The sequence below is a fragment of the Corynebacterium sp. HMSC22B11 genome (assembly GCF_001815965.1).
GTDB lineage: Bacteria > Actinomycetota > Actinomycetes > Mycobacteriales > Mycobacteriaceae > Corynebacterium.
This window is the reverse complement of sequence record NZ_KV823475.1, coordinates 80,201-136,731: the sequence shown is the minus strand read 5'-3', so window position 1 is coordinate 136,731 and position 56,531 is coordinate 80,201. Positions and strand designations below refer to the sequence as shown.

50 protein-coding genes, 1 tRNA gene and 1 pseudogene (2 of these 52 running past the window's edge) are annotated in these 56,531 nt (G+C 65.2%); 18 read left to right on the top strand and 34 right to left on the bottom strand.

The window, feature by feature from the left end:
- From argH to uvrA, 15 genes are all read right to left on the bottom strand, one after another.
- Nucleotides 1-1,238: the 5' portion of an argininosuccinate lyase gene (argH, locus tag HMPREF3088_RS02290; RefSeq protein WP_210401474.1), read on the bottom strand. Its footprint begins 196 nt before the window's first position; 1,238 of the gene's 1,434 nt are visible here — the first part of the coding sequence; the start codon lies at nucleotides 1,236-1,238; its stop codon lies off the left edge, out of view.
- Nucleotides 1,239-1,374: 136 nt separating this feature from the next.
- Entirely contained in the window at nucleotides 1,375-2,574 is a 1,200-nt protein-coding gene (locus HMPREF3088_RS02285; protein ID WP_070758167.1) for an argininosuccinate synthase, read from the bottom strand.
- A gap of 134 nt (nucleotides 2,575-2,708) precedes the next feature.
- The gene (argR, locus tag HMPREF3088_RS02280) at nucleotides 2,709-3,191 is read right to left on the bottom strand and encodes an arginine repressor (RefSeq protein WP_070758165.1); all 483 of its coding nucleotides are present in this window, start codon (nucleotides 3,189-3,191) and stop codon (nucleotides 2,709-2,711) included.
- Entirely contained in the window at nucleotides 3,176-4,114 is a 939-nt protein-coding gene (argF, locus tag HMPREF3088_RS02275) for an ornithine carbamoyltransferase (protein ID WP_070758163.1), read from the bottom strand. The genes argR and argF overlap by 16 nt, the downstream gene beginning before the upstream one ends.
- A 2-nt stretch (nucleotides 4,115-4,116) precedes the next feature.
- Complete coding sequence (locus tag HMPREF3088_RS02270) at nucleotides 4,117-5,346, bottom strand: acetylornithine transaminase (protein ID WP_070758161.1); 1,230 nt, start codon at nucleotides 5,344-5,346, stop codon at nucleotides 4,117-4,119.
- Between the two features lie 48 nt (nucleotides 5,347-5,394).
- On the bottom strand, nucleotides 5,395-6,309 hold the full coding sequence (gene argB, locus HMPREF3088_RS02265) for an acetylglutamate kinase (RefSeq protein WP_070758159.1): 915 nt from the start codon (nucleotides 6,307-6,309) through the stop codon (nucleotides 5,395-5,397).
- Between the two features lie 27 nt (nucleotides 6,310-6,336).
- Complete coding sequence (gene argJ / locus HMPREF3088_RS02260; protein WP_070758157.1) at nucleotides 6,337-7,539, bottom strand: bifunctional glutamate N-acetyltransferase/amino-acid acetyltransferase ArgJ; 1,203 nt, start codon at nucleotides 7,537-7,539, stop codon at nucleotides 6,337-6,339.
- 123 nt (nucleotides 7,540-7,662) lie between these two features.
- Complete coding sequence (argC, locus tag HMPREF3088_RS02255; protein ID WP_070758155.1) at nucleotides 7,663-8,700, bottom strand: N-acetyl-gamma-glutamyl-phosphate reductase; 1,038 nt, start codon at nucleotides 8,698-8,700, stop codon at nucleotides 7,663-7,665.
- 177 nt (nucleotides 8,701-8,877) lie between these two features.
- The gene (pheT, locus tag HMPREF3088_RS02250) at nucleotides 8,878-11,445 is read right to left on the bottom strand and encodes a phenylalanine--tRNA ligase subunit beta (protein ID WP_070758153.1); all 2,568 of its coding nucleotides are present in this window, start codon (nucleotides 11,443-11,445) and stop codon (nucleotides 8,878-8,880) included.
- A gap of 72 nt (nucleotides 11,446-11,517) precedes the next feature.
- Entirely contained in the window at nucleotides 11,518-12,525 is a 1,008-nt protein-coding gene (pheS, locus tag HMPREF3088_RS02245) for a phenylalanine--tRNA ligase subunit alpha (protein ID WP_141759418.1), read from the bottom strand.
- A gap of 93 nt (nucleotides 12,526-12,618) precedes the next feature.
- A complete protein-coding gene (locus HMPREF3088_RS02240) occupies nucleotides 12,619-13,428 on the bottom strand; it encodes a TrmH family RNA methyltransferase (RefSeq protein WP_070758148.1) in 810 nt (269 codons plus the stop codon).
- 193 nt (nucleotides 13,429-13,621) lie between these two features.
- Nucleotides 13,622-14,005 carry a 50S ribosomal protein L20 gene (gene rplT, locus HMPREF3088_RS02235; RefSeq protein ID WP_012360369.1) on the bottom strand — a complete coding sequence of 128 codons (384 nt, stop codon included), beginning with the start codon at nucleotides 14,003-14,005 and terminating at the stop codon, nucleotides 13,622-13,624.
- A 65-nt stretch (nucleotides 14,006-14,070) separates the two neighbouring features.
- Nucleotides 14,071-14,265 carry a 50S ribosomal protein L35 gene (rpmI, locus tag HMPREF3088_RS02230; RefSeq protein ID WP_012360370.1) on the bottom strand — a complete coding sequence of 65 codons (195 nt, stop codon included), beginning with the start codon at nucleotides 14,263-14,265 and terminating at the stop codon, nucleotides 14,071-14,073.
- A 39-nt stretch (nucleotides 14,266-14,304) separates the two neighbouring features.
- Entirely contained in the window at nucleotides 14,305-14,829 is a 525-nt protein-coding gene (infC, locus tag HMPREF3088_RS02225; protein WP_081477610.1) for a translation initiation factor IF-3, read from the bottom strand.
- A gap of 248 nt (nucleotides 14,830-15,077) precedes the next feature.
- A complete protein-coding gene (uvrA, locus tag HMPREF3088_RS02220; RefSeq protein WP_070758146.1) occupies nucleotides 15,078-17,930 on the bottom strand; it encodes an excinuclease ABC subunit UvrA in 2,853 nt (950 codons plus the stop codon).
- 105 nt (nucleotides 17,931-18,035) lie between these two features.
- Between uvrA and HMPREF3088_RS02215 the strand changes: the two genes are divergently transcribed.
- The 4 genes from HMPREF3088_RS02215 (at nucleotide 18,036) to HMPREF3088_RS02200 (ending at nucleotide 22,957) form a co-directional block, all read left to right on the top strand.
- Complete coding sequence (locus tag HMPREF3088_RS02215; protein WP_070758195.1) at nucleotides 18,036-18,719, top strand: MBL fold metallo-hydrolase; 684 nt, start codon at nucleotides 18,036-18,038, stop codon at nucleotides 18,717-18,719.
- A 103-nt stretch (nucleotides 18,720-18,822) separates the two neighbouring features.
- Entirely contained in the window at nucleotides 18,823-19,557 is a 735-nt protein-coding gene (locus HMPREF3088_RS02210; RefSeq protein WP_070758144.1) for a DoxX family membrane protein, read from the top strand.
- A gap of 21 nt (nucleotides 19,558-19,578) precedes the next feature.
- On the top strand, nucleotides 19,579-21,963 hold the full coding sequence (locus HMPREF3088_RS02205; protein ID WP_070758141.1) for a HelD family protein: 2,385 nt from the start codon (nucleotides 19,579-19,581) through the stop codon (nucleotides 21,961-21,963).
- Nucleotides 21,964-22,102: 139 nt separating this feature from the next.
- The gene (locus HMPREF3088_RS02200; protein WP_070758139.1) at nucleotides 22,103-22,957 is read left to right on the top strand and encodes a CAP domain-containing protein; all 855 of its coding nucleotides are present in this window, start codon (nucleotides 22,103-22,105) and stop codon (nucleotides 22,955-22,957) included.
- Nucleotides 22,958-23,097: 140 nt separating this feature from the next.
- Here HMPREF3088_RS02200 and HMPREF3088_RS02195 read toward each other — a convergent pair whose 3' ends face one another.
- The 4 genes from HMPREF3088_RS02195 to HMPREF3088_RS02180 form a co-directional block, all read right to left on the bottom strand.
- A complete protein-coding gene (locus tag HMPREF3088_RS02195; protein ID WP_070758137.1) occupies nucleotides 23,098-23,541 on the bottom strand; it encodes a universal stress protein in 444 nt (147 codons plus the stop codon).
- 1 nt (nucleotide 23,542) lies between these two features.
- Nucleotides 23,543-25,675 carry an excinuclease ABC subunit UvrB gene (gene uvrB, locus HMPREF3088_RS02190; RefSeq protein WP_070758135.1) on the bottom strand — a complete coding sequence of 711 codons (2,133 nt, stop codon included), beginning with the start codon at nucleotides 25,673-25,675 and terminating at the stop codon, nucleotides 23,543-23,545.
- A gap of 137 nt (nucleotides 25,676-25,812) precedes the next feature.
- Entirely contained in the window at nucleotides 25,813-26,421 is a 609-nt protein-coding gene (gene coaE, locus HMPREF3088_RS02185; RefSeq protein WP_070758133.1) for a dephospho-CoA kinase, read from the bottom strand.
- Between the two features lie 10 nt (nucleotides 26,422-26,431).
- Nucleotides 26,432-26,770 carry a hypothetical protein gene (locus HMPREF3088_RS02180; protein ID WP_070758131.1) on the bottom strand — a complete coding sequence of 113 codons (339 nt, stop codon included), beginning with the start codon at nucleotides 26,768-26,770 and terminating at the stop codon, nucleotides 26,432-26,434.
- A 51-nt stretch (nucleotides 26,771-26,821) separates the two neighbouring features.
- Between HMPREF3088_RS02180 and HMPREF3088_RS02175 the strand changes: the two genes are divergently transcribed.
- A complete protein-coding gene (locus tag HMPREF3088_RS02175) occupies nucleotides 26,822-28,114 on the top strand; it encodes a DUF4185 domain-containing protein (RefSeq protein ID WP_070758129.1) in 1,293 nt (430 codons plus the stop codon).
- 105 nt (nucleotides 28,115-28,219) lie between these two features.
- Here the strand turns inward: HMPREF3088_RS02175 and HMPREF3088_RS02170 are convergent, their stop codons facing one another.
- Nucleotides 28,220-29,536 carry an acetyl-CoA C-acetyltransferase gene (locus HMPREF3088_RS02170; RefSeq protein ID WP_070758127.1) on the bottom strand — a complete coding sequence of 439 codons (1,317 nt, stop codon included), beginning with the start codon at nucleotides 29,534-29,536 and terminating at the stop codon, nucleotides 28,220-28,222.
- A gap of 290 nt (nucleotides 29,537-29,826) precedes the next feature.
- Between HMPREF3088_RS02170 and HMPREF3088_RS02165 the strand changes: the two genes are divergently transcribed.
- From HMPREF3088_RS02165 to HMPREF3088_RS02155, 3 genes are all read left to right on the top strand, one after another.
- Nucleotides 29,827-31,185 (top strand): 3-oxoacyl-ACP reductase, encoded by a 1,359-nt coding sequence (locus HMPREF3088_RS02165; protein ID WP_070758125.1) that lies wholly within the window; start codon nucleotides 29,827-29,829, stop codon nucleotides 31,183-31,185.
- 50 nt (nucleotides 31,186-31,235) lie between these two features.
- Nucleotides 31,236-32,147: a MaoC family dehydratase gene (locus HMPREF3088_RS02160; RefSeq protein ID WP_070758123.1), complete on the top strand. Its 912-nt coding sequence runs from the start codon at nucleotides 31,236-31,238 to the stop codon at nucleotides 32,145-32,147.
- A gap of 165 nt (nucleotides 32,148-32,312) precedes the next feature.
- On the top strand, nucleotides 32,313-32,894 hold the full coding sequence (locus HMPREF3088_RS02155; RefSeq protein ID WP_070758121.1) for a DUF421 domain-containing protein: 582 nt from the start codon (nucleotides 32,313-32,315) through the stop codon (nucleotides 32,892-32,894).
- Here the strand turns inward: HMPREF3088_RS02155 and HMPREF3088_RS10335 are convergent.
- From HMPREF3088_RS10335 to HMPREF3088_RS02145, 3 genes are all read right to left on the bottom strand, one after another.
- On the bottom strand, nucleotides 32,859-33,002 hold the full coding sequence (locus tag HMPREF3088_RS10335; RefSeq protein ID WP_246818001.1) for a hypothetical protein: 144 nt from the start codon (nucleotides 33,000-33,002) through the stop codon (nucleotides 32,859-32,861). The two genes, HMPREF3088_RS02155 and HMPREF3088_RS10335, sit on opposite strands and share 36 nt — an antisense overlap.
- A gap of 121 nt (nucleotides 33,003-33,123) precedes the next feature.
- Complete coding sequence (gene rpsA / locus HMPREF3088_RS02150) at nucleotides 33,124-34,584, bottom strand: 30S ribosomal protein S1 (RefSeq protein ID WP_012360388.1); 1,461 nt, start codon at nucleotides 34,582-34,584, stop codon at nucleotides 33,124-33,126.
- An 81-nt stretch (nucleotides 34,585-34,665) separates the two neighbouring features.
- Nucleotides 34,666-35,802: an isocitrate/isopropylmalate family dehydrogenase gene (locus tag HMPREF3088_RS02145; protein ID WP_070758119.1), complete on the bottom strand. Its 1,137-nt coding sequence runs from the start codon at nucleotides 35,800-35,802 to the stop codon at nucleotides 34,666-34,668.
- A gap of 109 nt (nucleotides 35,803-35,911) precedes the next feature.
- On the opposite strand from HMPREF3088_RS02145, the gene HMPREF3088_RS02140 reads away from it, so the two are divergent.
- Nucleotides 35,912-36,943 carry a DUF368 domain-containing protein gene (locus tag HMPREF3088_RS02140; protein ID WP_070758117.1) on the top strand — a complete coding sequence of 344 codons (1,032 nt, stop codon included), beginning with the start codon at nucleotides 35,912-35,914 and terminating at the stop codon, nucleotides 36,941-36,943.
- A gap of 160 nt (nucleotides 36,944-37,103) precedes the next feature.
- Here HMPREF3088_RS02140 and polA read toward each other — a convergent pair whose 3' ends face one another.
- On the bottom strand, nucleotides 37,104-39,743 hold the full coding sequence (polA, locus tag HMPREF3088_RS02135) for a DNA polymerase I (protein WP_070758116.1): 2,640 nt from the start codon (nucleotides 39,741-39,743) through the stop codon (nucleotides 37,104-37,106).
- 69 nt (nucleotides 39,744-39,812) lie between these two features.
- Between polA and HMPREF3088_RS02130 the strand changes: the two genes are divergently transcribed.
- Nucleotides 39,813-39,886, top strand: a tRNA-Leu gene (locus tag HMPREF3088_RS02130).
- 216 nt (nucleotides 39,887-40,102) lie between these two features.
- Here HMPREF3088_RS02130 and HMPREF3088_RS02125 read toward each other — a convergent pair.
- From HMPREF3088_RS02125 to HMPREF3088_RS02105, 5 genes are all read right to left on the bottom strand, one after another.
- A complete protein-coding gene (locus HMPREF3088_RS02125; protein ID WP_070758114.1) occupies nucleotides 40,103-40,900 on the bottom strand; it encodes a metal ABC transporter permease in 798 nt (265 codons plus the stop codon).
- Nucleotides 40,893-41,729, bottom strand: a complete 837-nt coding sequence (locus HMPREF3088_RS02120; RefSeq protein WP_070758112.1) for a metal ABC transporter permease — start codon at nucleotides 41,727-41,729, stop codon at nucleotides 40,893-40,895. Before HMPREF3088_RS02120 ends, HMPREF3088_RS02125 begins: the two co-directional genes overlap by 8 nt.
- The gene (locus HMPREF3088_RS02115) at nucleotides 41,719-42,399 is read right to left on the bottom strand and encodes a metal ABC transporter ATP-binding protein (RefSeq protein ID WP_070758110.1); all 681 of its coding nucleotides are present in this window, start codon (nucleotides 42,397-42,399) and stop codon (nucleotides 41,719-41,721) included. The genes HMPREF3088_RS02120 and HMPREF3088_RS02115 overlap by 11 nt, the downstream gene beginning before the upstream one ends.
- Entirely contained in the window at nucleotides 42,399-43,529 is a 1,131-nt protein-coding gene (locus HMPREF3088_RS02110) for a metal ABC transporter substrate-binding protein (RefSeq protein ID WP_070758108.1), read from the bottom strand. Before HMPREF3088_RS02110 ends, HMPREF3088_RS02115 begins: the two co-directional genes overlap by 1 nt.
- A gap of 224 nt (nucleotides 43,530-43,753) precedes the next feature.
- Nucleotides 43,754-44,752 carry an NADP-dependent oxidoreductase gene (locus HMPREF3088_RS02105; RefSeq protein WP_070758106.1) on the bottom strand — a complete coding sequence of 333 codons (999 nt, stop codon included), beginning with the start codon at nucleotides 44,750-44,752 and terminating at the stop codon, nucleotides 43,754-43,756.
- A gap of 231 nt (nucleotides 44,753-44,983) precedes the next feature.
- On the opposite strand from HMPREF3088_RS02105, the gene HMPREF3088_RS02100 reads away from it, so the two are divergent.
- From HMPREF3088_RS02100 to HMPREF3088_RS02090, 3 genes and pseudogenes are all read left to right on the top strand, one after another.
- A complete protein-coding gene (locus HMPREF3088_RS02100; protein WP_012360397.1) occupies nucleotides 44,984-45,304 on the top strand; it encodes a ferrous iron transport protein A in 321 nt (106 codons plus the stop codon).
- A gap of 15 nt (nucleotides 45,305-45,319) precedes the next feature.
- Nucleotides 45,320-47,255: pseudogene (gene feoB, locus HMPREF3088_RS02095) on the top strand (ferrous iron transport protein B).
- Nucleotides 47,252-47,527: a MarR family transcriptional regulator gene (locus HMPREF3088_RS02090; RefSeq protein WP_210401471.1), complete on the top strand. Its 276-nt coding sequence runs from the start codon at nucleotides 47,252-47,254 to the stop codon at nucleotides 47,525-47,527. Before feoB ends, HMPREF3088_RS02090 begins: the two are co-directional and overlap by 4 nt.
- Here the strand turns inward: HMPREF3088_RS02090 and HMPREF3088_RS02085 are convergent.
- Genes HMPREF3088_RS02085 through HMPREF3088_RS02070 form a run of 4 tightly spaced genes read right to left on the bottom strand, consistent with a single transcriptional unit; the run spans nucleotide 47,524 to nucleotide 51,448 of the window.
- Nucleotides 47,524-48,285: a sulfite exporter TauE/SafE family protein gene (locus HMPREF3088_RS02085; protein WP_070758104.1), complete on the bottom strand. Its 762-nt coding sequence runs from the start codon at nucleotides 48,283-48,285 to the stop codon at nucleotides 47,524-47,526. The two genes, HMPREF3088_RS02090 and HMPREF3088_RS02085, sit on opposite strands and share 4 nt — an antisense overlap.
- Nucleotides 48,286-48,306: 21 nt before the next feature.
- Entirely contained in the window at nucleotides 48,307-49,683 is a 1,377-nt protein-coding gene (locus HMPREF3088_RS02080) for a glycosyltransferase 87 family protein (protein WP_070758102.1), read from the bottom strand.
- Nucleotides 49,680-50,918 carry a glutaminase gene (locus tag HMPREF3088_RS02075; protein ID WP_070758100.1) on the bottom strand — a complete coding sequence of 413 codons (1,239 nt, stop codon included), beginning with the start codon at nucleotides 50,916-50,918 and terminating at the stop codon, nucleotides 49,680-49,682. Before HMPREF3088_RS02075 ends, HMPREF3088_RS02080 begins: the two co-directional genes overlap by 4 nt.
- On the bottom strand, nucleotides 50,915-51,448 hold the full coding sequence (locus HMPREF3088_RS02070; protein WP_246818000.1) for a methylated-DNA--[protein]-cysteine S-methyltransferase: 534 nt from the start codon (nucleotides 51,446-51,448) through the stop codon (nucleotides 50,915-50,917). Before HMPREF3088_RS02070 ends, HMPREF3088_RS02075 begins: the two co-directional genes overlap by 4 nt.
- A 47-nt stretch (nucleotides 51,449-51,495) precedes the next feature.
- Between HMPREF3088_RS02070 and HMPREF3088_RS02065 the strand changes: the two genes are divergently transcribed.
- Genes HMPREF3088_RS02065 through HMPREF3088_RS02055 form a run of 3 tightly spaced genes read left to right on the top strand, consistent with a single transcriptional unit; the run spans nucleotide 51,496 to nucleotide 54,228 of the window.
- Complete coding sequence (locus HMPREF3088_RS02065; RefSeq protein ID WP_070758096.1) at nucleotides 51,496-52,503, top strand: ABC transporter substrate-binding protein; 1,008 nt, start codon at nucleotides 51,496-51,498, stop codon at nucleotides 52,501-52,503.
- Between the two features lie 19 nt (nucleotides 52,504-52,522).
- Nucleotides 52,523-53,467 (top strand): amino acid ABC transporter permease, encoded by a 945-nt coding sequence (locus HMPREF3088_RS02060; RefSeq protein ID WP_070758191.1) that lies wholly within the window; start codon nucleotides 52,523-52,525, stop codon nucleotides 53,465-53,467.
- On the top strand, nucleotides 53,464-54,228 hold the full coding sequence (locus HMPREF3088_RS02055) for an amino acid ABC transporter ATP-binding protein (RefSeq protein WP_070758094.1): 765 nt from the start codon (nucleotides 53,464-53,466) through the stop codon (nucleotides 54,226-54,228). Before HMPREF3088_RS02060 ends, HMPREF3088_RS02055 begins: the two co-directional genes overlap by 4 nt.
- A 126-nt stretch (nucleotides 54,229-54,354) precedes the next feature.
- Here the strand turns inward: HMPREF3088_RS02055 and HMPREF3088_RS02050 are convergent, their stop codons facing one another.
- On the bottom strand, nucleotides 54,355-54,735 hold the full coding sequence (locus HMPREF3088_RS02050) for a hypothetical protein (RefSeq protein WP_070758092.1): 381 nt from the start codon (nucleotides 54,733-54,735) through the stop codon (nucleotides 54,355-54,357).
- A 49-nt stretch (nucleotides 54,736-54,784) separates the two neighbouring features.
- Between HMPREF3088_RS02050 and HMPREF3088_RS02045 the strand changes: the two genes are divergently transcribed.
- Nucleotides 54,785-56,143: a DUF4921 family protein gene (locus HMPREF3088_RS02045; protein ID WP_070758090.1), complete on the top strand. Its 1,359-nt coding sequence runs from the start codon at nucleotides 54,785-54,787 to the stop codon at nucleotides 56,141-56,143.
- Nucleotides 56,144-56,228: 85 nt separating this feature from the next.
- On the top strand, nucleotides 56,229-56,531 hold the 5' portion of the coding sequence (locus tag HMPREF3088_RS02040; protein WP_070758088.1) for an amidohydrolase. 951 nt of this gene lie beyond the right edge of the window; the window shows 303 of its 1,254 coding nt (coding positions 1-303); the start codon lies at nucleotides 56,229-56,231; its stop codon lies beyond the right edge, outside the window.

Below are 56,531 nucleotides of genomic sequence, written 5' to 3'. Positions count from 1 at the left end.
AGGTCGATGAGGTCCACGCCGCGGGACTCCGCGATACGAACGCAGGAACCCGAGGCCTCGTGAGCCTCCCGGAACGGCACGCCCTGGCGCACCATCCACTCCGCCAAGTCCGTCGCGAGCGTGAAGCCCGCCGGGGCGAGCTCGCGCATGCGGTCCTCGTGGAAGGTCAGGGTGGATACCAGGCCAGTCATCGCCGGCAGCAGCAGATTGAGCTGCGCGACCGAGTCGACGATCGGCTCCTTGTCCTCCTGCAGGTCGCGGTTGTACGCCAGCGGCAGGCCCTTAAGGGTGGCCATAAGACCAGAGAGGTTACCGATCAACCGACCCGTCTTGCCACGCACGAGCTCAGGCACATCTGGGTTCTTCTTCTGCGGCATGATCGAGGAGCCGGTGGACCAGGAATCAGAGAGCGTGACGTAGCCGTACTCCGGGGTGCACCAGTAGATGATCTCCTCGGCCAGGCGGGACATGTCCACCGCGATCTGCGCGAGCACGAATGCTGTCTCGGAGGCGAAGTCGCGGGAGGAAGTACCGTCCAGGGAGTTATCCGCCGCGGAGTCGAAACCGAGCTCTTCGGCGATGGCCTCCGGGTCCAGCTTCAGCGAGGAACCAGCCAGCGCGCCCGAGCCATAAGGCGAGACAGCCAGGCGCTTATCCAGGTCCTGCAGGCGCTGAATATCGCGCAGCAGCGGCTGGGCGTGCGCCAGCAGCGAGTGGGCCAGCAGGATCGGCTGGGCAGCCTGGGAGTGCGTCTTACCCGGCATGATCGCCTCCGGGTGAGCCTTCGCCTGGGCAGCGAGCGCGTCGATCAGCTCGGTGACCTGGACGGCGATGTCGCGGATCGCGTCGCGGATCCACATGCGGAACATCGCAGCCACCTGGTCATTGCGGGAACGTCCCGCGCGCAGGCGACCGCCGACCTCCGGGCCGACCCGGTCGATCAGGCCGCGCTCCATCGCGCCGTGGACGTCCTCGTCGGAGGGTGCGGGGACGAAGGAACCATCCGCGACGTCCCGACCCAGCTGGTCCAGCCCGTTCAGCATGGTCTCCAGGTCGGCGTCGGAGAGGAGCCCGGCCCGATTCAGCACCTTCGCGTGCGCCTTCGAGGCGAGCACGTCATAGGGGGCGAGCACCCAGTCGAAGTGGGTGGACACAGACAGCGCGAACATGGCCTCCGAAGGGCCGCCGGAAAAGCGGCCGCCCCAGAGCGCGCCCTCGTTCGTGCCGTGCTTGTCCAGCGCACCGGGATTGGACGCACCGTGATCTGCCATTGAAGGATTCCTCTCCGTGAGTGACGTCGTGAAAGAAAGTCGGTCTTAAAGAAACTAACGGCGGGCAGCCCCACGAACGGGACCGCCCGCCAGGAAGGGGCTATTACAGAATGCCCATATCGCGCTTAGCGGCGATCTTGGAGGACAGGCCGTGCAGCTCCACGAAGCCCTTGGCCAGGGACTGGTCGAAGCTATCGCCCTCGTCGTAGGTGGCCAGGTTGAAGTCGTAGAGGGAGTGGTCGGAACGGCGGCCATTGATGATGATGTTGCCGGCGTGCAGCACCAGGCGAATGTCGCCGGTGACGTGCTCCTGGGACTCCTCGATGAAGGCATCCAGGGAGCGCTTCAGCGGGGAGAACCACAGGCCGTCGTAGACCAGGTCGGACCACTCGGCGTCGATGCCGCGCTTGTAGCGGGCCAGCTCGCGCTCGATGGTCACGGCCTCCATGGCCTCGTGCGCGCGGATGAGGGTCATCGCGCCCGGAGCCTCGTAGATCTCGCGGGACTTGATGCCCACCAGGCGGTCCTCGACCATGTCCAGGCGGCCCACACCCTGCGCACCAGCGCGGCGGTTGAGCTCCTCGATGGCCTCCAGGACGGTGACCTTGCGGCCGTCGATGGCCACCGGCACACCGGACTCGAAGGAGATGATGACCTCATCCGGGGCCTGGCCCAGGGCCGGGTCCTCGGTGTAGGCGTAGACGTCCTTGGTCGGGGCGTTCCACAGGTCCTCCAGGTAGCCGGTCTCAACCGCGCGGCCCCAGACGTTCTGGTCGATGGAGAACGGGGAGGACTTGGACTGCTCGATCGGGATGTCGTTTTCCTCGGCGAAGGCGATGGCCTTGTCGCGGGTCCAGGCGTAGTCGCGGGCCGGGGCGATGATCTCCAGCTCCGGTGCGGTGTTGGCGAAGCCGACCTCGAAGCGGACCTGGTCGTTGCCCTTACCGGTGCAGCCGTGGGCGACGGCAGTGCCGTTGTGCTCCTTGGCAGCCTCGGCCATGTGCTTGACGATCAGTGGGCGGGAGATCGCGGAGACCAGCGGGTACTCCTTCATGTACAGACCGTTGGCCTTGATGGTCGGCAGGCAGTAGTCGTTGGCGAACTCGTCGCGGGCGTCCACGACGATGGACTCCACAGCGCCGGCGCCGAGCGCGCGCTGGCGGACGGTCTCCATGTCCTCGCCACCCTGGCCCAGGTCGATGGACACGGCGATGACCTCAGCATTGCGCTCCTTGGCGATCCAGCTGATGGCGACGGTGGTGTCCAGGCCACCGGAGTATGCGAGTACGACGCGATCCTTCATTGAGGTTTCCTTTCCCCGTTTTCTGTTCTTCTTTTAAAGATTCTAGTTGTTCAGATTTTTTGTTGAGCATCCGGCGCGGGCTAGTGGCGCCCATTCTGGATGGCCGCTTGCCCACCGGCTTGCTGGCACGGTTGCTAGCCGCGGGCCAGCTCCGCGAAATACTCCGCAACCTGGGCCCCACTGTGCCCCTCGCGGGCGAGCACGAAGACCGTGTCATCACCCGCGATGGTACCCACCGTCTGCGGCAGTTCCGAGCGGTCGAGGACGCTGGCCAGGTATTGAGCCGCCCCCGGCGGGGTGCGCAGCACCGCGATGTTGCCAGAATCGTCGTGGGCGACCAGCAGCTCGGAAAGCACCCGGCGCAGGTGCGCTGGCCCGTCCCCCACCATGGCTTCGGCCAGGGTGTAGTGGGACTTGCCGTCGGTGCGCACCTTGCGGGCTCCCAGGTCCACGAGGTCCCGGGAGAGCGTGGCCTGCGTGATCTCGATATCCATGGTGTGCAGGATGTCGAGCAGCTCGCGCTGGTTCGCCACCTGGTGCTGGCCGATCACCCGTGCGATGGCCGCCTGCCGGGCGGACTTCGACGGCGCGGCCGGCCGGTCTAACGGAGCAGCCATACCATCAGCGCCTTTTGCGCGTGCAGGCGGTTTTCGGCCTCGTCGAAGACCACCGACTGCTCGCCGTCGATAACCTCGGCGGTGACCTCGTTGCCGCGGTAGGCGGGCAGGCAGTGCAGGAAGATCGCGTCCTCCTTCGCCTCCGCCATGAGCTCCTCGTTGACCTGGTAGGCGCGCAGGGCGCTGCGGTCGACGTTCGGGTCCTGGCCCATGGACACCCACGTGTCCGTGATGACGACGTCGGCGTCCGCAGCGGTGACCTCATCCGTCACGGTAACGGTGGCTCCGGTCTCCGCGGCCCGCTTCTTCGCCCGCTCCACGAACTCCGCCTCTGGCTGGAAGCCCTCCGGGGCGCAGACCGTGATGTCGATGCCTGCGGTGGCGAAGCCGAGCATGTAGCTGTTGGCCATGTTGTTGGCGCCGTCGCCGAAGTAGATGGCCTTCAACCCGGCCAGCTCGCCCTTCTTCTCCCGGATGGTCTGCAGGTCCGCGAGGATCTGGCAGGGGTGGAAATCATCGGAGAGGGAGTTGATGATCGGCACCGTCGCGGTCTCGGCCATCTCCGCGAGGTTGCTGTGCGCACCGGTGCGCCACACGATCATGCTGGCGAACCGCGAGAGCACCGCACCGGTGTCCTGGAAAGTCTCCCCCTTGCCCATCTGGGAACTACCGGAGTCCACGACGATCGGGCTGCCGCCCAGCTCGGTGATCCCGGCGCTGAAGGAGAAGCGGGTGCGGGTGGAGGTCTTGTCGAACAGCACCGCCACGGACTGGCGCTCCAGGATATTGCGGAAGGGGTTGCCGTAGCGGTCGGCCTTCACCTTCTCCGCCAGGTCCAGGACCTGCGCCTGTTCGGCCGGGGTGAGGTCGTCGTCCGCCAGCATGTGGCGCAGGGGCGTGGTGTTCTTTTCTGCGAGGGTCATTTCTAGCTTTCTGTGGTCGACGTCTCGGTTGGGTTCGGAAGGTCGTCGAGCATCGCGGTGATCTTCGACGCTGCCTCATCGGCCTCGGCGGGGCTCAGGTTCAGCGGCGGCACGATGCGCAGCACCTCCGGCGAGGGCTTGTTCAGCAGGATTCCGTAGTTCGCGGGGTCGAGCTCGCACGGGGTGTCCAGAACGACCCCCAGCATCAGGCCGCGGCCGCGGATCTCGGTGACCCGCGGGTGGTCCTGCAGGGCAGCGACCAGCTGCGCCCCGACCTGTCGCACGTTCTCCAGCAGGTTCTGTTCCTTGATCTCATCGATCACGGCATTAGCCGCGGCGCAGACCACCGGGTTGCCGCCGAAGGTGGTGCCGTGCATGCCCTTGGCCAGCAGCTGGGCCCGGGGCATGGCCAGGCAGGCGCCGATCGGGAGCCCGCCACCCAGGCCCTTGGCCATGGTGATGACGTCCGGAACAACGCCGGAACCATCGGACTGGAAACCAAACCAGGCGCCGGTGCGGCCCATCCCCGCCTGGACCTCGTCGACAATGAAGAGGATCCCGCGCTCGTCGCAGATGCGACGCAGCCCGGCGAGGAAGCCCTCCGGGGCGGGGATCACGCCGGTCTCGCCCTGGATGGCTTCCAGGAAGATGGCTGCGGTGTTCTCGTCGGCCATGGCGTCGACGGCGTCGAGGTCGCCGTAGGGGTAGTACTCCACGCCCGCTGGCATCGGTTCGAAGGGCTTGCGCTTATCCGGCTGGCCGGTCAGCGCCAGGGACCCCATCGTGCGCCCGTGGAAGCCCCGCTCGGCGGCCAAGATCTTCGGCCGCCCGGTCGCGCGCGCGATCTTGAACGCGGCTTCGTTGGCCTCGGCGCCGGAGTTGCAGAAGAACACGCGGGCGTCCGCAGCTTCCTCGGTGCCGACCAGCGAGGTCACCTTCCCCGCGAGCTCGATGACCTGCGGGTGGGCGAAGACGTTCGAGGTGTGCCCCAGGGTCTGCAGCTGGGTGGTCACGGCCTCGACGATCGCGGGGTGGGCGTGCCCCAGGGCGTTGACCGCGATGCCGGAGAGCAGGTCGAGGTACTTCTTGCCCTCGCTATCCCAGACGTAGCTGCCCTGCCCCTTGACGAGGTTGAGCGCCGGGGTGCCGTAGGTGTCCATCAGCGTGTGCTGCCAGCGGTCCTGCCAGGTGGCTTCCGTGGCGGGAGTGGCTTGAGATTCAGTGTTGCTCATCGCCTTGATCCTTCGGGTTGTGCGTCGGAAGTTTCTTGCTGCTGGTTTTTAGTGCTCGTAGGACTCGGCGGCGATCATCGTGCCGATACCGCCTTCGGTCATCAACTCGAGGATCACCGAGTGTGGGACGCGCCCATCGATGACGTGGGCGGCCTTCGCGCCGTTGCGGATGGCGTCCAGGCAGGCGGTCATCTTCGGGATCATGCCGCTATCCAGGGTCGGGAGGAGCTCCTCCAGCTCCTCCGGGGTCAGGCTGGAGACCAGCGAATCCCGGTTCGGCCAGTCCGTGTAGAGGCCCGGCACGTTGGTGAGCATGACGAGGCGCTCGGCATCCAGGGCCCCCGCCAGCGCACCAGCGGCGGTGTCGGCATTGATGTTGTAGACCAGGCCGTCGTCGTCCGGGGCAATCGTGGAAACCACCGGGATGCGACCGGCATCGATGAGGTCGAACAGGCTGGTGGGGTCGACGTCGGTGATGTTGCCGACCCGGCCGATGTCCACCAGCTCCCCGTCGATCTCGGGCTGGAACTTCTCGGCGGTGAACAGCCCGGCGTCCTCGCCGGAGGCTCCCACCGCGTAGGGGCCGTGCTCGTTGATGAGCCCGACCAGCTCGCGGCCGACCTTGCCGAAGAGCACCATGCGCACGTACTCCATGACCTCCGGCGACGTGACGCGGAAGCCGCCGCGGAACTCCCCTTCCAGGCCGACCTTGTCGAGCATCGTGTTGATCTGTGGCCCGCCGCCGTGCACAACGACGGGGCGCGCGCCGACCGCGCGGAGGAAAACCATGTCAGCGGCGAAGGCACGCTTGAGCTCGTCGTCGATCATGGCGTTGCCGCCGTACTTCACCACCACGATCTTGTCGCGGTAGTGCAGCAGCCATGGCAGGGCCTCGGCCAGCACGTGGGAGCGCTGCGACGGGGTGAGCCCGCTGGTGCAGGAGGAGTCGTGAATCTTCGGCATGGTGAATCCTTGGGTTACCGCTGGCGCTTAGCTGGAGTACTCGGAGTTGATCTCGACGTAGGAGTAGGACAGGTCGGTGGTCCAGACGGTAGCCGTGCCGTCACCACTGGCGAGGTTGACCTCGACGTCGATGTCCTCACCCGAGAGATCAACCTCGCGGGCGTTCGGGGTTCCGGCGGCGTCGACGCAGACGTCGTGGCCGTTGAAGGACACCCGAATCTTGCTCGGGTCCATGGTCACCGGGGCCATGCCGACGGCGGCGAGCACGCGGCCCCAGTTCGGGTCGGAGCCGAACATCGCGCACTTGAAGAGGTTGTCGCGGCCGATGACGCGCGCGGCGGCCTTGGCCTCCTCGTCCGTAGCGGCGCCGGTGACGGTGATCGCGACCTTCTTGGTCACGCCCTCGGCATCACCCTGCAGCTGGCGGGTGAGGTCGAGGCACACCTCGTGGACCGCGCGGGCGAACTCAGCGGCGTCCGGCTCCACACCGGAGGCACCGTTGGCGAGCATGATGAGGGTGTCGTTGGTGGAAGTGGAGCCGTCCACGTCGATGCAGTCGAAGGTGACCCCGCTGGCCGCCCCCAACGCCTCCTGGGCGGCCTCTGCGCTGGGCAGCTTGGCGTCGGTGGTGAGGAAGACCAGCATCGTGGCCAGGGATGGGGCCATCATTCCCACGCCCTTGGCCATCGCGCCGATGCTCCAGCCATCACCCTCGTAGGCCGCCTGCTTGATGACGGTATCCGTGGTCATGATCGCCTCGGCGGCCTTGGTGCCGGCCTCGAGGTCGGTGGAGAGCTCGGAGGCCAGCGCCCCGACTCCCGCCTCGATCTTGTCCATCGGCAGCAGGTCGCCGATCAGGCCGGTGGAGCATACGGCCACGTCCGCGGCGTCGATGCCGAGCGCGCTGCCGACGAGCTCCCCGGTGCGCTTCGCGTCCGCGATGCCCTGCTCCCCCGTGCAGGCATTCGCGTTGCCGGCGTTGATGACGGCTGCGCGGAAAGTTCCGTTGTGCAGCGACTTGGTCAGCTGGACAGGCGCGGCCTTGATCTGGTTGCGGGTGAACAACGCGGCGGCGTGGTAGTCGGGGCCGTCGTTGACCAGGAGGGCCATGTCCGGGTTGCCGGAGGGCTTGATGCCCGCGGTGACGCCGGCGGCGCGGAAGCCAGCCGGGGCGGTGACTCCGGTGCGCTGACCGGCTTGTGGGTTGTGGTGTTCAGGCTGGGTGCTCACTGAGTGCTCTTCTTCTACTTCTTCAAAGGGGTTGTTGCGGTGGGTGTGTTGTTCGGCGTGTGGAACGGCGCTGTGTTACGACGGCGCTGTATTAAGACGCTGCTGCGTTAGGTTGTCGCTGAGTTAGGTCGCGGCGATGGTCGGCAGGCCTGCGGTCTCGTCCCAACCGTTCATCAGGTTGAGGCACTGGACGGCAGCGCCCGCGGTGCCCTTGGTCAGGTTGTCGATCGCGGAGGTGGCGACGATCATGCCGTCGTCCACGGCGACCTGCAGGTGAACCGTGTTCGTGCCGGCGACGTGGCGGGTCTCTGGCTGCTGGCCTTCCGGCAGGAGGTGCAGGAAGGGCTCGTTTGCACAGAAGTCCTCGTAGGCGCGTCGGACGTCGGCGGCGCTACCGCGGGCCGGTGCGGTGACGGTCGTGAGGATGCCGCGCACGAGTGGTGCCAGGACGGGGGTGAAGGTGACGTGGACGTCGTCGCCCTGGTCGCCACCCGGGACGAGCTCGAGGAGGTTCTGCTTGATCTCCGGGGCGTGCCGGTGGGTCATCACACCGTAGGCGCGGAGGTTCTGCATGGTCTCGGCACCGAGCAGGGCCACGCTGGGCTTCTTACCCGCCCCCGAGACGCCGGTGACGGAAACAACGGAGACCTGTGGGGCCATCATGCCGGCGGCGATGCCGGGCATAGCGGCGATGGTCGCGCCGGTTGGGAAGCAACCGGGAGCGGCGACGCGGTTGGCAGCGGCGATCTCCTCGCGGTGGCCGGGCATCTCGGGGATGCCATAGGTCCAGCTTCCGGCGTGCGGGGTGCCGTAGTAGCGCTCCCACAGGTCCTCGTTGCGCAGCCGGTAGTCCGCACCGCAGTCCACGATCTTCATGTCCTCTGGCAGCCCCTGCTCCACGAGGGTGGCAGAGACGCCGTGCGGGAGAGCGAGGATCGCCATGTCGTGTTCGGCGAGCAGCTCCGGGGTGGTCTCCTGGAGGGTGCGGTCCGCCAAGGGGGTCAGTGCCGGGGCGAGTTCCCCGAAGTTCTGGCCGGCGTTGGAGCCCCCGGTGAGGGCTCCGATCTCGAAGTCCACGCCGTATCCCGGGTGGTTGAGCAGCAGGCGGAGGGCTTCCCCGCCCGCGTAACCGCTGGCTCCTGCGACTGCAATCTTCTTCATTCTTTAATTATGCGCCCGATCACAGAAAAATGCAATATATACACGCTTATGCAAAATATGCAGCCCGCGAGGGTGGTCCTCGCGGGCTGCATTAGGGGTGTGTTCTAGAGGTCCCCTCCCCTCAGAGCACGGCCGCGCCCTAAGAACGCAGCTGCACATTAGGAGCGAAGCTGTGCCCTAGGAGCGAAGCTCAGCACCCAGTTTCGCCGTGGCGGCGTCGATGGCCGCACGGCGACCCTCCGATGCCTCATCCTCGGTCAGCGTGCGGTCCGTCGCGCGGAAGCTCAGGGAGAAGGTCAGCGAACGCTTGCCCTGGCCGAGCGAATCCGACTCGTAAATGTCGAACAGGCGGATGCTCTCCAGCAGCTCGCCGGCCCCCTCCTGCAGCACCTTCTGCACCTCGGCGACCGGCAGATCCTCGTCGACTACGAGGGCCACGTCCTGGTAGACCGGCGGGAAGGCAGACACCTTGGGCTGCGGGAAGCGTTCCTCCACCGGGAGGGCATCCAGGTCGATCTCGAGCGCGATGCTCCGGGCCGGGATGTTGGCGCGCTCGCAGACCTGCGGGTGCAGCTCGCCCGCGTGCCCCACCACGGTGCCGTCGACCAGGATCTCCGCACAGCGGCCCGGGTGCCACGGCAGGAACTCGGCGTTGCGGAACTCCACGTCCACACCAGCCGCACGCCCGATCAGGCGGGCTGCCTCGAAGGCGTCCTGAGCCTCGAAGTTCTCCGCGCCACCCCACGGGCCCTGCAGAGCGCGCTGGCCGGCGGCGACCATCGCCACGTAGAGCGGCTGCTCCGGCAGGGTCTGAGCCAGCTCGTCCAGCTCCGCCTCGGACGGGCGCTGAGTCACAGCGGGCATCGGGGTCGGCTTGCGGCCGCTTTCCGGCAGGCGGGGCAGGGAAACCTGCTCCACGCCGAACAGGGCGACGTCCTTCTGACCACGTGCGGAGTTGCGGCGCAGGGCGTCGATCATGGACGGCAGCAGCGTGGTGCCCAGGGATGCGTGATCGGATTCCAGCGGGTTCTGGACCTTCACCACGTTGCGGCGCGGATCGTCCTCCGCCAGACCCCACTCGTCGAAGACATCGTTGGCGATGAACGGCGTCGGCAGGATCTCCGCGAAGCCATTCCAGGCCATCGCGTGGCCGATGCGGCGGCGCAGGCGCTGGCGTGGCGTCAGGCCGCGGCCGACCGGTGCGTGCGGCAGGACCGATGGGATGTTCTCCAGCCCCTCGAGGCGGAGCACCTCCTCCACCAGGTCAGCCGGGATGGTCAGGTCCGGGCGCCAGGTCGGCGGGGTGACCTCGATCTGGCGGGCACCCTGGCCGTCGCGCAGGCCGGTCTCGCGGACGGTGCAGCCTACCTCGCGGAGGCGACCGATCGTGGTGCCGTCCGGGTAGATCATGCCCGCAACCTTGCCCGGACGGTTGGTGTGCATCTGGATCATCGGCATGCTCGGCACCTCGCCGACCATGGTGCGGCCGTGTACCACCTTGCCGCCGGCGATGCGGACGAGCAGCGAGACCGCGAAGTCCAGGGCGTTGCCGATGATGGCGGCGTCGGTACCGCGCTCGAAGCGGCGGGAGGACTCAGAGGAGAGCTTGTGGCGGCGGCAGGTGCGGGCCACGGTGAGCTCGTCCCAGTGAGCGGCCTCGAAGAGCACATCGACGGTCTCATCGGAGATCTCGGAGGTGCTGCCGCCCATCACACCGGCCAGGGACTGGATGCCAGAGTCGTCGGAGATGACGACGTCCTCGCTGGACAGGGTCCGCTCCACACCGTCCAGGGTGGTCAGAGTGTCGCCCTCGGAGGCGCGGTGCACCCGCAGGTTGCCGGTGATCTTGCCAGCGTCGAAGGCGTGCATCGGCTGGCCGAGCAGCATCATGACGTAATTCGTGACGTCCGTGGCGGCGTTAACCGGGCGCTGGCCGCAGAGCATCAGCTCGCGCTGCAGCCACAGCGGGGACTCGGCGGTCGGGTCAATGCCCTCGACCTTGCGGATACCGAAGAGGGAGCACTTCGCATCCTCCTCGACCTCCAGGGAAAGGATGTCTTCCTTGATGCCCGGGATGCCGGCGAAGAGGTCGTCGTCGAGAGCGGCAGCCGCTGGATCGAGCGCCGGGTCGCGGTACTGCAGCTCGAAGGAGGACGCCAGCTCGCGGGCCAGGCCGCGAGCGGACAGTGCGTAGCCGCGGTCCGGGGTGACGTTGACCTCGAAGACCGTGTCATCCAGGCCCAGCAGGCCGCGGGCGTCGTCGCCGACGGCGAGACCGTTGGCCTTGATCTCCTCCTCGGAGACGGTGATGATGCCGGGGCTCGTGCCGTCGTAGAGGCCGAGCTCGGAGGCGGAGCACATCATGCCCTCGGAGATCTTGCCGTAGGTCTTGCGCGCGGAGATCTCGAACGGGCCAGGCAGCACGGTGCCCGGCAGGGCGACGATCACGTAGTCGCCCTCGGCGAAGTTGCGGGCACCACAGATGATGTTCTGTGGCTCGCCGGTGCCGTTGGCCTCGCCGACGGCGATCTCGCAGTAGCGGATCGGCTTCTTAAAGCCCTCCAGCTCCTCGATGTTGCTCACCTTGCCGATGACGAGTGGCCCCTCGGTCTTCGGGAGGCGCTCGTAGCCCTCCGTCTCGAAGCCGACGCGGACGAAACCTGCGTCGAGTTCCTCGGAGTCCACAGACCAGCTAGGGTTCGCGGTCTGCAGGATCCGGGTGAGCCAGTTCTGAGAAATCAACATGTGCTTGAAAAGGTCCTTTTGCCAGAAGAGTTGTGGAGCGGAGGTTGTTGTGGCGGCGGGGTACTGCGGGGCTTAGCCGCGGACCCCGAATGGCAGGGTGAAACGGACGTCGCCTTCCACCATGTCGCGCATGTCAGGCAGACCATTGCGGAACTGCAGGGTGCGCTCGATGCCCATGCCGAAGGCGAAACCCGAGTACTCCTCCGGGTCGATTCCCGCGGCGATGAGGACGTTGGGGTTGACCATGCCGCAGCCACCCCACTCGATCCAACCGGCGCCGCCCTTCTTGTCCTCGAACCAGACGTCAACCTCGGCGGAAGGCTCGGTGAACGGGAAGTAGTTCGGGCGGATACGGGTCTTGGTGTTCGGGCCGAACAGGGACTTCGCGAGGTGGTCCAGGGTGCCCTTGAGGTGAGCCATCGTCAGGCCCTTATCCACGGCCAGCCCCTCGACCTGGTGGAAGACCGGGGTGTGGGTGGCATCCAGCTCGTCGGTGCGGAACACGCGCCCCGGGCAGGCGATGTAGATCGGCACCTCGCGGGAGAGCATGGTGCGCATCTGCACCGGGGAGGTGTGGGTGCGCAGCACCTGGCGGGAGCCCTGCGGTGCAATGTGGAACGTGTCCTGGAGGGTGCGGGCCGGGTGGTCCGGGATGAAGTTCAGGGAGTCGAAGTTGAAGTACTCCGCCTCGACCTCTGGGCCGTCGGCGATCTCCCAGCCCATGCCGACGAAGATGTCCGCGATCTGCTCGTTGAGGATCGTGATCGGGTGCTGGGCCCCAACCTGGCCGCGGGTGGTGGGCTGGGTGACGTCGATGCGCTCGGCGCGCAGCGCCTCCTGGTTGCGCTTCTCCTCCAGCTCGGCCTTCACCTGAGCGAAGAGCTTCTCGACGCGGCCACGTGCCATGTTGACGATGCGGCCGGCATCCTTGCGCTGGTCCTTCGGCAGGGAGCCGAGGGAGCGGCGAGCAGCGGGGATCGGAGCGTCGTCGCCGAGGTGGGCACGGCGGGCCTCGGCGAGTTCCTCGAGGTTGGTCGCGGAGGTAAAAGCCTTCTCGGCGGCTTCAGCCGCCGCCCCCATCGACTCTTCAGAGATTTCTACAGCAGCCTCAGGCGACACTGGGGATTCCGACAACGGGGGCTCCTCGCAACACGTAACAACGACTATTTCAGGCTATAGCTTAGCAATCTGTGCTTTGGAGGATTCGTAAAGGCACACACTTGCCGCCGTGGCGAGGTTCAGCGATTCCGCCTGCCCGCGCATCGGGATACTCACGCGGATGTCCGCGAGGTCGAGCCAGTCCCCCAGCCCGTGCGCCTCGTTGCCAAACAGCCACGCGGTGGGCTGGGCGAGCATGCCATTGGCGGGATCGGCCGCCTCGTGGAGGGTGACGTCCCCGTCCGCTGCGGTGGCGAGGATCTGGAACTCCGCCTCGTGGAGCTTGTCCACGACCTCCACGACCGAGGTGTTGCGGGCGACCGGGAGGTTAAACAGGCTTCCCGCAGAGGCGCGTACCGCCTTGCCGCCCTGCGGATCCACGGTGTTTCCGGCGAAGAGCACTCCCCCGGTGCCGAAGGCATCGGCCACCCGGATGATGGTTCCCGCGTTCCCGGGTTCATTCGTTTCGACGGGGACGGCGATCAGCGGGCTGTTCTTAACGGCGCTAGCGATCAGGGCGTCGTCGTCCACCATCTGGCTCGTGCAGAGGGCGAACAGGCCGGTGTGGGTGACCGTCTCGGACAGATGGTCGGCGGCACGTTCGGTGATCAGATGGACGTGGGTGCCGGTGACGTCCCGAAGGAAGGTGAAACGCTCCCACGCAGCCTCGGTGACATACAGGTCAACAACCTCACCTCGCGCGAGAGCCGCGGTGACCGCGTTCTCCCCCTCGGCGAGGAAGCGACCGGTCTTGCGTCGGGTGGCGGCTCGGTGCAGCTTGGCGGCGTTGACGATGCGGGGCGTGCGTTCGGTGAACATCTCCATGGCTTCACAGCCTAGTCGGGTTGTTGCGAGGCGATGACTGTGGTGCCCCGCTGCCCGCCTCTCCCCTGTTCGGGAGCTCCACCACCACGCACCCAGCTCGCTTTGCACGCACGGTAGCCCATGGAGACATGAAAAAACCGCCCCGACGCGGAGCGCGTCGAAGGCGGTGGGAGGCTGAACGTCTCGGCTGGCTTTAGGAAGCCGCCGGTGCGTTGACGTCCTCCGGCAGAGCAGCCTTAGCAGCCTCGCACAGTGCGGTGAAGGCAGCGGCGTCGGAGACAGCCAGCTCGGCCAGGACCTTGCGGTCGACCTCGATCTCGGCCAGCTTCAGGCCCTGGATCAGGCGGTTGTAGGTCATGTCGTTCTGACGAGCAGCGGCGTTGATGCGCTGGATCCACAGCTTGCGGAACTCACCCTTGCGGGCGCGACGGTCGCGGAAGGCGTAGGTCTTGGAGTGGAGCATCTGCTCCTTCGCCTTGCGGTACAGGCGGGAGCGCTGGCCCCGGTAGCCCTTCGCGGAATTCAGTACTTCGCGACGCTTCTTCTTTGCGTTCACAGAGCGCTTGACACGTGCCACGGTGATACGTCCTTTACTTCAGGTTGTTCTTTAGTATTTCGAGAAAAGGGGGAGGCTTAAGGTAATTAAGCCTTGCCCAGCAGGCGCTTCATGCGCTTGTTGTCGGCTGCGGACACGTCGGTGGTGCCCTTCAGGCGGCGGGTGCGGGTGGACGGCTTGCCCTCAAGAAGGTGGCGGCGGTAGGCGCGCTCGCGACGGAGCTTGCCGGAACCGGTGACCTTGATGCGCTTAGCGGTACCCTTGTGCGTCTTCTGCTTCATTGGTGAAAATCCTCTAGCAACGTTTGTGAACTACTGAGACTACTTCTTGCCCTTGTTGCGGACGGGGCCGAGAACCATCGTCATGTTGCGACCGTCCTGCTTCGGACGGGACTCAACCTGACCGACTTCCTCAACGTCAGCGGCAAGACGCTCCAGGAGGCGGAAGCCCAGCTCGGGGCGGGACTGCTCGCGACCACGGAACATGATCGTGACCTTGACCTTCGAGCCCTTCTCCAGGAAACGAACGACGTTGCCCTTCTTGGTCTCGTAGTCGTGGTCATCGATCTTCGGGCGGAACTTCTGCTCCTTGACCACAGTCTGCTGCTGATTACGTCGAGCCTCGCGGGCCTTCTGAGCCTGTTCGTACTTGAACTTGCCGTAGTCCATGATCTTGGCCACGGGCGGCTTGGCGTTCGGCGCGACCTCTACAAGATCGAGGTCTGCTTCATAGGCCAGCTTGCGAGCATCGTCCGTCTTGACAATGCCGACCTGTTCTCCGTTGGGACCGACGAGTCGGACCTCGGGGACTCGAATTCGGTCGTTGATGCGAGCTTCAGCGCTGATGTGAACTCCTCAGTAGCAGTAGTAAGTGATCTTTACCGCAACTGCTTGTGAAGCCCTAGAAAATCCCCCGCGCCGAAGCGCCCAAATGAAAGCCCCTTCAATCATATGGAAGAGGCTGCGAGCATAAAGCTTCGCTTTGGACCCGAGCCCAGCCAGTGACGGCGGTCTAAGGTGGGAGAAAAAGAACTCCACTTGCAGCTTGTCGACACACGACAAGCGGTAGTGCTCATGAATATAGCACGCAGATCTTAGGCAGGCAACATGGGCGCGAGGTATGTCGCGGTGTGGGAACCGGAGACCTTCGCCACGTCCTCCGGGGTTCCCTGGGCCACGACGGTACCGCCGCCCGAGCCCCCCTCCGGACCCATGTCGATGATCCAGTCCGCGGACTTGATGACATCCAGGTTGTGCTCGATGATCAGCACCGTATTGCCCTTGTCCACCAGCCCCTGCAGGACCAGCATGAGCTTGCGAATGTCCTCAAAGTGCAGGCCAGTGGTCGGCTCGTCGAGGATGTAGATCGTCCGCCCGTTGGAGCGCTTCTGCAGCTCGGCTGCGAGCTTCACGCGCTGCGCCTCACCGCCAGACAGCGTGGTGGCCGCCTGGCCGAGGCGCACGTAACCCAGACCAACATCCACGAGTGTGTTCAGGTAACGCGCGATCGCCGTGATCGGCTCGAAGAACTCCGCGGCCTCGGAGATCGGCATGTCGAGCACCTCGGCGATGTTCTTGCCCTTGTACTTCACCTCGAGCGTCTCGCGGTTGTACCGGGCACCGTCGCAGACCTCGCAGGGCACGTACACATCCGGAAGGAAGTTCATCTCAATCTTCAGCGTGCCGTCGCCGCGGCAGGCTTCGCAGCGCCCGCCCTTGACATTGAAGCTGAAACGCCCGGCCGTGTAGCCGCGCACCTTCGCCTCGGTGGTCTCCGCGAAGAGCTTGCGCACCCGGTCGAAGACACCGGTGTACGTCGCCGGGTTGGAGCGCGGGGTGCGCCCGATCGGGCTCTGGTCGACCTGCACGAGTTTGTCCAGCTGGTCGAGTCCGCTGACCTTCTTGTGGCGCCCCGGCACCAGGCGGGCACCGTTGAGCTGATTAGCCAGCGACCGCGCCAGAATGCCGTTGACGAGGGAAGATTTGCCCGAACCCGACACGCCGGTGATGCAGGTCATCACACCGAGCGGGATCGACACGTCCACCTTCTTGAGGTTATTTTCCTGTGCCCCGTGGATCGTCAGCATCCGCTCACTATCGATCTCGCGGCGGGACTCCGGCACCGCCAGTACCCGGCGCCCGGCGAGGTAATCGCCGGTCAGCGAATCCTCGGCATCAGTGATGCCCTTCGGTTCGCCGGAATACACGATATGCCCGCCGTACTCGCCGGCATTCGGGCCAATATCCACCAGCCAGTCCGCCGCACGGATCGTGTCCTCGTCGTGCTCGACGACGATCAGGGTGTTACCCAGGTCGCGGAGGTTCTCGAGAGTCTTGATCAGTCGGGCATTATCCCGCTGGTGCAGACCAATCGACGGCTCGTCCAGCACGTAGAGCACGCCTGCCAGACCCGCACCGATCTGGGTCGCCAGGCGGATGCGCTGCGCCTCGCCACCGGAGAGTGTGCCCGCCGAACGGGACAGGGCCAGGTAGTCCAGGCCGACGTCCAGCAGGAACTTCAGCCGCGCCTGTGTCTCGCGCAGCACCGCACCGGCGATCATCTCCTGGCGCTTGTTCAGCGTGAGGTTATCCAGGAACTCGCTCGCCTCGGCGATGGAGAGGTCGGATACGCCCGCGATGGACAGCTCCTTCTCCCCTGAGGCGATGGTCACGGCCAGCACCTCCGGCTTCAGGCGCGCCCCCTTACAGGTCGGGCACGCCACCTCGCGCATGTAGCTGCGGTAGCGCTCCTTGGACCAGTCGGAGTCGGTCTGGTCGAGCTTGCGCTTCAGGAAGGGCATCACGCCCTCGAAGGGTGCGTTGTACCGGCGCTGGCGGCCGTAGCGGTTCTTGTAGCTCACGCTGATCGGGGTGGGGTGCCCCTTCAACACGGCCTTCTGCTCGGCCTTCGTCAGCTCCGACCACGGGGTGCTCGGGTCAATGTCCAGCTCCTTGGACAGCGCGGTAATGAGCTTGTCGAAGTAGCGCGCGTTCGGGCTGGACGTCCACGGCGCGATGGCCTTGTTCAGCGGCGCATCCTCGTCCGGGATGACGAGCATCTCGTCGACCTCGAGCTTGGTGCCCAGGCCGTCGCAGGCCGGGCAGGCACCAAATGGAGAGTTGAAGGAGAAGGCGCGCGGTTCGAGCTCGTCGAGCTGCAGGGCGTGGCCGTTGGGGCAGGCCATCTTCTCGGAGAAGCGGCGCTGCCGGTTCGGATCATCCTCGTCGAGGCCGACGAATTCGATGACGACGACGCCGTCCGCGCGGCGCAGAGCCGTCTCGACGGAGTCGGTGAGTCGCTGCTTCTGGCTTTCCTTCACCTGGAGGCGGTCGATGACGACGTCGATGTCGTGCTTGACCTGCTTCTCCAGCTGCGGTGGGTCGGTCAGGCGGTGGACCTCGCCGTCGACCCGGACGCGGGCGTAACCTTCCGCAGCGAGATCCTCGAAGAGGTCGACGAATTCGCCCTTGCGGGTGCGCACGACCGGCGCGAGGACCTGGAACTTGGTGCCGGCCTCCATGGCCATGATCTGGTCCACGATTTCCTGCGGGGTTTGCCGCTGGATCACCTCGCCGCACTTCGGGCAGTGCGGGGTTCCGGTGCGGGCGAAGAGCAGGCGCAGGTAGTCGAAGATCTCGGTCACGGTGCCGACCGTGGACCGCGGGTTGTGGTTCGTCGACTTCTGGTCGATGGAGACCGCCGGCGAGAGGCCTTCGATGAAGTCGACATCCGGCTTGTCGAGGCGACCGAGGAACATGCGGGCATAGGAGCTGAGGGACTCGACGTAGCGCCGTTGCCCCTCAGCGAAGATGGTGTCGAAGGCCAGTGACGACTTCCCGGAACCGGACAGTCCCGTGAAGACGATCATTTTGTCCCTCGGCAGCTCGAGGTCCACCCCCTTGAGGTTGTGCTCGCGTGCACCGCGGACCAAAAGCTTCTCTGCCACTCGTCCTCCTGTTTGGCTTTGTCCCTGAGCCGCGCCTGGGTGGCGCGGGCTCAGGATGAGTTCATTCCCACTGTACGACAAGTAGATATGCTCGAGTTCATGCATATGTCACAGGTCAGTGAGTTCGGACATCTTTCCAACCCCCGAGATGTCGAGATTATTTCCACGGATGCCACGATCGTGGCGCGCACCTCAGTTGGCGAGATGGATAACAACGTCTACCTCATCGCCAGCGGCGGCAATGCGCTGCTCATTGACGCGGCTACGGACGCTGGCCACATCCTGGCCCTGGCGGATCAGCTGCGGGTGACCATCACCGACGTCCTCACCACCCACCAGCATGGCGACCACGTGCAGGCGCTGGAGGAGGTTCTGGCGGCAACGGGTGCGCGTCACCACGCACCACGCAAGGAGGCCACCAACCTGCCAGCCCCGGCCGATGAGGTCTACGGCAACGACGAAGGAACCCCGGAGCTGCTGCGTTTGAAGGGTAACTGCTCGGAGTTGAAGATGACTGCGGTGGAACTGCGGGGCCACACCCCGGGCGGCATCGCCGTGCACGTGGAACTGCCGGAAGACGCCCCACGCATGTTCGTCGGGGATAGCGTGTTCCCAGGCGGGGTCGGCAAAACGAACTCCCCGGAGGAGTTCCAACAGCTGCTCTCGGACGTCACGCAGCGGGTTTTCAGCCTGCCCGACGGCACGCGGCTGCACCCCGGCCACGGCGACAGCACCACCGTCGGCGACGAGGCCCCGCACGTCGAAGAGTGGGCCGAGCGGGGCTGGTAATCCCGCGAAACGCGCGGCTGGTGCCCGGCCACTCGCGTAGACTTGATCCCCTAACGCTGGATAAAACTCCAGTTATCTTGCTACCCACACCGAAGGAGTCTTCATGCTTCGCAAGATCGCCCGTCCCCTGATGGCTTCGGCATTCATCGCCGATGGTGTCCAGATGGTGAAAAGCCCGCAGAATCACGCGAAGAACGCCGAGGTTGTGACCGGCACCCTGCGCAAGGTTCTGCCGCCGCAGGCCGCTGGCCTGCTGCCACGTGACGCGGAAACCAACGTGCGCATCGCGGGTGGCACCAAGATCGCCGCCGCTGCCCTGCTGGCCCGCGGTAAGGCGCCGCGCCTGGCCGCCGCAGCGCTCGCAGCCGCACACCTGCCTGCGATCCTGACCCGCCACGACATCAAGAACGTCGCCGGCAAGAGCGGCCAGAACACCCAGCTGACCACCCTCCTGGCGGACGTCGGCCTGCTGGGTGGCCTGTTGATCGCCGCCGAGGACACTGCCGGCAAGCCGGGCCTGGCATGGCGCGCGCAGCAGGCGCTGCCGGGCAAGTCCCAGCAGCAGGAGATGCTCGCCACCGCGCAGGACTACGCCAGCGACTTCTCCGAGAAGGCCCGCGAGCTGGCTTCTGAGGCCTCGGACAGCATCTCCTCTGCAGCGAGCGCTGTGAGCGACTACGTCGACGAGCACTCCGACGAGTGGCGCGACACCGCCTACCAGGTGCGCGACCAGGCGAGCGCGTATGCTGAGACCTTTGCTGAGGAGCTGCAGGACAGCACGAAGGGCCTGTCCAAGAAGGCAAAGAAGGCCAAGAAGAAGGCAAAGAAGCTCAAGTAAGCCCGTTGCACCGGAGGTAGATTGACCAGCCCCGCATCTCGCGGCACCACGAATAATGCCGACCGCTCGCTCGCAGAGGCCATCGCGAGCGAGCAGAACCATCTCGATGACCTGCTGGCTGAGGTGGACGCCACAACCGCCACGCTGAAGAAGCGACTGGCCAGTGTCCGAGCCACGGCAGATATCGATGATCCGCAGGGGCTGATGCGCCGCGACCGCGAGATCCAGGACATCTCGCAGCGACTGGATAACCTGTCCATCGCGGAGATCGGACTGATGTTCGGCCGCATCGACGTGGCCGATGAGGAGCCAGAGAATCCGGTGCCAGGCTCCCCCGATCTGGACCGCCGCTATATCGGGCGGCTGGGGCTGCACACCCGCGACGACGAGATGCGTACCCTCCTGATGGACTGGCGCGCACCGATGGCCCGCCCCTTCTACCTCGCCACCACCCTGCACCCAGATGGGGTGCACCTGCGCCGCCACATCAAGACTCGCGGGCGGAAGGTGACCCACGTCGCCGATGAGCGGCTCACCACCCGCGGCGAGGACCAGACGTCCTTAACTGAAAAGACGACGTCCGCGGCGGGAGGGGTGGCGCAGGAGGCCGCGCTGTTGGACGCGGTGAACGCGGCCCGCAGCACGCGGATGGGCGACATCGTGGAGACCATCGCCGCGGAGCAGGACGCCATCATCCGCAGCGAGCACCGCTCCGTCACCGTCGTCCAGGGGGCGCCGGGGACCGGGAAGACCGCTGTCGCGCTGCACCGCGCGGCCTATCTGCTGTACACGTGGCGCGAACAGCTCGCGAAGACGGGCGTGCTCATCGTCGGCCCGAATGCGCGCTTCCTGGACTACATCTCGCAGGTGTTGCCCTCGCTGGGTGAGACCGGCGTGGTATTGGCGACGCCGGGCACGCTCCTGCCGGGGGTGAAGACGCGGCCCGAACCGAGCCTGCTGGCCCGTGAGGTCAAGGGCAGCGCGGAGATGCTGCACATCCTGAAGCTGGCGACGCAGTCCTGGCAGCAGGTACCGGAGGAGCCGCGTGGCTTCATGGTGGACGGCGTGGCCGTGGAGCTGAGCCCGAAGATGGTGCGCGCCGCCCGCACCCGGGCCCGGCGCAGCCGCAAGCCCCACAACCAGGCCCGGCCGCTGTTCGTGGATCATGCGATCGCTTCCCTAGCAGATGCGCTGGCGGAGACGATCGGGCGGGATCCGCTCGGCGGGGAGAATCTGCTGACCGCGGAAGACCGCACCAGCCTGCGCGATGACCTGCGCGAGGAGCCCGCGGTGATGGCGGCGTTGGACGAGTTCTGGCCGGAACTCACGCCGGAGCAGGTACTGGCCGACCTGTACGAGCATGCCGAGGAGATCGCCTCGGAGTACGACGAGGACACGATCCGCGGGCTGCAGGCCACCCCGCCGGTGGAGCTGGACGGTGGCCAGATCCTGTGGACTGCCGCAGATGCGCCGCTGCTCGACGAACTGGCGGACATGCTGGGCATCATCGACGACGAGGCGGCCGAGAAGGCGGAGCGTGAGGAGTGGCTGGCGAAGATCGCGGAGGCCCAGGACGCGCTGGACATCCTCACGGGCTCGGCGACCCAGGACTTGGACGATGGCTTCGCCCCGGAGATCCTCATGGCCTATGACGTCATCGACGCCGAGCAGCTAGCGGGTCGCCAGCGAGTACGCGACGCGCGCAGCACGGCGCAGCGTGCCGCCCAGGACCTGCGCTGGGCCTTCGGCCACGTCATCGTGGACGAAGCCCAGGAGCTTTCGGAGATGGACTGGCGGATGATCTTCCGCCGCTCCCCCAACCGGTGGATGACCGTGGTTGGTGATCCGGCACAGACGGGAAACCCGGCGGGCGTGGCCTCCTGGGGCGAGACCCTGGCTCCTTATGTGTCGGATCGCTGGGAGCTGAAGGAGCTCAGCGTGAACTACCGCACGCCGCAGGACATCGCGGACGTGGCCAATCAGTTGCTCCCCGAGATCGCCGCGGATCAGGAGCCCGCGATCGCGCTGCGCGGCACCGGCACGGGTGTGGCTTATGCGGCGCGGGCGGAGCTGGCGGGCGCGCTGCCCGAGATCGCGCGGCGGGCTGGCGAGGGCCTGGTGGGGATCATCACCAGCGATGCGGACCTGGACTGGGCGCGCGAGACGGTGGCCGAGGCCTTGGGCGATGCGCCGGGCTCGGACCAGGTCGGCATCGACGCGGAGGTGCTCGTGGTCAGCACCGCCGAGGCGAAGGGCCTGGAGTTCGACGAGGTCGTGCTCATCGAGCCCGCCGCGATCGTCACTGCCTCCCCACAGGGACTGCAGGACCTCTACGTGGCAATCACGCGCGCAACCCAGGGTTTGAGCGTGTTCGCGGACCAGCCACTGCCCTGGGATCAGGGATAAGAACGCAGGTCAGCTGCTTTTTAGCGCGGCGACATGACCAAGTGATCAACAAATTCTTAAAAGGCTCTTAGCTGGCTATAATCTCATTCAATCCACTCACCCGCTCCTCTCACCGGAGCCAGCACTTTAAGGAATGAGCATGAAGCGCAAGCTCGCCGTCGCCACCGCCACGGTCCTCTCCCTCGCCTTCCCCACCGCCATCGCCAACGCGGCGCCGAGCCCGACGACCGGCGTGGAGCTAGTCAACGGGAAGGACCAGTTCGGCAACACCCGGGCAAAATTTAATATCAACGAGGGCAACACGGTCGGCCTCCCGGCGTTGAAGGAGTTGCGCAGTTGGGCATGGGACCAGAACCCACTCTTCCGCGGTTATGACCACGAGGGATTCGGAAAAGGCACTCGCCTGCAGGACGTAGCCCGAGCAAACGGCATCACCACGAAGGATGAGTACCTCAACATCGCCACTCATAGCGACCTTCACTGGATCGCAGTGCAGCGCGCGATGGAGACCAGCACCAAATTCGACCATGTTCGTCCAGACGGCAGCTCCCCTAGAACGGCGACGCGCAACGGGGTAACCCCTGCCATCGAGTCCCTTTCCGCAGGAACAACGCTGCGCGACGCCATCATCAACGGCTGGGGCAAAAGCGAGGTGAAGAAGCTGAATAACAATGGCGGCGTGTGGGCTGGAGGGACTGGTCACGCGATTCACATCCTCCACCCAAGGCACAAGGTCTGGGGCTTCGGCCAGGTGACTGTCCCCGGTAGCAAATACCGCGTCTACAGCACCGCCGTGCACGCCGACATGGCGCTCGAGGACGCCGACGGATTCGGCAAAAACTACACAAATACGGGCAACAACAACCCGAACAACCCCCCAGCAATGGATAGCTCCTCGGGATCCGATATCGGGAAGATCATCGGCATCATCCTCGGTGTCGTCTCGATCCTGGGCAGCATCTGGATGGCGATCCAGCAGTTCCTGCCGCGCTAAGCTGGCAGCCTCTGCATAAGCGTGAACCCCGCGGAAAATTTTCCGCGGGGTTCTTCGCTACCTTGCCCCTAGCGTCCGCGCGCTGGCGGCGAGTCCGATGCGAGCGCTGGCGCGACGCGTCTAAGGATCCGGTTGCGCGCCTAGCCGACGGTGTGGACGATCATCACGTCGCAGTCGGACTGGCGGGCCACATCGGCCGGAACCGAGCCCAGCAGGCGGCCGGTGAGGGAGTTAATCCCCCGGTTACCCACCACGAGCAGGTCGGCTTTCTCCTCGGTCACAACGGCCATGAGCGCGTCCACCGGGGCGCCCTCCCGCAGCACGGCGCGCACCTTCTCGGCCCCCTCCTCGCGGGCGACCTCCATCGCGGAGCCCAGCACCTCCTCGGCGTGCTCGTCCCCCACGACCGGCGAAGACTCATCCCGGCGCGAGGCCTGGGCATCGGCCTCCTTGGCGAAGTACGCCGACGCGAGCACCAGCTCGGAACCAAAAGCCGCTGCGATTCCCGCCGCACGCCGGACGGCGAGGTGGGAGGATTTGGAGCCATCAGTGCCAACGACGATCTTTGAGAACATGCTCCCCATTCTATAGGCCAGCTTCCTTCATGCCCCGAAGTTCCTTATTCAGGTCCGCAATTTCATCACGCAGCCGGCCGGCCAGCTCGAACTTCAGCTCCCGGGCGGCTTCCTTCATCTGCGCGGTGAGGTCTTCGATGAGCTTTTCCAGCTGTGGGCGGGCCATGTCGCCACGGTCTTCCGCTCTGCCGAAGGTGGCCATGTCCCCTTCCACGCCGGTCGATGTGGACCCAGCGACCTCGCTGCCCGGCTCGCCGTAGCCTTCGGAGAATTCCTCGACCTGGTCCAGGATGTCGGCGATCTTCTTGCGCAGTGGCTGGGGGTCGATGCCGTGTTCCTCGTTATAGGCGATCTGCTTCGCCCGGCGCCGCTCTGTCTCGTCGATCGCGTTGCTCATCGACTCGGTGACGTTATCGGCGTACATGATGACCTCACCAGAGACGTTTCGAGCGGCACGGCCGATCGTCTGGATCAGTGAGCGGGTGGAGCGCAGGAAGCCTTCCTTATCCGCATCCAGGATCGCGACCAGGGAGACCTCCGGCAGGTCGAGGCCCTCGCGCAGCAGGTTGATGCCCACCAGCACGTCGAACTCCCCGAGGCGTAGCTGCCGCAGCAGCTCCACGCGCTTGAGGGTATCGATATCCGAGTGCATGTAGCGCACCCGCACGCCGTGTTCCAGCAGGTAGTCGGTGAGGTCCTCGGCCATGCGCTTGGTGAGGGTGGTGACGAGCACGCGCTCGTCCTTGTCCGTGCGCTTGCGGATCTCCTCGATGAGGTCATCGATCTGCCCCTCTGTGGGGCGCACCTCCACCTTCGGGTCCACCAGGCCGGTTGGGCGAATCACCTGCTCCACGAACTCGCCCTGGGCCGCGGCGATCTCGTAATCCCCCGGGGTGGCGGACATGTACACGCACTGGCCCTTGCGGTCGTCGAATTCTTCCCAGGTCAGCGGCCGGTTATCGAGCGCGCTGGGCAGGCGGAATCCGTGCTCGACCAGGTTGCGCTTGCGGGACATGTCGCCCTCGAACATGCCGCCGATTTGCGGCACCGTCACGTGGGACTCGTCGATGATCGTGAGGAAGTCCTCCGGGAAGTAGTCGATCAGCGTCGCCGGGGCACTGCCGGCGGGTCGGCCGTCGATGTGCCGGGAGTAGTTCTCGATGCCGCTAGTGAAGCCCACCTGCTGGATCATTTCGAGGTCGTATTCCGTGCGCATCCGCAGCCGCTGCGCCTCCAGCAGCTTGCCGCGGTTCTCCAGGTCCTCCAGGCGCTCCGCCAGCTCCTCCCGGATGGCCTGCATCGCCTTTTCCATCCGCTCCGGCCCCGCGACGTAGTGGGTGGCCGGGAAGATGCGCAGTTCATCCACTTCGCGGATCACGTCGCCGGTCAACGGGTGAATGTAGTAGAGCGCGTCGACGTCGTCCCCGAAGAACTCGACGCGGACGGCGAGCTCCTCGTATGCCGGGATGATGTCCACCGTGTCGCCCTTCACGCGGAAGGAACCGCGGGTGAAGGAGACGTCGTTGCGGTCGTACTGGATGTCGACGAGCAGGCGGAGGAACTGGTCGCGGTCGACTTCCTCGTCCACCCGCAGGACGACGGAGCGGTCCAGGTAGGACTGCGGGGTGCCCAGGCCGTAGATGCAGGATACGGAGCTGACGACGACCACGTCGCGGCGGGACAGCAGCGCGGAGGTCGCGGAGTGGCGCAAGCGTTCGACGTCGTCGTTGATCGAGGAGTCCTTCTCGATATAGGTATCGGTTTGCGCGATGTAGGCCTCGGGTTGGTAGTAGTCGTAGTAGGACACGAAGTACTCCACCGCGTTATTCGGCAGCAGGGAGCGCAGCTCGTTGGCCAGCTGTGCGGCGAGGGTCTTGTTCGGCGCCATGACCAGGGTGGGTCGCTGCTGTTGCTCGATCAGCCAGGCTGCGGTCGCCGACTTACCCGTACCGGTCGCGCCCATGAGGACGACGTCGCGTTCGCCGCGGTTCAGCCGCTCGTCGAGTTCCGCGATGGCGGCTGGCTGGTCGCCCGCGGGTTCGTACTCGCTGATGACCTCGAATTTGGCATCGCTGCGCTCGACCTCCCCCACGGGGCGGAATTCGGAGTAGGACAGCTCGGGACGCTCTGCTGCAAAAGCCATGTGTCTATCCTAGGCAGCCCGCACGGTGGGCAGCCACCGGGCTGAGGTGTGGCTGGGCGGCCGGCTGGCAGGCACTGCGATGGTCGAACCGGAGTCACGGTACGCGCCCGGGGGTTACTGCCGGCCGAGCCGCTGGATTATTTCTCGCCGAGCTGTGGGGCGACGACCTGCTCCCAGAAGGTGTCGACCTGCTGGAGGAGCTGATCCCGGGTGCCGGAGTTATCCACCACGGAATCCGCGGCGGCAAGCCGCTCCTCGCGGCTGATCTGTGCCGCGATGCGGCGGCGGGCGTCGTCCTCGTCCAGGCCACGGGAGTTGACCAGACGGTCGATGCGGATCTCGTCCGCCGCGTCGACGACGAGCACGTGGTCCATCTTCTTATACTCGCCGTTTTCGATGAGCAGCGGCATGTCGTAGACGAGCACCGGCACGGCCTCAGTGCGGGCCTGGGCGAAGCGCTCGAGGGTGCGTTCCCGGATGCGGGGGTGGGTGATGGAGTTCAGCTTCTCGGTGGCCTCCGGGGTGGCGAAGGCCTGCCGGGCGAGCTCGGCACGGTTGAGGGTGCCGTCCGCGTTGAGCACTCCGCCGAAGGCCTCGGCAAGTTCCGTGAGCGCGGGTTCGCCGGGTTCGACGATCTCGCGGGCGATCTTATCGGCGTCGACGATCCGGGCACCGAGGGTTTTCAGCTGGCTGGCGACGGTCGTTTTCCCGGAGCCGATGCCGCCGGTGAGTCCGATGAGAAACATTGCTTCAATCCTAAGAGCTCAGGAGCAGGCGATTAGCCGACTGCAGGCACTGTGCCCACGAGACGGTCACGTTGGTGTAGTCCACGCGCAGCTGATTTGCCGTATAAAAATCACCGTCGGTCACTGCCTGCTGCCACTGGCCAGCGATCTCGTCCGACCGGGCCTTGAGATTCTTGCAGTTCTTCGGGTTGAGCATCAACGATCCGCCCGAACCCGCAGTGGGCCGCTCGATGTCTGGGAGTGGTTGGGCTTCCTCAGCCTTTGCCGGCGCTGCCCCGCCGCCGACACCTGCCGAGAGAGCGAGAGCTGCGGCCACCGCAACGGTGGCGCGTTTCCGAAAAAGATTCATGCTCCTAAAGCTACATCACTTGAAGATCCCCGTTGTGATTGAATTAACACCATGACTGTTCTCTCCGGGCATCGCAGCCCTTCCCGTTTCGGCCGCCGTGGAACCAGGACGGCGTTGCTGGTCACCGCCCTCGCCACGTCCTCCTTCTCGGTGATGGTCGGCTCCGCTGGCACCGCGCACGCCGCAGGGCCGTGCTCGGCCTGGTCCCCCGGCAGCTCCGATACGGCGGCAGCGCTGGGCTCCAGTGGCAGCTCCTCGGGTTCTTCTGCCCCCTCGTGGTTGAAGGGCATCCCCGGCGGCATGCCCTCGTTGACGGGCAACACCACGGCCATGCACATCCTCACCGGTCCCAACGGCCCCGATCAGCTCTCCAAGTTCGGCTTGGCCAGCACGGACCTGGGCTTCATGTGGGACGCCGGCGACGGACGCACGCTCGCTGTGTTTGGGGACTCCTTCAGCTGCGGCCCCCGCGGGGACGGCTGGCATTCGAATGCGATCTTCGAATCGGACGACCGCGACCCGTCCAACGGCATTCACATCACCCGACCGGCCAACGGGGACCGTTCGGACGAGTTCCTCCCGCGTTCGCTGAAGATCGACGGCGTGGAGATGACGGTCATCCCGACCTCCGGCATCGCGATCGACGGCGTGCAGTATGTGGACTTCATGTCCGTGAAAAAGTGGGGAACGCCCGGAAACTGGACCACCAACTACGCGGCCACCGCCAAGTCCACCGACGGCGGAAAGACCTGGACCGTGATGGAGGGCTCCAAGCGAACCAACACCAACCCCTCCACCAGTGATAAGTTGCCCCCGCTGCCCGCCCACGTTCGCGGCGCGGAGAACTTCCAGATGACGGCCTTCACCGCCCCACCAGCCGAGAGCAACGACCCCTACGTCTACGTCTACGGCACCCCCAACGGGCGTTCGGGGCAGGCCCGGCTCGCCCGCTTCCCGAAGGACAGCTTCGCCCTCTTCCCCGGTGCTGCGGCTCACTCCGACGCCGAGTTCTACACCGGCAGCGGCTGGAGCCCCGCCATGTCGGATGCCGCACCCGTACTCGACGGTAAGGTCTCCGAACTCTCGGTGATGTACCACCCGGAACAGGATGCTTGGCTCGCACTCTACGAGGCACCGCAGGGCGTGGTGATTAGAAAGGCTGCCTCTCCGGAGGGGCCGTGGAGCACGCCGACGACCCTGGTCTCTCGCGCTCAGATCGGTGACCTCTACGGCGCATTCATGTTCCCCCACCAGGTCGATAAAAACCTCTACTGGGTGGCCACGACGTGGAAGGACTACAACCCGGTCGTGTACAAGACCGACCTGGGTCGCGTGTTCCAGTAGAAGCACCTATTAACGCTCATGGTCTGAGCACGCCGAAGGCGCCCCGCGGGCGAGGAGGATCCTCCGCCGCGGGGCGCCTTCTCTTTCGCTATCGGCGCAGCTGGTTTAGCGCTCGACGATGGCGACGATGCCCTGGCCACCTGCTGCACAGATGGAGACCAGTGCGCGGCCGCCGCCGTTCTCCTCGAGCAGCTTCGCGGTGGTGGCGATGATGCGGCCACCGGTTGCGGCGAATGGGTGGCCAGCGGCCAGCGAGGAGCCCTTGACGTTGAGCTTGGAGCGGTCGATCGCACCCAGCGGCTTGTCCAGGCCCAGGCGCTCGCGGCAGTACTCCTCGGACTCCCAGGCCTTCAGGGTGGCCAGGGTCTGGGAGGCGAAGGCCTCGTGGATCTCGTAGAAGTCGAAGTCCTGGAGGGTCAGGCCGTTGCGCTCCAGCATGCGCGGGACGGCGTAGGTCGGGCTCATCAGCAGGCCGTCCGGGGTCTTGCCGTCGTGGCCGTGCAGGAAGTCCACGGACGCGACCTCGGAGTCCACCAGGTAGGCACGGACCGGGAGGTTGCGCTCCTTGGCCCACTCCTCGGAGGAGAGCAGGACGGCGGATGCGCCGTCGGTCAGCGGGGTGGAGTTACCGGCGGTCATGGTGGCGGTGGTGCCGTGCTGCGCTGCGTCGCGCTTGCCGAAGACCGGCTTGAGCTTGGCCAGCTTCTCCGGGGTGGAGTCCGGGCGCAGGTTGGTGTCACGCTGCACGCCGAGGTACGGGGTGATGAGGTCCTCGAAGAAGCCCTCGTCATAAGCCTTCGCCAGGTTCTGGTGGGAGGTCGCGGCGAACTCGTCCTGCGCCTCGCGGGTGATGTTCATCTCGCGGGCGGTGATCGCAGCGTGGTCACCCATGGACAGGCCAGTGCGCGGCTCGCCGTTGCTCGGCTGATCCGGTGCCAGCTGGGCCGGACGGATGGAGCCGACCAGCTTCAGACGCTGCTGGGTGGTCTTGGCCTGGGTCAGCTTGATGAGGGTCTTGCGCAGCTGGTCGCCGACCGCCAGCGGGGCGTCGGAGGTGGTGTCCACTCCCGAGCCGATGCCAGACTCGATGCGGCCCGCACGGATGGCGTCGCCGACGGCGACGATGGCGGCCAGGCCGGTGCCACAGGCCATCTGCATGTCCATGGCCGGGGTGGTGTTGGACAGGGAGGAGCCCAGCACGACCTCGCGAACCATGTTGAAGTCGCGGGAGTGCTTCAGCACCGCACCGCCGGCGACCAGGCCGAGCTCTTCGTCCTGGAGGCCGTAGCGGGCGACGAGGCCCTCGATGGCCGCGGTGAGCATGTCCTGGTTGGATGCGTCCGCGTACTCCTTGTTGGAGCGGGCGAAAGGAATGCGGTTGCCGCCGAGGATGGCGACCTTCTTCTGGTTACCGTTCGTCATGATGGTTTTTCACTCCGTCTCTAGAATGTGCACCAAAGTTGTGCGTCTCCCAACCGACTATAGAGACGTGCTGGGGCGTGGGTTAGAAAACGAAAATATAAAAATAATTTCGCTAGATTTCACCCTCAGTGTGACCCCCGACACCGTAGAGTTGAGGTCACGTTCTTAAAAATCTTCTCCGGTCAGCGCGCTGTGCCCGCTAGCCCGCGCCTTATCTGAAGGGGCGCATCCAGCGCGCAGCAAGTTAACGTGACGTGAAGACCGGAAAGCGACAACCCGAAGGAGAATAAGTGTCTAAGACTTCCTCCCAGCACTCCGACCGTTACGGCGAGTTCATCGAGTCCCCGTTCGGCAACTTCCTGGCTGACAAGGTCGGCCTGCCGAAGCCTGAGAAGCTGCGCCGCTACAAGGCCGGCGAGCCAGCACTGCCGGGCCTCGTGCTCGTCGGTGGCCAGGGCCGCCTGATCGACCCGGTCACCTCCCTGCTGGATGCGGACTACGACCTGACCCGCGACTCCGGTGACAGCAAGTACGCCGCCTTCGTTTTCGACGCGACCGGCATCACCAAGCCGGAGGAGCTCCACCAGCTCTTCGACTTCTTCAACCCGGTGATGCGCAAGCTCGCCCCGAACGGCCGCATCGTCGTGCTCGGCACCACCCCGGAGCTGGCCGAGTCCACCGACGAGGCGATCGCCCAGCGCGGCCTCGAGGGCTTCAGCCGCTCCGTGGCCAAGGAGCTGCGCCGCGGCGCGACCGCCCAGCTGGTCTACGTCAGCCCGAAGCTCTCCGGCGACTTCACCGGCCTGGAGTCCACCCTGCGCTTCCTGCTCTCCGGCAAATCCGCCTACGTTGACGCCCAGGTCATCCGCGTCGACGACACCGCAGCCACCGCACCGGCTAATTGGGATCAGCCTTCCGAGGGCAAGGTCGCTGTCGTCACCGGTGCTGCGCGCGGCATCGGCGCCACGATCGCCGAGGTCCTGGCTCGCGACGGCGCGAAGGTCATCTGCGTGGACGTCCCGCAGGCCGGCGACGGCCTGGCCGAGACTGCCAACCGCGTCAAGGGCACCTCCCTGCCGCTGGACGTCACCGCCCCGGACGCTGCCGACAAGCTCAAGGAGCACGCCGAGGCGCGCTTCGGCCAGGGCATCGACATCATCGTCCACAACGCAGGTATCACCCGCGACAAGCTGCTCGCCAACATGGACGACGCACGCTGGAACGCCGTCATGGCCGTGAACCTCATCGCCCCGGTCCGCATCACCGAGGGCCTGATCGCCAACGGTGGCCTCAACGACAACGGCCGCGTCATCGGTGTGTCCTCCATCGCTGGCATCGCCGGTAACCGTGGCCAGACCAACTACGGCACCACGAAGGCCTCCGTCATCGGCCTGGTCAACACCTTCAGCGAGAAGCTGGCGGACAAGAACATCACCGTCAACGCCGTGGCACCGGGCTTCATCGAGACCCAGATGACCGCCGCCATCCCGTTCGCGACCCGCGAGGCCGGCCGTCGCATGAACTCCCTGCAGCAGGGTGGCCAGACCATCGACGTCGCAGAGACCATCGCTTACTTCGCGGCACCGGCTTCCAACGCCGTGACCGGCAACGTGGTCCGCGTCTGTGGCCAGTCCCTGCTGGGCGCGTAAACAAAGCACTGCCCCGCTGACATCTTTTCAACTTCTTAAAGGAGGTTCCTGTGGCTGAGGTTTCCTACAAGGAACTGCCCAAGATTCCGGCTCTCATGGACGAGTACCGGAACGCAGTCAAGGACATTCTGCCGGTCGTCGGGTCCACGCGCTCCGCGAAGGACAACCCGAAGACCGCCTTCGAGGTCCGCGGCGTGAAGATCGACGTTCCGCACCTCGCGGCGTACTGCAGCGCGACGGACCTGCGGCTGAGCAACGAGCTGCCGCTGACCTACCCGTACGTGCTCTCCTTCCCCATCGTGATGAAGGTCCTCACGGCTCCGGACTTCCCGTTCGGCGCTGTGGGTGCGGTGCACCTGAATAACGTCATCGAACAGAAGCGCGCGCTGACGGTCGCCGACGTGCTGGACATCAAGGTCCACGCCGAAAACCTGCGCGAGCACAACAAAGGTCTGCTCATCGACCTCGTCACTGAGATCACCTCGGGTGGTGAGATTGTGTGGCGCCAGGTCTCCGGCTTCCTGGCCAAGGGTGCGAAGCTCTCGAGCTCCTCCCCGCTGGCAGGTGGCGAGAAGACCGATGGCGTGATCCTGCCGATCACCGAGCTGGCGGATCCGCGCCCGACCGCGAACGTGCGGGTCACCCCGTCCCAGATCAAGGACTACGCGGAGGCTTCGGGCGATAAGAACCCGATCCACGTCTCCGGCGTGGGTGCGAAGGCCTTCGGCTTCCCGGCGGTCATCGCGCACGGCATGTGGTCCGCTGCTCGCCTGCTGGCCACGCTGGAGGGCGAGATCCCGTCCGCAGCGCGCTACACGGTGCAGTTCGCTAAGCCGGTGACCCTGCCGGCCACCGTCGCGGTCTTCACCCAGAAGGCTGCCAACGGCGACTGGGACGTCCAGCTGCGCAAGGCATCCAAGTTGGACACGGTCCACGCAGTGGCGAAGATCGAGAAGCTCTAAGCCGCTCGCTGTAGCACTCCCCTTTCGGCCAGTTCGCGTTCTCCGCGGGCTGGCCGAACACTTTCCTTGGGAACGGCGACAATATGCCTAACCTACGCCGCAGTCGTTCACTAGGTGTGCAAAAACACGGACGGGTCCACGCCCCGCGGTGGGGCGGGGACTAACATGAGCATCATGGAGCAGGTACAGCAGGCCTTCTACGAGCAGATCACGATCGAGCCCGCCCGCATCCCCATCGTCATCCTTGCGGCGCTGGCGATCTATCTCTTCTTCCTGATCCTCGTGCGCCTCTTCGGCGTGCGCATCATGACGAAGATGAATGCCTTCGACGCGGTCGTCCTGGTCATGTTCGGCGCGGTATCGGGCCGTGTGGTCATCGGACACCCACCGACCCTTGCCGCGGGTGCGATCGGGTTGTTCACCCTCATGCTGCTGGAGGCGATCTTCGGAGCAGCGCGCAAATCCACCGCCGTGAGCCGGATCTTCGACGAGGATCCCCAGGCCGTCTTCGCGCACGGCGAGTACCTGGATCGGCAGCTGCGACGCACCCACGTTGCCCGCGACGACCTGCGGATGGTCATGCGTCGCGCCGGAGTGGCAAGTCCGGCCGACGTCCAACTCATCATTCTGGAGCCCACCGGCGAGATGTCCGTCTACAAAGCCGGCATCGAGATCGACCCGGAGATGCTGCGCGGGGTCGTAGGGCTCCCCTCAGGGTTTACGCAGCACGATCGCGAGAATCACTAGGGTGATACCGGCCAGTGCCGCGCCCACGTAGAGCGAGAGGCCGGATACCGCCATGATCGCCGACGGCAGCACGCGGGCGGAGCCCTGGTGAGAAAGCGATCCGAACATGCCGTTGTTCCTATCCAGCAGCTTCTATGCACAAAGAAGGGCCCGCACCGTGTGGTGCGGGCCCTTACTTTCAGCGCTCTAGCGGGGTGATCTCAACTCCGCCGGAGCCAGGTAGTGCGATTTACTCGCCGCCGGCCAGCTTCTCGCGCAGAGCAGCCAGCTGCTCGTCGGAAGCCAGGGTGCCAGCGTCCTCAGCCGGAGCCTCGGCAGCCTTGGTCTCGGCGCCGGACTCGGAGGAGTAGCCGCCCTCGCCGTTGGCAGCAGCCTCTGCAGCTGCGGCGCGGTGGCGCTCGATCTGAGCTGCGTGCAGACGGTGGCGACGCTCGGACTCAGCGTAGCGAGCCTCCCAAGCCTCACGCTGCTCGTCGAAGCCCTCGAGCCACTCGTTGGTCTCCGGGTCGAAGCCCTCTGGGAAGATGTAGTTGCCCTGCTCGTCGTAGGAGTCGGCCATGCCGTACTTGGACGGGTCGAACTCCTCGGTGAAGTCCTCGTCAGCCTGCTTCAGGGACAGGGAGATACGACGACGCTCGAGGTCGATGTCGATGACCTTGACCATGACCTCTTCGCCAACGTTGACGATCTGGTCCGGAACCTCGACGTGGCGCTCAGCCAGCTCGGAGATGTGAACCAGGCCCTCGATGCCCTCCTCGACGCGGACGAATGCGCCGAACGGAACCAGCTTGGTGACCTTGCCCGGAACGATCTGGCCGATCGCGTGGGTGCGGGCGAAGACGCGCCATGGGTCTTCCTGCGTTGCCTTCAGGGACAGGGAGACGCGCTCGCGGTCCAGGTCGACGTCCAGAACCTCGACGGTGACCTCGTCGCCGACGGTGACGACCTCAGACGGGTGGTCGATGTGCTTCCAGGACAGCTCGGAAACATGGACCAGGCCGTCAACGCCGCCGAGGTCAACGAATGCACCGAAGTTGACGATGGAGGACACAACGCCCTTGCGGACCTGGCCCTTCTGCAGCTGGTGCAGGAACTCGGAGCGGACCGCGGACTGGGTCTCCTCCAGGTATGCACGGCGGGACAGCACGACGTTGTTGCGGTGCTTGTCCAGCTCGATGATCTTGGCCTCGATCTCCTGGCCGATGTACGGCTGCAGGTCGCGGACGCGGCGCATCTCGACGAGGGAAGCCGGCAGGAAGCCACGCAGACCGATGTCCAGGATCAGGCCGCCCTTGACGACCTCGATGACGGTACCGGTGACCGGCTCGTCGTTCTCCTTGAGCTGCTCGATGGCGCCCCAAGCGCGCTCGTACTGGGCACGCTTCTTGGACAGGATCAGGCGCCCCTCCTTGTCCTCCTTGGTGAGGACCAGAGCGTCGATCTCGTCGCCAACCTCGACAACCTCATTCGGGTCGACGTCGTGCTTGATGGACAGCTCACGGGACGGGATTACGCCCTCGGTCTTGTAGCCGATGTCCAGCAGGACCTCGTCGTGATCGACCTTGACGATGGTGCCCTCGACGATATCGCCATCATTGAAGTACTTGATGGTCTCATCGACGGCGGCGAGGAAATCCTCAGCGGAGCCAATGTCGTTGATGGCTACCTGAGGGACGTTGTTGGTTGGCATATGGAAGTGTTCTCCGAAACGGAAATCAAATAGAAATGGACAGGGTCAAACTGCGCCTTTCGACGCGTAACGTACTGAAGGTTACACGAGAGGCTTTAGCTGCACAAACACCTGTTTTGCAAACTCCTCGGTCGTGGCGGGACGGGACGCACCTTCCACCCCACCCGCCACAGCAGGCTCATCTGCCACAGGCGTTGCGGTCTCGGGGTCTGCTGCGGCAGCCTCTCGGACCAGATCCGCGGTCGGCGCCTTGACCACGGCCTCGCGTACCGCGCCTTCCAGAAGCTCCGCAGCTTGCGGATAACCCAAGGAGTCGAGCATCTGCGCGGCGGAGTTCATGATGCCCGCCGGGTTGGCGATCCCCTGGCCCGCGATATCCGGGGCGGAACCGTGCGCGGCCTGGGCCATGACCTGCGACTCGCTGGCATTGATGCTGCCCGCGATCCCCAGCGAACCACCCAGCCCGCCGGCGAGGTCGCTCAAGATATCGCCGAACATGTTCTCCGCCACGATCGTGGCGTAGCGCTGCGGGCGGGTCACCAGCTCCGCGCACAGGGCGTCGATATGAACGGGCTGAACCTCGACCCCAAACTCTTCCGCGCAGGCCTGCGCCTCGGCGACGTAGCGCCCCGAAGTCTCGGTCAGCACGTTGGACTTGTGCGCCACCGTGAGCACCCCGTCGCGGGCGGCGGCGATGGCGGCGGCGCGACGGACGATGCGGCGGATCTTGGTCTGGGTGAAAACGCCGATCGCGAGGGAGACTTCACCGTTGACCGTGATATCGCCGCTGCCCATCAGCATGTTGCGGTCGGCGTACATACCCTCGGTATTCTCCCGGACGATCACCACGTCCAGGTCCGGGTGCACCGCCCCTGGCACGCCACGCACCGGGCGAATATTTGCCCACAGGTCCGCCTGCTTGCGCAGATGGGCTGAGGGATTGAGCTGACCGGCCGCGCTCGCTGGATAGGACACATTGTCATGGGGCCCCAAGATCCAGCCGTCCAAGCCAGTGATGGTCTCCCACGTCTCTTCCGGCACGACTCTTCCGGTGGCGTCGATCGCCTCGCGACCCAGCAGCAGCGGCACGAACTCCGGTGTCGCTTCCCCACTGGCCTGTAGCGCAAGTTCCACCGCCTGCACCGTCGGGGCGACGATCTCCGGGCCGATGCCCTCGCCCTGCCATACTCCGAGACGACAAGTTTCTGTGTTTGCCATGCCCTCCACCCTAGGGCTCGCAGACCGGCCGAGCACAGGGTGTTCACATTATTTTTGCCTGCTGCCCGAACCCGACGTCCTGAAATAAACCCAGCGTGCCTGGTGTCTTTTGCAAGGATTCGGCCGTAAAGTACCACGGGTGACTGATTACTCTTCGCACTCCGCAGCATCGGAGCAATCCCCGGCCGGTACGGCTGGCAGCTCCAGCGGCGTGAGCTTTGACAAGACCAAGCCCTCCGCACTCACGATCATCCTCAACGCGATTCGCGGCGGCCTGATTGGCCTGGCCGAACTCGTGCCAGGTGTGTCCGGCGGCACGATCGCACTGGTGACCGGCGTGTACGAGCGCGTGATCTATAACGCCAATGTCTTCCTCGACGGGGTGAAGGCCCTGCCGAAGGACCGAACGAAGGCGGGCCAACGCTTCCGCGACGTGGACTGGTGGCTGCTGATCCCGATGCTCATCGGCATGGGACTGATCGTGGTCCTCATGGCGGGGCCTATGAAGGACTTCGTCACCAACCAGCCAGTCGCAGCGCGTGCACTATTCCTCGGCATGGTGATGGTCTCTATCGCCGTGCCACTGCTGATGATCGACTGGAAGAGCTCTTCGGCGAGCTGGGCGAAGGTGCTGCCGGTGATGGGCATCTTCGCGGTGCTGACGTTCTGGGCCACCGGGTTCACCAGCAGCACGCAGCGTGAACCACACCTGATCATCGTGTTCCTCGCTGCAGCGGTCGCGATCTGTGCGCTGGTGCTGCCCGGCGTGTCAGGCTCCTTCTTCCTGCTGGCCGTCGGCCTTTACGAGGCCACGCTCGGTGCGGTGGACGAGCGCAACTTCATCTACCTGGGTGTGTTCGCCCTCGGCGCGCTGACGGGCATCGTGGTCTTCGTCCGCCTGCTGGAGAAGATGCTCAACGAGCACCGCACCGTCACGCTGGCTGCGATGGCCGGTCTGCTGTTGGGAAGCCTGCGTGCGCTGTGGCCGTGGCAGGACGACGCCGCTGGTCTGCTCGCCCCGGGCGAGAACATCGGTGGCGCCATTGTTCTATTCGTGCTGGGGGCAGCGATCGTAGCTGCGATGGTTATCGCGGAACGGCGCTTCGGGGGCGACAACGCCGAGGCCACCGTAACGTCCTAGAAGGCGTCTGCAACAAGGCGAGAAACCCCACGGTGAATGATTGAACTGATCACCGTGGGGTTTCGCCATTGCTGTGGGGGTAGCGCCACACGCACGGGGTGGTGCCACAAGCACGTCGCGGTGGCGCTGTGGCGGCGCTGATACAACGCTGTGGCGAAGGCTAGTGCCCGGCGAGATCCCAGTTCTCGCCGTGGCCTGCGGAGACATCCAGGGGGACCCGCAGGCTGGCTGCCGAATCCATGTTCTCCTCCAGAAGCTGCTGGATCTGCTCGAGCTCACCGGGCGCGATCTCCAGCACGAGCTCATCGTGGACCTGCAGCAGCACCCGGGACTTCAGATTCGCATTGCGCAGCGCGCGATCCACCCGCAGCATCGCGAGCTTGATGATGTCCGCAGCCGTACCCTGAATCGGCGCATTGAGGGCGGCGCGCTCGGCATTCTCCCGAGCCACCCGGTTCGAGCTGGCCAGCTCAGGCAGATAGCGGCGGCGACCGTAGAGCGTCTCCGTGTAACCGGTTTCCTTCGCCGCCTCGACGACCTTATCCAGGTAGCGCTTCACGCCGCCGAAACGGTCGAAGTAGTTCTCCATGATCCCCTTGGCCTCGCCCGGGCTGATGCCCAGCTGCTGGCTGAGCCCGAAGGCGGAGAGCCCGTAGACCAGGCCATAGCTGAGAGCCTTGACGCGACGGCGCAGCTCCGGGGTGACCTCGTCCACGGGGACGTCGAACACTCGGGAGCCGACGTAGTTGTGCAGGTCCTCCCCCGCCCGGTAGGCCTCGATCAGACCTGCGTCCTCGGAAAGGTGCGCCATGACGCGCATCTCGATCTGCGAGTAGTCGGCGGTCAGCAGCGTCTCGTAGCCCTCTCCGACGCGGAACGCGGAACGGATCTTGCGGCCCGCTTCCGTGCGCACGGGGATGTTCTGCAGGTTCGGTTCCGAGGACGATAGTCGGCCGGTCGCCGCTCCCTTCTGGTTGAAGGTAGTGCGGATGCGGCCGTCGCCGTCGATGGCGTTGATGAGACCGTCGATGGTGCTCTTCATCTTCTGGTACTCACGGTGCGCCATGAGGTGGTTGAGGAACGGGTGTTCGGTCTGCTGCTGCAGCTTCTCCAGCTCCGCGGCGGCCGTGGAGTACCCGGTCTTCGTCTTCTTGGTCTTCGGCAGGCCAAAGTCCTCGAAAAGTACCTTCTGCAGCTGCTTGGGGCTGGAGAGGTTGAGCTGATCGTCCTCGGCGAGTTCGCGGGCGGCGGTGACCTCGTCGGCGATCTGGGCTTGGTATTCGGCGGCGAGCTCCTCGAGGGCGGCCTTATCCACCTCGATGCCGTGGGCCTCCATCTCCGCCAGGATGTGGGTCAGGGGCACCTCCATGGAGAAGTAGAGCTCGGCCTGGCCGGCTTCCGTGAGCTCCTGGTTCATGATCCCGACCAGCTCGCGGACCGCCTGGGCACGCTCCAGGCTGCCCGAGTTTTCGGGCAGGTCGCGGCCCGCGTGGCGCTGTAGCACGTCTCCCAGCGACCAGCTGCGCAGGTCCGGGCGGACGAGGTAGGCGGCCACGGAGGTGTCATGCTCCACCCCGTCGAGGGCGAAGCCTTGCTGGCGCAGTGCGTGGAAGCTCTGCTTGGAATCGTGGAACCACTTCGGCGCGCCACGGTCGGCCAGCCAGGTGCGCAGCACCTGCTCGTCCTTCGCATCCAGGGCGGCGAGGTCAAGCTTTAGGCCTTTATTTTCGGCACTCAGCAGCCCGAGTGTCTCGCCCTCGATGTCCACGGCGAGAGCCTCGGCGACGGCGTCGCGCCCCTCCTGGTAGGCGGCGTTCTTCTTCAGCCAGTTGGCGAGTTTGCCGGGGGCCAGATCTTCCTCGGTGATGGGGATGCTCGCGGTGTCCTCGAACTCCACCCCGAGGGTGCGGAAGGTGCGGTTGCGCAGCGTGGTGCCGAACTGCAGCTTCTCGAAGATCGCCAGGGCGTCGTTCGGATCGATCTCCGCCGGCTTCAGTGTGTCCAGGCTGTCCACCATGTCCAGATCCCGGACCATCTCTGTGATCTTCCGGGCCAGCTGGATGTCGGCGACATAGGCGCGCAGGTTCTCGCCCACCTTGCCGCGGATGTCGTCCATGTTATCGATGACGCCGTCCAGGGAACCGTACTTCTGGATCCACTTCTGGGCGGTCTTCGGGCCCACGCCCGGCACGCCCGGCATGTTGTCCGAGGTATCGCCGCGGAGTGCCGCGAGATCCGGGTACTGCTTCGGGGTCACGCCGTACTTCTCTTCCACGGCCTCCGGGGTGAACCGGTGGAGTTCGGAGACCCCGCGCAGGGTGTAGAGGACGGTGACGTCGTCCTCGACGAGTTGCAGGGAGTCACGGTCACCGGTGCAGATGAGGGTGTTCATGCCCGCGTCGTGGCCCTGGGTGGCCAGTGAGGCGATGATGTCGTCCGCCTCGTAGCTCTCCTTATCCAGGGTGGTGATGCCGAGGGCCTTCAGGGTCTCGCGGATCAGCTCGATCTGGCCCTTGAATTCCGGCGGTGTGGATGGGCGCTGCGCCTTGTACTCGGGGAATTCCGCCTCTCGGAAGGTCGGGCCCGAAAGGTCGAAGGCGGCGGCGATGTGGGTGGGCTTTTCCTGTTCCACCAGGCCCAGGAACATCCCCAGGAATCCGTAGACGGCGTTGGTGTGCTGCCCGCCGGTCGTCGAGAAGTTCGCCGCCGGGAGGGCGTAGAACGCCCGGAAGGCAAGGGAATGCCCGTCGAGGAGGAGCAGGGTTTCTTCAGAGTTACCACCGGTTGTCATGCCCGCCATCCTACTGAACCGCACCCCGCCCGCTGTTTTGTGCCCACCTGGGCGCTGCCGTATGCTTTGACCTATTGCGCCCCCGTAGCCCAATTGGCAGAGGCAACGGATTCAAAACCCGTCCAGTGTGAGTTCGAGTCTCACCGGGGGCACGTTTTAACCCCGCTGCGACCAGCATTAACGCCAGGTCGCAGCGGGGTTCTTCTTTTTATCTACCGTGCTGATTCAGTCTGTTTTGGCCTGTTGTGGCCTCAAGTGGAGCCAAAATGGAGCCACATTGCAGCGAGAAGCGGCGAGCGGGTTGCTGCGTGAATTACCCGACCCCGCCCATTGTTAAGAGCACTACTGCTGAGACGAGGCCAGGGTGGTTAGCGGAACAGCTTCAACAGCAGATATCCGACACCTGCACTCACCCCGATGCAGCCGCCAACCGAAAGATCCGCCCAGACACCAACACCTAGGCCGACGAGTCCCATCGCAACCCCAACCAGTGGCGCGGCGATGAGGAGGGTTCGAGTATTGGAGCACACTCCCACCAAGCCGGCGGCGGGCGCCACGAGCAGAGCGATCGAAAGGATCGTCCCGACGGCAGGGATGAGCGCCACCAGGGTAGCCACAATAAGCGCACTGATGATCCCTTGCGCAAACCTTCGATTGTGAGACACCCCGAATGCTTCAGGGTCGAAGGCGAAGAACACCAGCTTCCGCCAGCCACCCCACAGGATGAACAGAGTGACTGCGAGCAGCCCGAGGGAAATTCCGATGTCCACCCAATCAACGTTGAGCACGCTACCAACCAGGAAGCTCTCGACCTTGACGGGCAGTGGTGCGAAAAACTTGTTGAGGAAATACCCCAGCGCGAATCCGGACGTCAGCACGATGCCGGCAGCGGCAGAGGGCGTTCCAAATTTCGAGAGTCCGAACAGGGCTCCGATGGGGATGCACATGAGTAATGCGCCGAGGAAAAGCAACGCCGAGATCCCCGCGAAGTTCAGACCGAGGGCAGCAGCCACGACCACTCCGAGGACTGCCCCGGGGAAGGTGGCGTGGGTGATGGCTTCGGCGAAGAAGACCTGCCTATTGAGCACAGCGAACACACCCACCAGCCCGGCGAGCATTCCGACGGCGATGACCTCGATGATGGGGAGCAGAAGAATATCAAGCATCACGGCCCACCCCCACCTTCAGCCACCGCACCCCAAGGGCCAAGAAGTAGAAGCCGACGGCGGTGAGTGCGACCACTGCCTGCGGGGACACCGGCCCCAGTGGGACGAGGGCGAGGCCCACCACCCCACTCATGCAGCCGATGAGCACCGAGATCGGAACCATCGTGCGCACCCTCGTGGCCACTAACCGGGCTGCCGCACCGGGCACGATGAGGTAGCCAACCACCAGGAGTACTCCGACCGCACTGGCTGAAGACACGACGATGGCCGCAACAGCCACGTTGATCGCAATGTCAATGACCCACAAGTTGATTCCGCTGGCGGCCGCCGCGACGCGGTCGAAGGCAACAAAGACTTGCCGCCGCCACGTCACCGCGATCACCACGAGCGCTACGGCGCACACCAGCAGCGCGCTGTTGAGTCGGGAATCCGTGACCTCGAGGAGCCGGCCGAACATCAGCGCCTCCAATTGCCCCGATTGGTCACCCTTCTTCAGGGAAAGCACCACCCCTAGGGAAAAGAAGCTGGTGAGCACCACGGCCACCCCTGGTTCGGATAGCCGCGAGCGGGACACCACCGCCAGGAGCACAGCCACCACCAGAGCCAGCGCCGAGGCAGCCGGAATGATCATGTCGATCCCGCCGAACACTGCACCGGCGACGATGCCGGGGAAGATCGAATGCACCATCGCCTCAGCGTTGAACTCGAGGCTGCGCAGATTCACGATCACCCCCACCAGGCCGGAGACCAGTCCCAGTGCGAGCAGCAGCACCAGCGGGCGAAACATGAAGGGCGATACCCCCAGCGCGAGTGCCAGATCAACCCACATACAGCGGCACCACCTCGGCACTCGGCCCGAAGATCGGCTGCTCAGCAACGATGAGGGTGCAGTCACAGGCCCGTTCTGCCAGGACGAGATCGTGGGTAGAGGCGATGATCGCGGTGCCTTCTTCCTTCAGCTCTTCTAACAGGTCCAGCAGCATCTCTCGGTTCTGGGAGTCCAGTCCGTTGAATGGTTCATCGAGCAGAATGAGTTCGGTGCGCGCAACGACGGCTCGGGCAAGCAGAACCCGCTGCTGTTGCCCACCGGAGAGGCTGCCAAAGCGCACGTGCGCACGTTCCGCGAGTCCGACCTTTTCCAGGGCCTGGTAGACGCGCTTCTTCTTCCCTCCCAGCGGTTGGAAGGGACGAAGTTCCCGGAGCACGCCCATCGCGACGACGTCGAAGGCAGTGACGGGGAAGCTACGATCCAGGTCGGCGACCTGGGGCACGTAGGACAGGCGGGTGGCGTTGACGTCCAACTTCCCACCGACAAGGCGTACCGCCCCCAGAATGCCGCGCAGCACGGTGGTCTTCCCGGAGCCGTTCGCCCCGATCAGCGCGAGCCCCTGACCAGCGTGGAGCCGGGCGTCGAGGTGCTGGACGACGGGCGGGCCACCGTAACTGAACGCGGCGTCCGAAAGCTCAACGATGGGCTGTCCGGAAGATGGAGTGGGCATTACTTCAGGCTCTCAGGAAGGTCGGCGAGCTTGCCATCCCAGGCCTCCACGAGGGTGGTGACGTTGTGAATGATCGAGGAAATGTAGGTCTCGCCAGCGGAGCCTGCGGGGCCCAGGGAGTCACCGTAGAGGGCATCGTCGCCGACGACCGCCTTCACGCCGGCTGCCTTGGCGATGGCTTCGATGGACTTCGAGTTATTGGAATTCTCCGCGAACAGGGCGGTAGCTCCGGACTTCCGCACGGTCTCAGCTGCCTTGCGAATGTGGTCGGCGGTGGCGTCCTGCTGGTCGCTGAAGTCGGAGAGCGCGGCGCCGATGAAGTCGATACCGTACTCCTTGGAGAGGTAGCCGAATGCATCGTGGCTGGTGAACAGGATCGGGTCCTTCACCGTCGCGAAGGACTCGCGTGTCCACTCGTCCAGGTCGTCGAGCTTATCCTGGTAGCTCTTCACACCCTCGGAGATCGCCTTCTTCATCGCTTCGTCGCCGCGCTCATCGGCAATCTTCTCCAGCGCGTAGCCGATGTTCGCCACCTGGACCTTCGCGTTCTTCGGGGAGGTCCAGACGTGCGGGTCGTAGGTGAACTCCGGCTCCTCGCCTGGTTCCTCCGGTGGGAATGGCCAGGGCGCGACGTCCACCTGCTCGATCCCGCGGTCGATCTTGTAGTCACCGTTGTCGGCGTCCTCGATCTGCTTCGGCTTCTCCTTCACGTCAGAAGCGGTGAGCACGCCGGTGGTGACCAGCATGTTGCCCTTGAATCCGGAGGATTCGATCGCGTTGGAGAGGAAGTGTTCCAAGTCGACGCCGTTGACGAGCAGGAGTTCTGCTTCCGAGGTCGCCTTGAGCTGCTCGTGGGTCATCTCGAGCTCGTGAGCGCTCGCATTGGGCGCCAGCAGGCAGGTGAGATCAACCTCGGAGAGGTCCATCTGCTTGACGTAATCGCAAATCTGGGTGGTAGACGCGACGACCTTGATCTGGTCATCGCTGCCGGACGGCTCGCCTTCACTGCTGCAGGCCACCAGGCTGGCGCCAGCAAGAGCGAGCCCGATGCCTGCGGTTAGCGCACGCGCGAATGGGCGGCGGAGGCGCGCGGCTGGGCTTTCGGCGGAGGGTGTTGAAGCTGGGGACATGGGTATGAGTTCCTTCCCGACGAGGTTTTGGCTCCCTGTCACCAGGCAGCCACATCTAAGCAAGGTAACCCTAAGTCGATCGCAAAGAGTTAGTCAAACCCCCAGTATAATGGCACTGTTTTCCATTAATGCTATCTCCGCTGCTGCGCCCACTCCACCGTTCCGAACCCCAAGCGACGGACTCCGCCCTCGCAGGGGGTATCGCAGCTTCGCCCCTCCTACCGCTACATTTGCACGACCATCTTCCCGGTATTGCCACCGGTGAACAGCTCCAGGAAAGCCCCAGGCATAGCCTCAATGCCATGACGGGTCGTGACGTCGTACCGAACCTGTCCGCTGGCGATCAGTGGCGCCATCCGCTCCCGGAACTCCCCTGCTACGTCGAGGTACTGCCCCAGCACAAAGCCACGCAGGGTGAGACACTTGCCGATCGCCAACGCAAGGTTTCGCGGCGCGGTCGGCGGCTGTGTGTCGTTGTATTGGGCAATCGCACCACACATCGCAACACGGCCGAAGGTATTCATGCGAGCAATGGCTGCCTCCAGGTGATCGCCGCCGACGTTATCGAAGTAGACGTCGATCCCCTCGGGCGCGGCCTGGCGCAGCTGCCCCGCGAGGTCGCCCTCCCGGTAGTTGATGGCCGCGTCGAAACCGAGCTCCTTGAGTCGGGCAACCTTTTCCTCGCTGCCTGCCGATCCGATCACGCGGGAAGCGCCCAGGTGGCGGGCGAACTGCCCCACCGCAGACCCCACGGCACCGGCCGCACCGGAGACGAAAACCACGTCCCCTTCCTTGATCTCCGCGATGCGGGTCAGCCCCACGTAGGCGGTCAGTCCGGTGAGGCCAAGGATGCCGAGATAGGCCGCCGCTGGGGCGACATTCAGATCGACTGGCTTAGCCTGCCCCTCATCGACGATGGCGATATCCTGCCAGCCCAGCGGATGGGAAACGGTATCGCCGACCTGGAATTTCTCCGACCGGGTCTCGCGGACCACCCCCACTGCCCCGCCGGTCATCGGCTTGTTGAGCTCGAAGGGCGGGATGTAGGACTTCACGTCGTTCATCCGGCCGCGCATGTACGGATCGACCGTATTGACGGTGTTCTCGACGAGGATCTGCCCCTCGGCCAGGGCTGGGAGCTCGACCTGCTCGAGGCGGAAGTTCTCCATCGTCGGGGTTCCTGCCGGTCGGGAGGCGAGAACCCATTGCTTCGCGGTAACCATGGCACGTTGTCCTCTCTGTTGATTTTCGTGACGCCCACGGTACTCGCCCGAGAGATTTCACCGCTGCCCCCTGAATCCATCTCCTTTCGGTATTGCCCACACACATAAATGAGCGCTAAGGTTAGCCTTAGTAAAGATCACTTAGGGTTGACTAAGTCGCTAGGCCATCTCATGGATGATCAGCGACGAACGGCCCCCACGCTTCCCGATCAGAACCGAGGCTACCTACCCATGAAGCTCCTCCCCATCGCCAGAAAGCCCCGCGCAGCAGCATGCCAGGACAGCCCTTGCGGATCTGGCTCCTGCCTACGCGGCGACCAGGTACCCGCCGACACCTGCGCGCTCCTGCCCGAGTGCTGCCTACAGCGTGTCATCGCTCAGCAACCCGCGCTCGCTACTCGCTTACTCGAACTGGGATTCCGCCCGGGCACGAAAATCCGGGTGGGTGGCACGGTGGCTGGTGGTGCCCGCGTGGTCACCATCGGCAATGCCCACTACGCAGTGGATCATCACACCCTGCGCCAGCTGGACGTCGTCATCACTGCGGCATAAAGGATCGAAAAGAGAATGACGAAGGATCACAGCACCCCGGTGAGCTGCCACGGCGCCCCAGCAATGGCGGTAGCTGCTGCAGGTTCGCCGGTCATCACGCTAGTGGGCGCCCCCAACTCCGGTAAGTCCACCCTCTTCAACGCGCTGACCGGCGCGAAAGTGCAGACCGGAAACTGGCCCGGCACCTCCGTGGAGATCAGCCGGGGCCTCTGGCACATCGGTGACACCCCCATCGACCTGATCGACTTGCCCGGCGCGTACTCCCTGGACCCGCTGAGCCCGGACGAGGCCTTCACCCGTGAGATGTTGGTGGACTGCCCGGCCGATGAACGCCCCGACGTGGTCGTCGTCCTGATCGACGCGACTGCTCCGGCGCGTGGGCTGAACCTGGCTTTTCAGGTTGCTGAGCACCCATACCGTGTGGTGCTGGCGGTGACCAAACAGGATGTCGCCGCTGACCAGGGCATTCACATTGACCTTGAGTCACTGGCTAAAGCGGTGGGGATGCCGGTGGTTGCTGTGAATGGGCGCCGGCGGGAGAATCTCGGCGGCCTGCGGGATGCCGTCACGCGAGCACTAGCGACTGAGCCCGCGGTGGTGCGTCCGGATACCGACCTGGAGCGCCGTTTCGCGGATCTGGATGCGGCGGAGAAAGCTGCGGTGCAGCGTGCGGAGGTAGGGCCGAGCATCAGTGAGCGGATCGACCGGGTGGCTTTGCACCCTGTGCTGGGCCCCGTTCTGTTCCTTGCTGTGATGTGGGCAGTCTTCATGATCACCACAAAGGTGGCCGCACCGCTGCAGGACGGCCTGGAGGGCTTCATTATGGGCCCGGTCTCCGATGCCGCCCGGTCCGGATTGGAAGCCGTCGGCGCGGCTCACTGGTTGGTCACCGGCCTGCTGGTTGATGGGCTGATCGGCGGGGTGGGCATGGTGCTGACCTTCGCCCCGCTGATGGCGCTGATGTTTCTGTGCCTGGCCGTACTGGAGGACTCCGGCTATATGGCTCGTGCCGCGGTGGTGACTGACCGGGTGATGCGGGCGATCGGGCTGCCGGGCAAGGCCTTCATCCCGATCGTGGTGGGTTATGGCTGTAATGTGCCGGCAATCTCCGCCACTCGTGTGCTGGGGGATGTGCGCCACCGGATCTTGACGTGTCTATTGATTCCCTTCACGTCCTGCTCTGCGCGCTTGGTTGTTTTCATGATGCTGGCTCAGGTCTTCTTCCCGGCTCACGCGGGCTCAGCCGTGTTCGCAATGTATGTTCTTTCCATTTTGTTGGTCATTGTGTGCGGTCTTGCGCTACGGCACACGCTGTGGCGGTCAATGCCCTCGGAGGCGCTGGTAATTGACCTTCCGACGTATCAGCTGCCCACCTTCCGCCTTTCTCTATCGGTGATGTGGACCCGGTTGAAGGGATTCCTGCAGACCGCGGGGGGGCATCATCGTCGCGACGGTGGTTGTCATTTGGCTGCTGATGTCCATCCCAGTAAGCGGCCAGCCATTCACCGAGGAGGGGCCGACCCCGCAGGATTCCGCATATGGGCTGGTCTCCGAGGCCATGGCCCCCGCGTTCGCCCCAGCCGGATTTGGTTCCTGGTCGCTGACGGGTCCGCTGGTAACGGGCTTCGTGGCCAAAGAGGCGCTGATCTCCACGTGGGCGCAGACCTACGCGGTGGAGGACGTCACCGACGCTGATCCGGAGACGCAGGCGGATTCTCCGCTGGCGCGCAACATCCGTGCGGACTTCGATGAGGCCTCGGGTGGGCACGGGCTGGCTGCGGTCTGGGCCTATATGGTGTTCCTCCTGGCCTATACCCCGTGCGTGGCGACGATCGCTGCCCAACGCCGCGAGATCGGCTGGAAATGGACGCTGCTCGGCTTCGGGCTTCAGCTGGCGGTCGCGTGGTTGCTGGCTGTAGGAACCTTCCAAGTGTTGAAGGTGTTCCTATGACGCCGATGACGCCACAAGCCAAGGTCGCAGAGGCTATCACCCGCGGGGTGACCCGGCCGGTGGACATCGCGCTGGAAACGGGTCTGGGGCAGGGCACCGTTGAGGTGATCATGACGCACATGGAACGCAGTGCGCAGCTAGTGCGGGAGCCCATTGGGGGATGCCCGAGCACCGGCTGCGACCGCTGCCCGCAATCCAGGGTCTGTTCGGGGGCGTCGGGGAGCCGCGGGCCAGTGTTGCTCAAGCTGAGCTCTCCCCCGCCGCACGACTAGCCGCCAAAGGTCTGCATCGCCCCGCGAAGCATCACAACGCCTGCCCCCAGTGTCGCCATGATCAACGAGAGCTTGTGGGCGCGTTCGAGCGAAATGTAGCGGGAAAGTTTCGAGCCCGTGGCGATGCCGACCACCAGGGCTACGAGGCACAGCGGCCAGAGCACGACGGGTGCTGTGGCGAAGATCGACTGCTCAGCACCCAGTTCCTTAAACAGCAGCGAGAGAGCCCCGGAAACGAAGAACAGCGGCTGCAGCGTGGCGGCGAAGGTGCGAGTCGGCCACCGTGAGACCTGGGCGTAGACCGTGATCGCAGGCCCGGCGATACCCGCCAAGGTGTTCATGAAACCGCCGGCCACCCCAGCCGCGACGGCGTATTGGGGCCCATCAACCCTCGCGCGCTCCGGTAGCCGCGAGGTCACCAGTAGGGCGAGGAGCACCAGGGCACCGACGATCATCTGGAGCGGCCCCAGTGGCGTATTGTGCACCACCCAGGTGCCAGGCAGCGCCCCGAGCGCCATGACGGGTCCAATGAGCCAGAATTTCCGCCAGTCGATGTTCTCCCACACGGAGGCGGATTGCATGACGGCGTTGACGGTTGCGACCACGTTGATGACGAGCACTCCCGCCACGGGGCCTGCGACCAACGCCACAACGGGCGCGCCGAGTAGCCCCAGCCCCATCCCGGAGATCCGCTGCATCATCGCGCCGACGAAGATCGCCGCGAGGATGCACACGAAAGCCACGACGGTCAGTTCCATGTGTAGGCAGTCTACTGCCAGCTAGGACGTCGCCACCTCAGCACCCGGGGCCCCAGCGCCCGGGGCCTCAGCGCTCGGCGTTCCTGTATCCGGTGTCTCACTGCCCGGCGCGGCGGCCCGCTCCCCTTCAGTAACGCTGGGCTCGCTCTCCTCACCCCGGTGCGCACGCGCCATGACGACCGGCCACCAGAGCACGACCGCGGCCAGCACCAGCAGCACCATGCCCCACAGCACATAACCCATGGCCAAGGGTCCGGGCCAGCGCACCTGGTGCCACAGCCCCATCGCCGGGGCGATATGGCGGGTGATGAAAGGTACCGCGCACACCCCCACTGCCAGAATCGCCAGCAACGTCCCCCACCACCGGGGCACCCATGTGATCACCTGGTCAGCCACGCAGAGCAGCACCGGTACCACCCAGACCCAATGGTGCATCCAGGAAAACGGCGAGACCATCACCAAGGCCACACCGGCAAACCCCAGCTCAGCGGTGCGGTGATCCTGCTTGTGCGCCTGCCACAGCACGGCGATAGTCACGCCGAGGATGAGTACGCAGCCCAGCGCCCAGAAGAGCTTGCTCTCCGTGTGGAAGGAGCGCTCCAGCACCACTCCCAGAGACTGGGCGCCGGGGTTGATCGCCTCACCAACCCGTGAGGAGTCGAGCATCTTCTCGGCCCAGTACATGCCGGCGTCCTTGACAAAGAGAAAACCGATGCCCACCGTCACGAAGAAAGCGGCGACCGAGCGGGCGAGCGCCCACCACTGGCGTCGGACGATGAACACCAGCCAGAAGAACGCGGGCACCAGCTTGATTCCCGCCGCGATCCCCGTCGCAATCCCGATATCGCTGCGCCACCGATTGGCTGGGGACCGCAGCACGTCCGCTGCTACCAATGCCATGAGCAGCAGGTTGATCTGGCCGAAGAAGAAGCCCTCGCGGATCGGGACGAGCGCGAAACTCGCGATGCCGAGCAGGGTGGCAAATCCCACTGTCGCCCCGCTCACGCGGTAGCCACGCTCGGCAATGATCGCCACGAGGATGATGAGCAACAGCAAGAAGGCACCGAACTGCCACAACACTGCCCCCGCCACTGCGGGGACGTGCGAGAATGCGCTAAACAACCACGCCGAGAACGGTGGATAGGTAAAAGGCAGCTTGCCCACGAGCCCGCCGGTGTAGACGTCCTGACCCTGCTGCACCAGTGCTCCGCCTCGTCGGTAGACGATGAAGTCGATGGGAACGCGGAACAGGGAGGCTTTCGAGCTGAGCATCTGCTGGCTGAGCTCGGTTCGCGCCACGACGAAAATCGCGGCGATGACGGCGAGGTAGGCCCACGGCTTACCGGGCACGCGCTTGGACTGGTGTTGCACGGGCTGGGCCGTGGGCTGCGGAGTCATGACAATTCAGGGAAAAGCTTTCGGGGGTCTTTGAGGATAACGTTGCGGCCCGCGGTGCGCAGGCCCTGGAAGCCCTGGACGACCATGCGTCGGCCAATGTCATTAACCGAAGCGACCTCGGAGAGATCGAACACCACCCGGTCGGCGAGTTTTTCTTCTTGAAGAATAGTACGCCACGCGTTCTCCGCAGCCGCAAAATCAATGATTCCTTGGAGTTCAATAGTAGTGGTGCGGCCCTCCGGCCCATCCTCGCGGGTGATGATGTCGCGCACCGCCGTGTCGCCGCGCTGGCGCAGGCCCATCAGGTGCAGGCTCATGTCTTCCGAGAGGCGGTGGAAAGTTTTTACACCGCGCACCGAATTGCCCGTCTTATCCAATCGCGGCGAGAACGTGGCCAGCCCCATCACTCCGGGCAGCGTGCCCATAATGCCGCCCGAAACACCGGACTTCGCGGGGATGCCGACCACGGACATCCACCGGCCCGCGAGGTTGTACATCCCGGCAGAAGACATCACCGCCTGCACCTGTCGGGAGACCAGCGAGGAGACCACGCGCTTGCCCGTCAGCGGCTGGATTCCCCCGCTCGCCAACGTCGCGGCCATCACCGCCAGATCCCGCACCGTGACCTTGACGGAGCACTGCTGGGTATAGCTCTCCACCGCGTCGTGGGCCATGTCCTCGATGATCCCGTGGCTGCGGAGCATGTGCGCAATGGAGAGGTTACGGTCCGCAACCTCCAGCTCGGAGTTGCAGACGACGTAGTCGATCTCCAGGCCCCGGCCCGCCAGCTCGCTCAGGAACTGCCGGATCACCTCGGTGCGCTCCTCGACAGTGGAGTCCTCGCCGTTGATGAGCTGGTTGACCGCGATGGCGCCCGCGTTGATCATCGGGTTCATTGGCCGGTTGCTGCCCGGGTCGAGGCTGAGCTCGTTGAAGGCCTCACCCGAGGGCTCCATGCCCACTGTGGCGCGCACCTTCTTCAGCCCCCGCTCCTGGATCGCCGCGGCATAGACGAAGGGCTTGGACGCGGACTGGATCGTGAACTCCAGCTCGTCGTCCCCTTCGTTGAGACCCGCGCTATAGACGGCGCCGTCGGTGGTGGCCAGCGCGACCGCGAACGGCTCCGGGTCGGCGGTCGCCAGCTCCGGGATGTAGTCCGCGACCTCGCCACCGTCGAAGTCCTTCAGGTCCTCCAGGATTTCCTGCAGGTACCCATGCACCATGTGGCGTTTCATAGTCTTACTCCTTCGCGGGTCAATAATTCGATCTTGCGCTCCAGGCCACCACCGAAACCTGTGAGGGACCCGTCGGCCCCCACCACGCGGTGGCACGGCACGAGAATGCTGATGGGATTGCGGCCCACGGCCTGGCCCACCGGCCGTGCCGCCTTCGGCCGCCCAATGCTACGCGCTACCTCCTGATAACTACGCGTCTGCCCCACCGGAATGCGCCGCAGCTCCTGCCACACAGCCTGCTGCATCGCGGTACCAGACGGAGCCAGCGGCAGGTCCCGGGCCTCGTCCAGGGCCGCAACGTCGCCGTCGAAGAAGCGGGCCAGAATGCTCGCAGCACTCCCAAGAACCGCATCGGACGCAGCAGGGACCTTCCTGACCCCGGTGAGATCCGGAATCCTGTTCGGCTGATCGAACCAACAACCAACCAGATTCTCCCCCTCCGCAATGAGCCAGAGCCTGCCCACCGGGGAATCCAGAACCGCGTAACGGCGACCCGCATCGGCCCCGCGGGAAGAAAAGCTGGCATCCATAGCATCCGATATTAAAGGCCAGCTGGCCATCCGTTAATATTGCCCGCATGAACAATCACCCGAAACACCGGTCTGCTGTGGCGGCGATCCTCGCCACGGCGACCCTCGTCCTCACCGGGTGCGTGACGAATGAAGAGCTCGGCAACCCCGATGGCTGGGAGGAGATCCTTCCCCCGGCCAAACCGGAACTAGTCGACATGGTGCCCCAGAAGTTCCAGGACAAGGGCACCCTGTCGGCAGCAGCGAACACCCCGTACGCCCCCAATGAGTTCAAGGACTCGCAGGGCAAGATCATCGGATTCGAGATGGATCTGGTTCGGGCGGCTGGTTCGAAGCTGGGCCTCGACGTGGTTCCGCGCCAGATGGACTTCAACCTCATCCTGCCCGCGGTCTCCGCCGGCACCATCGACGTCGGCGCCTCCGCCTTCACCGACACCGAGGAGCGCCAAAAGACCTACGACTTCGTGGACTTCTTCAGCGCCGGTATCGCCTGGGCAACCCAGCCGGGCCGGGAGAACAGCATTGACCCGGACAACGCCTGCGGCTTGACCGTCGCGGTGCAGAAGGGCACCTACTCGGACACGGACGAGGTCGAGGAGAAGAGCCAGGCTTGCATCGAGGATGGGAAGCCAGCGATCGACAAGCTGGTCTACCCCACCGCCGACGCCGCCGCGACCGCCACGATCCTCAAGCGTGCCGACGCCTATAGCTCGGATTCCTCCGTCATCGCCTACGCCATTCAGCGCTCGGAGGACAAGCTCGTCCAGGTCGGCGAAGCCTTCGATACCGCCCCATTCGGCTGGGCCTTCCCGAAGGGCTCCGAACTGGGCCACGCCTTCGCCGCGGCCCTGCAGGACATGATGGACGATGGCACCTATGAGAAGATCCTCGAGCCCTGGGGCCTGGAGGAAGGCGCCCTAGACGAGGTGACCTTCAACCTGAAGCCACTGCCCCAGGCCCGCCAGCGACACAACCAGCTGCCCGCCGCCACCGGCCACCGTAAGCGCCGGGGCACCAACCGCACGATGAACAGGAGGCGCCGTGAGCACCGCTAACAACAGCTCCCGGACAACCGTGATTTCCGACGAGCCACGCCGCCGGCCGTCGTCCAACAAGGCCGTCCCGCTGCGCCACCCCGGCCGCTGGATCACCGCCGCCGTGCTCGTTATCCTGCTGGCGTGGTTCGTCATCAGCGCCGCAGGCAACGAGGCCTATGGCTGGGACACCTACCGGCAGTACATCTTCGACACCCGCATCGCCGTCGCCGCAGGCCACACCATCCTGCTGACGGTGCTGGCCATGATCCTCGGCGTGGTGCTGGGCTCCATCATCGCCGTGCTGCGCATGTCCCCCAACGGCGTGCTGCGCGGTGTGTCCTGGCTGTTCCTGTGGGTCTTCCGTGGCACCCCGGTTTACGTGCAGCTGATGTTCTGGGGCCTGCTGGGCTCGATCTACCAGGTCGTCAACATCGGCATCGCGGAGATCGACATGCAGGACTTCCTGTCCAACATGTTCTGGCTCGCCGTCATCGGCCTGGGCCTCAACGAGGCCGCCTACATGGCCGAGATCGTCCGCGCGGGCATCCAGGCCGTCCCAGAAGGCCAGTCCGAGGCCTCCAAGGCACTCGGCATGACCTGGTGGCAGAACATGCGCCGCACCGTGCTGCCCCAGGCGATGCGCATCATCATCCCGCCGACCGGCAATGAGCTGATCAGCATGCTGAAGACGACCTCCCTGGTCATCGTGGTGCCGTACTCCGGCGAGCTCTTCGGCAAGGCGACGGACATCTCCAACAGCATCTTCCAGCCGGTCCCGCTGCTGCTCGTGGCGGCCAGCTGGTACCTGGTGATCACCAGCGTGCTGATGGTGGGCCAGCACTACCTGGAGCGCTACTTCTCGCGCGGGTCCTCCCGCCAGCTGACTTCCCGCCAGCTCGCCGCCTTCACCGATGCGGAAGGCGTGCCGCCGCGCAATATTTCCATCAAGGACGACGACAGCGTTACGGAGAATGATCGATGAACGTCCCCATGATTGCTTTCCGCGATGTGTGGAAGAACTACGGCCGCCTCGACGTGCTCAAGGGCATCGACCTTGAGATCCCTAAGGGGTCGGTGACCTGCCTGATCGGACCCTCGGGATCCGGTAAGTCCACGCTGTTGCGTTGCGTCAACCACCTGGAGAAGGTCACCGCTGGCCGGATCGAGGTCGATGGCGAGCTCATCGGCTACCAGGAAAAAAACGGCACCCTGTACGAGATCTCGGAAGCAGCGGCAGCCAAGCAGCGCCGCGGCATCGGGATGGTCTTCCAACACTTCAACCTCTTCCCCCACCGCACGGTGCTCGAGAACATCATCGAGGCTCCGGTGCTGGTCAACGGCGAGGACAAGGAAACCGCCACCGGTTACGCCATGACCCTGTTGGAGCAGGTCGGGCTGGCCAACAAGCGGGACGCGTACCCGGTGCAGCTCTCCGGTGGTCAGCAGCAGCGCGTGGCCATCGCGCGCGCCCTGGCGATGCGCCCGAAGTTGATGCTCTTCGACGAGCCAACCTCCGCCCTGGACCCGGAGCTCGTCGGCGAGGTGCTGGGCGTCATGCGCTCCCTGGCTGACGACGGGATGACGATGCTGGTCGTCACCCACGAGATGGGTTTTGCCCGCGAGGTCGCCGACGAGGTGGCCTTCATGGACGGCGGCGTGATCGTGGAGAAGGGCCCTGCCGAGGACCTCATCAATAACCCCCAGCACCCCCGCACCCAGGAGTTCCTCTCCAGCCTGCTCTAGGAGCTAGAGGCTTCGCTAGGCACGAGCGCTCATTCGCTTTCGGGGTGTGCTCCCCGCGGGTGAGCGCTCTAGCCTTCTTGGGCGACGGGGTGAGCGCTCCAAACATGGTTTTCTACAGCCTGGCCGCTACGGGGCGACCTCGAGGTGCCACGGCACCCGCGGGGTGCCCGGGTCGTCCTTCACCTCGCGCAGCAGCGGCTCGGCGGGCTCATCCTCAATCACGGTGAGCAGGTGTGCGAACTGCATCGCCAGCCCGGAAATCGACCCGCCCTCGTAGTTCGCGACGGCGACGTCCAGGGTGGTTCCCGTGGTCGGGTCGTCCTCCGAGGTCTCACCGAAAAGTTCCACCCAGGTGGTCTCCAGCTCAGGGTCCGGGGTCAGGCCGGTCTTCACCGCCAGTTCCGCGTCGAGGCGGGGCCCGAAAGAGTCGATGAGGGTGCGGAAATCCTGCTCGATCTCGTCGCGCTGGGCAGCGGTGGACAAGATCCTAAAACTAATCTTTGGCATGCGCCCAAGTATGGCAGCTTTGCTGATTGATTAGCTAGGATCGGCAGGTGTGATTGCTAATTCAGGACGCATCCCGGCCCCGGTTCCCCCGCTGACGACGCTCCCCGACGGGACGATCAAGCAGGTCAATCCTTTCTCCGGCACCGAGGTGTGGACTGTCCCCGGCCGTGGTCACCGCCCCATGGAGCCCTATCAGCTGGCCAAGGAGCCCATCGCTGACCGCGACCGGGCCAGCGACTTCGGCATCGCCCGCAAGCTCGACACTCCCCCGGAAAAGGCCCGCATGGTCCGGGACATCAACGGCGAAGTGCGCATCGACCGCGGCGTCGTCGCCAGCAAGCTGGAGGACAGCGAACCGCTCTTCCGTCGCGTGGCGAACCTCTACGAGATCCTCACCTACGACTACTGGGCGCTGAACTACGGCTACCGCATGAACCCCGCCGCAGCGAAGCACATGACCGACTACCTCAGAGAGGAAGCCGGCTGCGAGCACGTCGAAAACATCCTGCGCGTCAAACTCGCCGCGGCAGGCACCCCGAAGGCGGAGATCGACGAGCTGTTCACCGAGGAGCGCCGCTACCAAACGCTCCACGAGATGGGTGCGGCACTCTTCGCCGGCGGCCACGACGTCGTCATCGCGCGCGACCACTACGTCCCCGGGGCGAAGACAACGGACCAGCTGGCGTCCTCCGGCGAGATGAGCTGGGAGGACCACCGCCTGTTCATCGAGTTCACGGTCGACGGGATGGACCAGCTCTACCGCGCGAACCGTTACGTCCGCTACGTCGCGGCCTTCCAGAACTGGCTGGAGCCCTCTGGTGCGACGATGGAGCACCTGCACAAGCAGCTCGTGGCTATTGACGAGCACGGGCTGCAGAACGACTGGGAGATCTCCCTGGTCCGCAACAACCCGAATATGTACAACGAGTGGGCCGTGGACTACGCCGCCCGCCACAACCTCGTCTTCGCCGAAAACGAGCACGCCATCGCCTTCGCCGGCTTCGGGCACCGCTGGCCGACCCTGGAGGTCTTCTCCAAGTCCGCCACCACCGAGCCGTGGCTGATGACGCCCGAGGAGCGCGCCGGTGTCGCCGACCTGGTGCACGCCTGCCACATCGCCAGTGGCCCCTCGATCCCGTGCAACGAGGAGTGGTTGCACCGGCCGATGGACGTGGACGTGCCGATGCCGTGGCGCATCGTCATTAAGTGGCGTGTGTCCACCCTCGCGGGCTTCGAGGGCGGCACGAAGATCTACATCAACACCATCACCCCGCAGGAGCTTTGCGAACTGGTGCTTCACCGCCTGGAAGCCGCACAGGCCGCGGGGCGCCTGGCGCCGGGAATCAAGCTCGGCGAGGACATCGAGCACGCCCCCAACAAGCTGAAGTACAACCCGGCGATCCGCTAGCAGCGGGCAGCACCGCTACCTCGCAGGTGCCGCGCCGCAGTCACGCACGGCTGAAGGCTGAACGCTGAAGAAAGGAAGTTTTCGCATGTCTGCATCCGAGTCCACCTCCCCCGCCCAGGCCGCACCAGAGGCGATCGCGGAGCTGATCAACTCCCTGGGCTCCGGCCCCGGGAGTGATCTGGGGTGGACCCAGGAGTTCTACGAGTGGATGCACGCCCACCCCGAGCTCTCCCTCCAGGAGGAGCACACGGCACACGCGATCGCGGAGAAGCTCGCCCACTTCGACTGCGAGGTCACCACCGGGATCGGCGGCCACGGCATCGTCGCCATCTTCCGCAACGGTGAGGGTCCCACCGCCCTGATGCGCGCCGACTTCGACGCCCTGCCC

Bases quoted from the DNA above. Each gene is read 5' to 3' on its own strand.
- HMPREF3088_RS02055 (WP_070758094.1), top strand. From the start codon at position 53,464: ATGAACGTCCCCATGATTGCTTTCCGCGATGTGTGGAAGAACTACGGC.
- polA (WP_070758116.1), bottom strand. From the start codon at position 39,743: ATGGCGGGCATGACAACCGGTGGTAACTCTGAAGAAACCCTGCTCCTC.
- HMPREF3088_RS02110 (WP_070758108.1), bottom strand. From the start codon at position 43,529: ATGTCCCCAGCTTCAACACCCTCCGCCGAAAGCCCAGCCGCGCGCCTC.
- HMPREF3088_RS02200 (WP_070758139.1), top strand. From the start codon at position 22,103: ATGAAGCGCAAGCTCGCCGTCGCCACCGCCACGGTCCTCTCCCTCGCC.
- HMPREF3088_RS02195 (WP_070758137.1), bottom strand. From the start codon at position 23,541: ATGGGGAGCATGTTCTCAAAGATCGTCGTTGGCACTGATGGCTCCAAA.
- HMPREF3088_RS02175 (WP_070758129.1), top strand. From the start codon at position 26,822: ATGACTGTTCTCTCCGGGCATCGCAGCCCTTCCCGTTTCGGCCGCCGT.
- HMPREF3088_RS02215 (WP_070758195.1), top strand. From the start codon at position 18,036: ATGTCACAGGTCAGTGAGTTCGGACATCTTTCCAACCCCCGAGATGTC.
- argB (WP_070758159.1), bottom strand. From the start codon at position 6,309: ATGCCGAAGATTCACGACTCCTCCTGCACCAGCGGGCTCACCCCGTCG.
- HMPREF3088_RS02100 (WP_012360397.1), top strand. From the start codon at position 44,984: ATGAAGCTCCTCCCCATCGCCAGAAAGCCCCGCGCAGCAGCATGCCAG.
- HMPREF3088_RS02050 (WP_070758092.1), bottom strand. From the start codon at position 54,735: ATGCCAAAGATTAGTTTTAGGATCTTGTCCACCGCTGCCCAGCGCGAC.
- HMPREF3088_RS02285 (WP_070758167.1), bottom strand. From the start codon at position 2,574: ATGAAGGATCGCGTCGTACTCGCATACTCCGGTGGCCTGGACACCACC.
- pheT (WP_070758153.1), bottom strand. From the start codon at position 11,445: ATGTTGATTTCTCAGAACTGGCTCACCCGGATCCTGCAGACCGCGAAC.
- HMPREF3088_RS02155 (WP_070758121.1), top strand. From the start codon at position 32,313: ATGAGCATCATGGAGCAGGTACAGCAGGCCTTCTACGAGCAGATCACG.
- argR (WP_070758165.1), bottom strand. From the start codon at position 3,191: ATGGCTGCTCCGTTAGACCGGCCGGCCGCGCCGTCGAAGTCCGCCCGG.
- argC (WP_070758155.1), bottom strand. From the start codon at position 8,700: ATGAAGAAGATTGCAGTCGCAGGAGCCAGCGGTTACGCGGGCGGGGAA.
- HMPREF3088_RS02145 (WP_070758119.1), bottom strand. From the start codon at position 35,802: ATGGCAAACACAGAAACTTGTCGTCTCGGAGTATGGCAGGGCGAGGGC.
- rpsA (WP_012360388.1), bottom strand. From the start codon at position 34,584: ATGCCAACCAACAACGTCCCTCAGGTAGCCATCAACGACATTGGCTCC.
- HMPREF3088_RS02090 (WP_210401471.1), top strand. From the start codon at position 47,252: ATGACGCCGATGACGCCACAAGCCAAGGTCGCAGAGGCTATCACCCGC.
- HMPREF3088_RS02075 (WP_070758100.1), bottom strand. From the start codon at position 50,918: ATGAAACGCCACATGGTGCATGGGTACCTGCAGGAAATCCTGGAGGAC.
- HMPREF3088_RS02065 (WP_070758096.1), top strand. From the start codon at position 51,496: ATGAACAATCACCCGAAACACCGGTCTGCTGTGGCGGCGATCCTCGCC.
- coaE (WP_070758133.1), bottom strand. From the start codon at position 26,421: ATGTTTCTCATCGGACTCACCGGCGGCATCGGCTCCGGGAAAACGACC.
- HMPREF3088_RS02120 (WP_070758112.1), bottom strand. From the start codon at position 41,729: ATGTGGGTTGATCTGGCACTCGCGCTGGGGGTATCGCCCTTCATGTTT.
- rpmI (WP_012360370.1), bottom strand. From the start codon at position 14,265: ATGAAGCAGAAGACGCACAAGGGTACCGCTAAGCGCATCAAGGTCACC.
- HMPREF3088_RS02240 (WP_070758148.1), bottom strand. From the start codon at position 13,428: ATGGAGATGTTCACCGAACGCACGCCCCGCATCGTCAACGCCGCCAAG.
- HMPREF3088_RS02070 (WP_246818000.1), bottom strand. From the start codon at position 51,448: ATGGATGCCAGCTTTTCTTCCCGCGGGGCCGATGCGGGTCGCCGTTAC.
- HMPREF3088_RS02180 (WP_070758131.1), bottom strand. From the start codon at position 26,770: ATGAATCTTTTTCGGAAACGCGCCACCGTTGCGGTGGCCGCAGCTCTC.
- HMPREF3088_RS02210 (WP_070758144.1), top strand. From the start codon at position 18,823: ATGCTTCGCAAGATCGCCCGTCCCCTGATGGCTTCGGCATTCATCGCC.
- pheS (WP_141759418.1), bottom strand. From the start codon at position 12,525: ATGGGGGCGGCGGCTGAAGCCGCCGAGAAGGCTTTTACCTCCGCGACC.
- HMPREF3088_RS02170 (WP_070758127.1), bottom strand. From the start codon at position 29,536: ATGACGAACGGTAACCAGAAGAAGGTCGCCATCCTCGGCGGCAACCGC.
- HMPREF3088_RS10335 (WP_246818001.1), bottom strand. From the start codon at position 33,002: ATGTTCGGATCGCTTTCTCACCAGGGCTCCGCCCGCGTGCTGCCGTCG.
- HMPREF3088_RS02105 (WP_070758106.1), bottom strand. From the start codon at position 44,752: ATGGTTACCGCGAAGCAATGGGTTCTCGCCTCCCGACCGGCAGGAACC.
- HMPREF3088_RS02080 (WP_070758102.1), bottom strand. From the start codon at position 49,683: ATGACTCCGCAGCCCACGGCCCAGCCCGTGCAACACCAGTCCAAGCGC.
- uvrB (WP_070758135.1), bottom strand. From the start codon at position 25,675: ATGGCTTTTGCAGCAGAGCGTCCCGAGCTGTCCTACTCCGAATTCCGC.
- HMPREF3088_RS02085 (WP_070758104.1), bottom strand. From the start codon at position 48,285: ATGGAACTGACCGTCGTGGCTTTCGTGTGCATCCTCGCGGCGATCTTC.
- HMPREF3088_RS02125 (WP_070758114.1), bottom strand. From the start codon at position 40,900: ATGCTTGATATTCTTCTGCTCCCCATCATCGAGGTCATCGCCGTCGGA.
- HMPREF3088_RS02270 (WP_070758161.1), bottom strand. From the start codon at position 5,346: ATGAGCAACACTGAATCTCAAGCCACTCCCGCCACGGAAGCCACCTGG.
- argF (WP_070758163.1), bottom strand. From the start codon at position 4,114: ATGACCCTCGCAGAAAAGAACACCACGCCCCTGCGCCACATGCTGGCG.
- HMPREF3088_RS02115 (WP_070758110.1), bottom strand. From the start codon at position 42,399: ATGCCCACTCCATCTTCCGGACAGCCCATCGTTGAGCTTTCGGACGCC.